This is a genomic window from Pseudoxanthomonas sp. z9 (assembly GCF_006542425.1).
Lineage (GTDB): Bacteria > Pseudomonadota > Gammaproteobacteria > Xanthomonadales > Xanthomonadaceae > Pseudoxanthomonas_A.
Map to the genome: position 1 here is coordinate 56,036 of NZ_VFID01000010.1, position 54,610 is coordinate 110,645.

At 67.8% G+C, this 54,610-nt stretch carries 57 protein-coding genes (2 of these 57 cut by a window edge); 27 read left to right on the top strand and 30 right to left on the bottom strand.

Annotated elements, in window-relative coordinates; all coding sequences use genetic code 11:
- On the top strand, positions 1-295 hold the final stretch of the coding sequence (locus FG323_RS11800) for a sigma-70 family RNA polymerase sigma factor (RefSeq protein WP_181444200.1). It extends 305 nt beyond the left edge of the window; 295 of the gene's 600 nt are visible here — the last part of the coding sequence; its start codon lies off the left edge, out of view; its stop codon occupies positions 293-295.
- Positions 288-1,292, top strand: coding sequence for a hypothetical protein (locus FG323_RS11805; RefSeq protein ID WP_141454879.1), 1,005 nt, complete (start codon positions 288-290; stop codon positions 1,290-1,292). Before FG323_RS11800 ends, FG323_RS11805 begins: the two co-directional genes overlap by 8 nt.
- A gap of 55 nt (positions 1,293-1,347) precedes the next feature.
- Here FG323_RS11805 and FG323_RS11810 read toward each other — a convergent pair whose 3' ends face one another.
- Genes FG323_RS11810 through FG323_RS11820 form a run of 3 tightly spaced genes read right to left on the bottom strand, consistent with a single transcriptional unit; the run spans position 1,348 to position 2,506 of the window.
- On the bottom strand, positions 1,348-1,731 hold the full coding sequence (locus FG323_RS11810; protein ID WP_141454880.1) for a hypothetical protein: 384 nt from the start codon (positions 1,729-1,731) through the stop codon (positions 1,348-1,350).
- Positions 1,732-1,736: 5 nt separating this feature from the next.
- Complete coding sequence (locus tag FG323_RS11815; protein WP_141454881.1) at positions 1,737-2,219, bottom strand: hypothetical protein; 483 nt, start codon at positions 2,217-2,219, stop codon at positions 1,737-1,739.
- Positions 2,219-2,506, bottom strand: a complete 288-nt coding sequence (locus FG323_RS11820) for a hypothetical protein (protein ID WP_141454882.1) — start codon at positions 2,504-2,506, stop codon at positions 2,219-2,221. The genes FG323_RS11815 and FG323_RS11820 overlap by 1 nt, the downstream gene beginning before the upstream one ends.
- 165 nt (positions 2,507-2,671) lie before the next feature.
- On the opposite strand from FG323_RS11820, the gene FG323_RS11825 reads away from it, so the two are divergent.
- Positions 2,672-3,322: a glutathione S-transferase family protein gene (locus tag FG323_RS11825; protein WP_141454883.1), complete on the top strand. Its 651-nt coding sequence runs from the start codon at positions 2,672-2,674 to the stop codon at positions 3,320-3,322.
- Positions 3,323-3,342: 20 nt separating this feature from the next.
- On the opposite strand, the gene FG323_RS11830 is transcribed toward FG323_RS11825, so the two are convergent.
- The 3 genes from FG323_RS11830 to FG323_RS11840 all read right to left on the bottom strand — a co-directional run bounded on the left by FG323_RS11830 (position 3,343) and on the right by FG323_RS11840 (position 5,065).
- Entirely contained in the window at positions 3,343-3,744 is a 402-nt protein-coding gene (locus FG323_RS11830; protein ID WP_141454884.1) for a hypothetical protein, read from the bottom strand.
- Positions 3,745-4,079: 335 nt separating this feature from the next.
- Positions 4,080-4,856 (bottom strand): type I methionyl aminopeptidase, encoded by a 777-nt coding sequence (gene map / locus FG323_RS11835; protein ID WP_141454885.1) that lies wholly within the window; start codon positions 4,854-4,856, stop codon positions 4,080-4,082.
- Positions 4,853-5,065 (bottom strand): ParD-like family protein, encoded by a 213-nt coding sequence (locus FG323_RS11840; RefSeq protein ID WP_141454886.1) that lies wholly within the window; start codon positions 5,063-5,065, stop codon positions 4,853-4,855. Before FG323_RS11840 ends, map begins: the two co-directional genes overlap by 4 nt.
- Positions 5,066-5,321: 256 nt before the next feature.
- On the opposite strand from FG323_RS11840, the gene FG323_RS11845 reads away from it, so the two are divergent.
- A complete protein-coding gene (locus FG323_RS11845; protein WP_141454887.1) occupies positions 5,322-6,833 on the top strand; it encodes a serine hydrolase domain-containing protein in 1,512 nt (503 codons plus the stop codon).
- A 16-nt stretch (positions 6,834-6,849) separates the two neighbouring features.
- Here FG323_RS11845 and FG323_RS11850 read toward each other — a convergent pair whose 3' ends face one another.
- The 4 genes from FG323_RS11850 to recC all read right to left on the bottom strand — a co-directional run bounded on the left by FG323_RS11850 (position 6,850) and on the right by recC (position 16,378).
- Positions 6,850-7,200, bottom strand: coding sequence for a DUF2200 domain-containing protein (locus tag FG323_RS11850; RefSeq protein ID WP_141454888.1), 351 nt, complete (start codon positions 7,198-7,200; stop codon positions 6,850-6,852).
- A gap of 84 nt (positions 7,201-7,284) precedes the next feature.
- A complete protein-coding gene (gene recD, locus FG323_RS11855) occupies positions 7,285-9,348 on the bottom strand; it encodes an exodeoxyribonuclease V subunit alpha (protein WP_141454889.1) in 2,064 nt (687 codons plus the stop codon).
- Complete coding sequence (recB, locus tag FG323_RS11860; RefSeq protein WP_255470163.1) at positions 9,345-13,046, bottom strand: exodeoxyribonuclease V subunit beta; 3,702 nt, start codon at positions 13,044-13,046, stop codon at positions 9,345-9,347. The genes recD and recB overlap by 4 nt, the downstream gene beginning before the upstream one ends.
- Positions 13,043-16,378, bottom strand: a complete 3,336-nt coding sequence (recC, locus tag FG323_RS11865) for an exodeoxyribonuclease V subunit gamma (protein WP_141454890.1) — start codon at positions 16,376-16,378, stop codon at positions 13,043-13,045. The genes recB and recC overlap by 4 nt, the downstream gene beginning before the upstream one ends.
- Positions 16,379-16,589: 211 nt before the next feature.
- Between recC and FG323_RS11870 the strand changes: the two genes are divergently transcribed.
- From FG323_RS11870 to FG323_RS11895, 6 genes are all read left to right on the top strand, one after another.
- A complete protein-coding gene (locus tag FG323_RS11870; protein ID WP_141454891.1) occupies positions 16,590-17,381 on the top strand; it encodes an ATP-binding cassette domain-containing protein in 792 nt (263 codons plus the stop codon).
- Positions 17,382-17,607: 226 nt separating this feature from the next.
- Positions 17,608-18,360 (top strand): MlaE family lipid ABC transporter permease subunit, encoded by a 753-nt coding sequence (locus FG323_RS11875; RefSeq protein ID WP_141454892.1) that lies wholly within the window; start codon positions 17,608-17,610, stop codon positions 18,358-18,360.
- 4 nt (positions 18,361-18,364) lie between these two features.
- Positions 18,365-18,898 (top strand): outer membrane lipid asymmetry maintenance protein MlaD, encoded by a 534-nt coding sequence (mlaD, locus tag FG323_RS11880; RefSeq protein ID WP_141454893.1) that lies wholly within the window; start codon positions 18,365-18,367, stop codon positions 18,896-18,898.
- An 8-nt stretch (positions 18,899-18,906) separates the two neighbouring features.
- Positions 18,907-19,566, top strand: coding sequence for an ABC transporter substrate-binding protein (locus FG323_RS11885; RefSeq protein ID WP_141454894.1), 660 nt, complete (start codon positions 18,907-18,909; stop codon positions 19,564-19,566).
- Positions 19,541-19,849: an STAS domain-containing protein gene (locus FG323_RS11890; RefSeq protein WP_141454895.1), complete on the top strand. Its 309-nt coding sequence runs from the start codon at positions 19,541-19,543 to the stop codon at positions 19,847-19,849. The genes FG323_RS11885 and FG323_RS11890 overlap by 26 nt, the downstream gene beginning before the upstream one ends.
- Before the next feature lie 31 nt (positions 19,850-19,880).
- Entirely contained in the window at positions 19,881-20,918 is a 1,038-nt protein-coding gene (locus FG323_RS11895; protein WP_141454896.1) for a VacJ family lipoprotein, read from the top strand.
- A gap of 194 nt (positions 20,919-21,112) precedes the next feature.
- Here FG323_RS11895 and rmuC read toward each other — a convergent pair whose 3' ends face one another.
- Positions 21,113-22,462, bottom strand: a complete 1,350-nt coding sequence (gene rmuC / locus FG323_RS11900; RefSeq protein WP_141454897.1) for a DNA recombination protein RmuC — start codon at positions 22,460-22,462, stop codon at positions 21,113-21,115.
- 130 nt (positions 22,463-22,592) lie between these two features.
- Here rmuC and leuE point away from each other — a divergent pair, with 130 nt between their 5' ends.
- From leuE to fabV, 4 genes are all read left to right on the top strand, one after another.
- The gene (leuE, locus tag FG323_RS11905) at positions 22,593-23,213 is read left to right on the top strand and encodes a leucine efflux protein LeuE (protein WP_141454898.1); all 621 of its coding nucleotides are present in this window, start codon (positions 22,593-22,595) and stop codon (positions 23,211-23,213) included.
- A 9-nt stretch (positions 23,214-23,222) separates the two neighbouring features.
- Positions 23,223-23,576, top strand: a complete 354-nt coding sequence (locus FG323_RS11910; RefSeq protein WP_141454899.1) for a DUF488 domain-containing protein — start codon at positions 23,223-23,225, stop codon at positions 23,574-23,576.
- Between the two features lie 247 nt (positions 23,577-23,823).
- Positions 23,824-25,245 (top strand): amino acid permease, encoded by a 1,422-nt coding sequence (locus tag FG323_RS11915; protein ID WP_141454900.1) that lies wholly within the window; start codon positions 23,824-23,826, stop codon positions 25,243-25,245.
- A 170-nt stretch (positions 25,246-25,415) separates the two neighbouring features.
- Positions 25,416-26,633: an enoyl-ACP reductase FabV gene (fabV, locus tag FG323_RS11920; protein ID WP_141454901.1), complete on the top strand. Its 1,218-nt coding sequence runs from the start codon at positions 25,416-25,418 to the stop codon at positions 26,631-26,633.
- Positions 26,634-26,858: 225 nt separating this feature from the next.
- Here fabV and FG323_RS11925 read toward each other — a convergent pair whose 3' ends face one another.
- Entirely contained in the window at positions 26,859-28,028 is a 1,170-nt protein-coding gene (locus FG323_RS11925) for a class I SAM-dependent rRNA methyltransferase (protein ID WP_141454902.1), read from the bottom strand.
- Between the two features lie 249 nt (positions 28,029-28,277).
- Here FG323_RS11925 and FG323_RS11935 point away from each other — a divergent pair, with 249 nt between their 5' ends.
- The 3 genes from FG323_RS11935 to FG323_RS11945 all read left to right on the top strand — a co-directional run bounded on the left by FG323_RS11935 (position 28,278) and on the right by FG323_RS11945 (position 31,721).
- A complete protein-coding gene (locus FG323_RS11935; RefSeq protein WP_141454903.1) occupies positions 28,278-29,237 on the top strand; it encodes a TerC family protein in 960 nt (319 codons plus the stop codon).
- A 93-nt stretch (positions 29,238-29,330) separates the two neighbouring features.
- Entirely contained in the window at positions 29,331-30,110 is a 780-nt protein-coding gene (locus FG323_RS11940; protein ID WP_141454904.1) for a rhomboid family intramembrane serine protease, read from the top strand.
- Positions 30,111-30,569: 459 nt separating this feature from the next.
- Positions 30,570-31,721: a glycoside hydrolase family 18 protein gene (locus FG323_RS11945; protein ID WP_141454905.1), complete on the top strand. Its 1,152-nt coding sequence runs from the start codon at positions 30,570-30,572 to the stop codon at positions 31,719-31,721.
- A gap of 273 nt (positions 31,722-31,994) precedes the next feature.
- Here FG323_RS11945 and FG323_RS11950 read toward each other — a convergent pair whose 3' ends face one another.
- Positions 31,995-34,268 (bottom strand): TonB-dependent receptor, encoded by a 2,274-nt coding sequence (locus tag FG323_RS11950; RefSeq protein WP_141454906.1) that lies wholly within the window; start codon positions 34,266-34,268, stop codon positions 31,995-31,997.
- 236 nt (positions 34,269-34,504) lie between these two features.
- Between FG323_RS11950 and FG323_RS11955 the strand changes: the two genes are divergently transcribed.
- Together FG323_RS11955 and FG323_RS11960 are read left to right on the top strand one after the other, a co-directional pair.
- Positions 34,505-35,524, top strand: a complete 1,020-nt coding sequence (locus FG323_RS11955) for a TIGR00266 family protein (protein WP_141454907.1) — start codon at positions 34,505-34,507, stop codon at positions 35,522-35,524.
- A gap of 150 nt (positions 35,525-35,674) precedes the next feature.
- Positions 35,675-36,694, top strand: coding sequence for a patatin-like phospholipase family protein (locus tag FG323_RS11960; RefSeq protein WP_141454908.1), 1,020 nt, complete (start codon positions 35,675-35,677; stop codon positions 36,692-36,694).
- Between the two features lie 83 nt (positions 36,695-36,777).
- Here the strand turns inward: FG323_RS11960 and FG323_RS11965 are convergent, their stop codons facing one another.
- Positions 36,778-37,392, bottom strand: coding sequence for an N-methyl-D-aspartate receptor NMDAR2C subunit (locus FG323_RS11965; RefSeq protein WP_141454909.1), 615 nt, complete (start codon positions 37,390-37,392; stop codon positions 36,778-36,780).
- Between the two features lie 80 nt (positions 37,393-37,472).
- Here FG323_RS11965 and FG323_RS11970 point away from each other — a divergent pair, with 80 nt between their 5' ends.
- Positions 37,473-37,808 carry a hypothetical protein gene (locus tag FG323_RS11970; protein WP_141454910.1) on the top strand — a complete coding sequence of 112 codons (336 nt, stop codon included), beginning with the start codon at positions 37,473-37,475 and terminating at the stop codon, positions 37,806-37,808.
- Positions 37,809-37,831: 23 nt separating this feature from the next.
- On the opposite strand, the gene FG323_RS11975 is transcribed toward FG323_RS11970, so the two are convergent.
- The gene (locus FG323_RS11975; protein WP_141454911.1) at positions 37,832-38,227 is read right to left on the bottom strand and encodes a DUF1801 domain-containing protein; all 396 of its coding nucleotides are present in this window, start codon (positions 38,225-38,227) and stop codon (positions 37,832-37,834) included.
- 38 nt (positions 38,228-38,265) lie between these two features.
- Positions 38,266-38,589 (bottom strand): helix-turn-helix domain-containing protein, encoded by a 324-nt coding sequence (locus FG323_RS11980; RefSeq protein WP_141454912.1) that lies wholly within the window; start codon positions 38,587-38,589, stop codon positions 38,266-38,268.
- 151 nt (positions 38,590-38,740) lie between these two features.
- Here FG323_RS11980 and FG323_RS11985 point away from each other — a divergent pair, with 151 nt between their 5' ends.
- The gene (locus FG323_RS11985; RefSeq protein WP_141454913.1) at positions 38,741-39,058 is read left to right on the top strand and encodes an SMR family transporter; all 318 of its coding nucleotides are present in this window, start codon (positions 38,741-38,743) and stop codon (positions 39,056-39,058) included.
- A 9-nt stretch (positions 39,059-39,067) separates the two neighbouring features.
- Here FG323_RS11985 and FG323_RS11990 read toward each other — a convergent pair whose 3' ends face one another.
- The 8 genes from FG323_RS11990 to FG323_RS12025 all read right to left on the bottom strand — a co-directional run bounded on the left by FG323_RS11990 (position 39,068) and on the right by FG323_RS12025 (position 42,827).
- Positions 39,068-39,727 (bottom strand): glutathione S-transferase family protein, encoded by a 660-nt coding sequence (locus FG323_RS11990; RefSeq protein WP_141454914.1) that lies wholly within the window; start codon positions 39,725-39,727, stop codon positions 39,068-39,070.
- Complete coding sequence (locus FG323_RS11995; RefSeq protein WP_141454915.1) at positions 39,724-40,110, bottom strand: VOC family protein; 387 nt, start codon at positions 40,108-40,110, stop codon at positions 39,724-39,726. The genes FG323_RS11990 and FG323_RS11995 overlap by 4 nt, the downstream gene beginning before the upstream one ends.
- The gene (locus FG323_RS12000) at positions 40,107-40,502 is read right to left on the bottom strand and encodes a putative quinol monooxygenase (protein ID WP_255470164.1); all 396 of its coding nucleotides are present in this window, start codon (positions 40,500-40,502) and stop codon (positions 40,107-40,109) included. Before FG323_RS12000 ends, FG323_RS11995 begins: the two co-directional genes overlap by 4 nt.
- Before the next feature lies 1 nt (position 40,503).
- Positions 40,504-40,914 (bottom strand): GFA family protein, encoded by a 411-nt coding sequence (locus FG323_RS12005; protein WP_141454916.1) that lies wholly within the window; start codon positions 40,912-40,914, stop codon positions 40,504-40,506.
- Positions 40,915-40,991: 77 nt separating this feature from the next.
- Positions 40,992-41,363: a VOC family protein gene (locus tag FG323_RS12010; protein WP_141454917.1), complete on the bottom strand. Its 372-nt coding sequence runs from the start codon at positions 41,361-41,363 to the stop codon at positions 40,992-40,994.
- A gap of 28 nt (positions 41,364-41,391) precedes the next feature.
- Positions 41,392-41,646, bottom strand: coding sequence for a DUF2164 domain-containing protein (locus FG323_RS12015; RefSeq protein WP_141454918.1), 255 nt, complete (start codon positions 41,644-41,646; stop codon positions 41,392-41,394).
- 165 nt (positions 41,647-41,811) lie between these two features.
- Positions 41,812-42,327, bottom strand: coding sequence for an N-acetyltransferase (locus FG323_RS12020; RefSeq protein ID WP_249889176.1), 516 nt, complete (start codon positions 42,325-42,327; stop codon positions 41,812-41,814).
- Positions 42,328-42,347: 20 nt separating this feature from the next.
- On the bottom strand, positions 42,348-42,827 hold the full coding sequence (locus FG323_RS12025; protein WP_141454919.1) for an Lrp/AsnC family transcriptional regulator: 480 nt from the start codon (positions 42,825-42,827) through the stop codon (positions 42,348-42,350).
- Between the two features lie 133 nt (positions 42,828-42,960).
- On the opposite strand from FG323_RS12025, the gene phhA reads away from it, so the two are divergent.
- A complete protein-coding gene (gene phhA, locus FG323_RS12030) occupies positions 42,961-43,845 on the top strand; it encodes a phenylalanine 4-monooxygenase (RefSeq protein ID WP_141454920.1) in 885 nt (294 codons plus the stop codon).
- A 193-nt stretch (positions 43,846-44,038) separates the two neighbouring features.
- Entirely contained in the window at positions 44,039-46,150 is a 2,112-nt protein-coding gene (locus FG323_RS12035) for a TonB-dependent receptor (protein ID WP_141454921.1), read from the top strand.
- A 30-nt stretch (positions 46,151-46,180) separates the two neighbouring features.
- Here FG323_RS12035 and FG323_RS12040 read toward each other — a convergent pair whose 3' ends face one another.
- The 4 genes from FG323_RS12040 to FG323_RS12055 are packed head-to-tail and all read right to left on the bottom strand — an operon-like array spanning position 46,181 to position 48,673.
- Positions 46,181-46,876: a YafY family protein gene (locus FG323_RS12040; protein WP_141454922.1), complete on the bottom strand. Its 696-nt coding sequence runs from the start codon at positions 46,874-46,876 to the stop codon at positions 46,181-46,183.
- A gap of 51 nt (positions 46,877-46,927) precedes the next feature.
- Complete coding sequence (locus tag FG323_RS12045; RefSeq protein WP_141454923.1) at positions 46,928-47,719, bottom strand: NIPSNAP family protein; 792 nt, start codon at positions 47,717-47,719, stop codon at positions 46,928-46,930.
- A gap of 4 nt (positions 47,720-47,723) precedes the next feature.
- Positions 47,724-48,071, bottom strand: a complete 348-nt coding sequence (locus tag FG323_RS12050; protein WP_141454924.1) for an NIPSNAP family protein — start codon at positions 48,069-48,071, stop codon at positions 47,724-47,726.
- Positions 48,068-48,673 carry a hypothetical protein gene (locus tag FG323_RS12055; RefSeq protein WP_220094159.1) on the bottom strand — a complete coding sequence of 202 codons (606 nt, stop codon included), beginning with the start codon at positions 48,671-48,673 and terminating at the stop codon, positions 48,068-48,070. Before FG323_RS12055 ends, FG323_RS12050 begins: the two co-directional genes overlap by 4 nt.
- 143 nt (positions 48,674-48,816) lie before the next feature.
- Between FG323_RS12055 and FG323_RS12060 the strand changes: the two genes are divergently transcribed.
- Together FG323_RS12060 and FG323_RS12065 are read left to right on the top strand one after the other, a co-directional pair.
- Positions 48,817-49,920 carry a histidine kinase gene (locus tag FG323_RS12060; RefSeq protein ID WP_141454925.1) on the top strand — a complete coding sequence of 368 codons (1,104 nt, stop codon included), beginning with the start codon at positions 48,817-48,819 and terminating at the stop codon, positions 49,918-49,920.
- A 5-nt stretch (positions 49,921-49,925) separates the two neighbouring features.
- Positions 49,926-50,570: a response regulator transcription factor gene (locus FG323_RS12065; protein WP_141454959.1), complete on the top strand. Its 645-nt coding sequence runs from the start codon at positions 49,926-49,928 to the stop codon at positions 50,568-50,570.
- Between the two features lie 102 nt (positions 50,571-50,672).
- Here the strand turns inward: FG323_RS12065 and FG323_RS12070 are convergent, their stop codons facing one another.
- Positions 50,673-51,908 carry a DUF4010 domain-containing protein gene (locus FG323_RS12070; protein WP_181444201.1) on the bottom strand — a complete coding sequence of 412 codons (1,236 nt, stop codon included), beginning with the start codon at positions 51,906-51,908 and terminating at the stop codon, positions 50,673-50,675.
- Between the two features lie 86 nt (positions 51,909-51,994).
- Here FG323_RS12070 and FG323_RS12075 point away from each other — a divergent pair, with 86 nt between their 5' ends.
- Positions 51,995-53,014 (top strand): class 1 fructose-bisphosphatase, encoded by a 1,020-nt coding sequence (locus FG323_RS12075; protein ID WP_141454927.1) that lies wholly within the window; start codon positions 51,995-51,997, stop codon positions 53,012-53,014.
- Positions 53,015-53,116: 102 nt separating this feature from the next.
- Here FG323_RS12075 and FG323_RS12080 read toward each other — a convergent pair whose 3' ends face one another.
- Positions 53,117-54,193 (bottom strand): PA0069 family radical SAM protein, encoded by a 1,077-nt coding sequence (locus FG323_RS12080; protein ID WP_141454928.1) that lies wholly within the window; start codon positions 54,191-54,193, stop codon positions 53,117-53,119.
- A 71-nt stretch (positions 54,194-54,264) separates the two neighbouring features.
- On the opposite strand from FG323_RS12080, the gene cls reads away from it, so the two are divergent.
- On the top strand, positions 54,265-54,610 hold the beginning of the coding sequence (gene cls / locus FG323_RS12085; protein ID WP_141454929.1) for a cardiolipin synthase. Its footprint extends 1,109 nt past the window's final position; the window shows 346 of its 1,455 coding nt (coding positions 1-346); the start codon lies at positions 54,265-54,267; its stop codon lies beyond the right edge, outside the window.

The window sequence follows — 54,610 nt, forward strand, 5'->3', positions numbered from 1 at the left end:
GGCGGCGACCGTCGAGGAACGGGAACTGGCGGATGCGGACGAACCGGCCTGGCCGGGATCCGGACCCGAATCGATGGCACAGGCGAGCGAGGCCTTGCGCGCGATCCGGCAGCTGCCCGAAGCCTATCGCGAGACGCTGATCCTGCGGTTGGTCGAAGGCTTGAGCGGCCCTGAGATCGCACAGCTCACCGGACTGACGCCGCAGTCGGTGCGGGTGAATCTTCATCGCGGCATGGGCCGGCTGCGCGACGCGCTGGGCATTACGTCCCGGCAAGAGGAGATGACCGATGACTGAGAAACCCGATCCGCTGTGGGATCCGGATCTGCCCGGCGATCCGGATCTCGAACGCCTGGCATCGGCGCTGGGCGCGTATCGCCATGTGCCCAGGACCGATGTGGTCTGGTCGAAGCCGCGTCCCTCGCGGGTGGGCGGGCGCAGACGCCGTATCGTCTTCGCCGTTGCCGCGACGCTGGCCGCATGCGCGATCGGCATCGCGACATGGCTGCCGTGGCGCCTGCAATGGAGCGATCAGCGGCAGTGGACGATCGAAACGGACGCCCAGGCTTTGCCGAAAACTTGGGCCGTCGGCCAGACGCTGGCGACTCCAACCGATCAGTCGGCCACGATCCGGGTTGCGCGCATCGGCCGGATGGAGATCCTGCCGGGCACGCGGATCACGCTCTCGGACACGCGCAGCGGACACCATCGCCTCGACCTGCTGGAAGGCCGCGTGCGTGCACGCATCTGGGCGCCGCCCGGCTATTTCGGCATCGCGACGGGCGCCAGCGAAACCGTCGATCTGGGCTGCGAGTTCGACATGAATCGCAACGCGCGTGGCGAAGGAACCATCCACGTCACCAGCGGCTGGATCATGCATCGGGTGAACGGGCAGGAGACGCTGGTGCCGGCGGGCTCGACGCTCGGCTTCAACGAACAGCGCAGTGGCATTCCGCTTGCGACCACCGCGACGGGCAAGTTCGCGAGCGCGGTCGAGCGCCTGGACCTGGCGATGTCGGAGGGAAACCGCGCATCCGGCATCGAGGCGGTCGTCGCCCAGAAGGCCACCGCATCGGACCGCTTCACCTTGCTCACCCTGCTCACCCGCTATCCGGCACTCGCGTCCGGCCCGATCTATCCCCGGCTGGCCACGATGTTCGACGGGCCCGCGTCCGATCCCAATCACCGCGAAGCCTGGCAGCACGGCAGCGTGCACGCCATGAACCTGTGGTGGGAACAGATTCCGCGCCCGCCCAAGGCGTGGTGGCTCAACTGGCGGGATGCGTTGGGGTGATGGGAGCACGCCATTCGATGAAGAAATCCCCCTCCAATAAGGTATCGAGCACTGCCTAGTTGCCCGATGCAGGCGGGGGCATGGTGGCCCCTGTCTCCTTGATCAGGGCATCGACGTCATCCTGTGTCATGGACTTGAGCTCATCAAAAGCAGCAGCGGTGTACTTCTTGTCTCCATTGCCTTCGCCGTAGAGCTGCAACTGACCATCTTTCGGCGTGAACATGAAAAAGAAATCTTTTCCAGGATTGGAAGAATCCGTGTAGATCACCACCGTCTTCTTGTCGGAGCAGGCGTACACGACCCATTCGGTCCCACCATAGGTCCTTTGGAGCGGGCCTATGTCGCATTGCAGCGGCGCGACCTGATCATCCGCCTGCGCGGGCGCAAGGGGCACAAATGCGAATGACATGACCAACACTGAAACATGAAACTTCCTCATGCCGCTCAACTCCTGGATTGACCCGACAAGCGAACGGGTGCCGGATTGAGTTGATGCTCAGGGCTCATGAACCGGTGCGTCCAGTAGAACGCCAGCCCGGAGAACCCGCCCACCAGCGACGCAACAAGAAGAAAAGCAAATGCAATGCCCACCTCGCCGGCCGAGATTGAGCCCCAAAATGCGGACGCCAGCAAGATCAGCGGCAGCGGGCTGGCCGCAATGGCACCCGCCACGAACGCGGGGACGGCTCTGAACATGCGTTTGTGGACAAGGAACAGGCCCACCGGAAGACCGACGATCACGACGTAGGGGAGGCAAACGGCGAAAGCGAGAAAGACCATGACGCCGAAATCGCCCCGGATAAGAGGCGCGTGCGGCCCGGCACCCCACGCTAGCGCGGCCAGCAGGCACGCTGCCATGGCCGAGCAGCTGAATGTGGCAACGGATAGGGCGAGTGCTTCCCTCACGGTCCTGATATCAAGATGCATCAGTAGGCACCGCCCTGTTCGATTCTCCCGTCGGTTTCGGGGATCTTCCCGAAAGCGATTCGCTGATCTTCCTCAGTGGGAAATGGCCAAACGTCGATGGCATCACCTGGCTTGGTTGCTGACGCCAGATAGTCACGAAAAGTCTCAAAGTCGCTGAAAGCCAGCGGGGTCGGATGGCTCGCGCCGAAAAGGTGCCAATGGAGGACGACCGCGAATCCTGAAGATTCCAGGTGCAATCTGACCGTCTCCAGATTCTGGGTGGACAGAATCGAATGCGGGTGGACCATGTGCGACCACCATCCAATGGAGGTTCCTGGGTCCCCCATACTACTTATGCGGTCACGGGTTGGACAAACCACCGGTTGTGACGGCCTGTCGATTTCCGGCCAGGTCGTTCGTCTATCCAGAGAAGGCCGCGCGACAGCGCCATTCCCATCATCAGGAGACCCGCCATGAGCCCCACCATCACCGCCTTCGAAAGCTCGCCGGATCGCGGCAAGGGCCTGTCGCGCGACGTGCGGGTGCGCTGGGCATTGGAGGAAGCCGGGCAACCCTACGACGTGCGGCTGTTGTCCTTCGCCGCGCTGAAGCAACCCGGGCACCTGGCGCTGCAGCCCTTCGGCCAGATTCCGACCTATGAGGAAGGCGACCTGACGCTGTTCGACTCGGGCGCCATCGTGCTCCACATCGCGGAGCGCCACGCCGGCTTGTTTCCCGAGGACGCCAATGGCCGCGCGCGCGCGATCACCTGGATGTTCACCGCGGTCAGCACGATGGAGCCGCCCATCGTCGAGCACGGCATGATGAGGCTGTTCGAGAGCCACGAGCCCTGGTTCGAACCGCGCATCGCCATGATCGAACAGCGGGTCCGGACCCGGCTGGCCCAGCTCTCCGCGCGCCTGGGCGACGCCGACTGGCTGGATGGTGCATTCAGCGCCGGCGACCTGCTGATGATCTCGGTGCTGCAAAGGCTGCGCAGTTCGAATTTGGTGGACGAGTATCCGAACCTCGCCGCCTATGTGGCGCGAGGGGAAGCGAGACCAGCGTATCAGCGGGCGTTCGCGGCGCAGTTGGCGGTGTTCGAGGCTTCGCAGGCGGGGTGAGGGAGCACTCCCATGCAGCATCAGGCTTGTACTTGCACATCAAGGAAGCCCGCGCTTCCCATGAGCGCAAGGATCCTGCCGACCAGCGGATCCGACGGCGCTTCCTTGTTTCGGCCAAGAAGCTTTTCGAACAGGGACCGCTTTCGCTCCAGCAGGACATGCCACTCGCCGAAATCCGGCCTGTCCGGGTCTTCCGCGGGAGAAGATCCCACGCTCACAAGATAAGTGATGCCACCGAGTTCGGCGCTATTGACCCAGCCGTAGTCTTCCATGCAGATCACATCGGCCTTGGCTCCCATCCGCGACAGCTCGTCAACCAGCCACTTCGAAAAGTCCTCGCCGAAGCAGCATTCGTTGATGAATTCGGCGCCAACCACCGAGAGATTGAAGCGATCCGTCTTGCACGTGATATGTACTGTCACGACACCCCTCGTCGAGTCCTGATCGCATCATGGATGAATCGCCGCCATTGTCTTCGCTGGCACCATATGCTGCAAAGGCGCCTGCCGTGCCTTGGGTCCAATGATATTGGGCGGCCATGCGGCCAACAATGAGAGTTTCCCGTACGACTGACAGCATCCGGCGCAGCACAGGGAGGGAATTTGCCGCCCGTCCTGCTCGTCAGTGCAACTTGACCGGTTTTGTATCCCTGGAGGTTGTTCCGTTTTGTGGGAGCGACGTAAGTCGCGAATGGCCGGCTAGTTCCCGGCATCGCGACTTACGTCGCTCCCACAGGGCCTTTTGGCGATGATTTGGCTCAACCGAGTTCGCAGAGCGGCTTCTCTCCGTCCCGCAGCGTCAGCACCCGCACGCCGGTCCGGGTCACCGCCACGGTGTGCTCGAACTGCGCTGACAACTTGCCGTCGCGGGTGTAGACCGGCCATTCATCCGGATGGGAGCGGATCGCCGCGCGGCCGGCGTTGAGCATGGGCTCGATGGTGAACACCATGCCCTCTTCCAGTTCCAGCCCGGTGCCCGGCGTGCCGTAGTGGAGCACCTGTGGATCTTCGTGCATTTCACGGCCGATGCCATGGCCGCAATATTCCTTCACGACGCTGTAGCCATGCGCGCGCGCGTAGTGGGCGATGGCGTGGCCGATGTCGCCCAGGCGCGCGCCCGGACGCACCGCCGCGATGCCCTGCCACATGGCGCGGTAGGCGGTGGCCACCAGCCTGCGCGCCGGATAGGCGACCTCGCCCACCAGGTAGGTGGTACTGGAGTCGGCGATGTAGCCGTTCTTTTCCAGGGTGATATCCAGGTTGACGATCTGGCCGCCGCGCAGCACGTCGTCCTTCGACGGCATGCCATGGCAGACGACATCGTCGATGGAGGCGTTGAGCACATACGGAAATCCGTACTGTCCCTTGCTGGCGGGCCGCGCTTTCAGGTCCCCGACGATCATGCGCTCGACGAAATCATTGATGTCCAGCGTACTCCGCCCTTCCAGATCCATACGACCCAGCGCGTCGAACACCTTGGCCAGCAGCGATCCGGCTTCCGCCATCAACGCGATTTCGGCGGTGCTCTTGATCACGTGCGGCCCGGGCGCAGGGTTTGCGGTCGCACCCCGGCCGCGCGCAATTCGTTGGCGACGATGTCCTGGAAGCTCAGTTCCGGGTTCATTTCGCAGAGCATGCCGACCTTGATCCAGAAGTTGGCCTGCGCGTTGATGGAGCGGCTGGTCACGGTGCAGGCGCGACGAATCTGGTCGTGCAGATCGTCATCGATGTTGACTATGCCCATGGGTCTTTCCAGTGCCTGGTTTATATGAATCATATATGTTTCGTATATTATGCTCAAGACCTGCCGTTGCCGGTCCGCTGGTGGATATCCGTGTGATTGGAAGCCTTGGGCGAAGACGCGGTCGCGACTTGCGTCGCTCCTACAGGGCGCGATTGCGTGGTTGAGTCCGCTTCGGTGTGCGGGAAGGCGCAAGGCGGGTTAAACCGCGCGTGTGGTTCACGCATCCCATTGGGCAATCCCGGCGAGGAAAAGGCACATGAGTCCAGCGCGCAAGCTCCGCCTGCTTTGCATATTGCTCGGTTCCGCCCTGTGGCTGTCCGCCCTGTTCGCGGCCAGCGCCGCGGAGCCGCCGGAACCGTATGCGGCGATCCAGGCGGACGTCGAGAAGGAAGTCGCGGCCGGCCGGCTCACCGGTATTTCGATGGCGGTGGTCAAGGACGGCCGGATTATCTGGGAGCAGGGCTTCGGCTGGGCCGATCGCGAAGCGCGCCGACCGGCGACGGCGCACACGGCGTTCTCGGTGGCCTCGACCACCAAGCCGTTCACCACCCAGGCGGTGATGATGCTGGCGACCGAAGGCAAGCTGGCGCTGGATCGCCCGGCCAATGATTACCTGGGCGCGGAAAAGATCGTCGACGCGAACGGGCCTTCGCGCGAGGCCACCGTGCGCCGGCTGGCGACACATTCGTCGGGCTTGCCGACGTTCTTCTCGATGTATCCCGAAGGCGGCGTCGCCAGGCAACCGACCATGCCGGAACTGATCCGCGACTATGGCCACCTGATCGCGCCGGTCGGCGAGCGCTACGAGTATTCCAACGTGGCGATGGGCATCCTGGGCGAGATCGTCGCGCGCCAATCGGAACAGGAGCTCGGCGCCTTCCTGCGCGATCGCATCCTGCAGCCGCTGGGCATGAAGGACAGCTTCTTCGACACCGATCTGTCGCGCCGCGCGGAGATGGCCGTGCGCTACACCGACGACGGCAAACCGCTGCCGTTCTACCTGACCGGCACGCCGGGTTCCGGCGAACTGTACGCCAGCGCGCACGATCTGGCGCGGTTCGCGATGCTGCACCTGGGCGGCGAGGGGCTGGACGCCTCCGCGAGGATTCTGGGCCAGGCGCAACTGGACGAGCTGCATCGTCCGGCCACGCAGGTCGCGCCGCACTTCCACTACGGGATGGGTTGGGAGATCTACAACGAGCCCGGACGGATCGGCGTGCTGCATCACGGTGGCGGCCAGGCGGGCGTCAAGGCGGAGTTCGTGCTGGTGCCTTCGGCCAACGCCGCCGTGATCGTGCTCAGCAACCGGCGCGGCGAGAAGAACTTCATCGACGATGTGCGCGACCGCCTGCTGAAAACGGTGGTGCCCGGCTGGACCCACCTGCCCCGGCCGGCGAACGCGCCGCTGCTGCCCTTGCAGCCGGTGAAGGACTATCGCGGCACCTGGCGCGGAACGCTGCTGGCGCAGGGCCGGCGCGTGCCGCTCGTGATGGTCATTGCGGATGCCGGCAAGGCGACGCTGGCGGTCGGCGACGGCCCGGCCAATCCGATTGCCGATTTCGGCCTGATCGACGGGCTGGTGTCGGGCGAGGTCAAGGGCGATGTCGGCAGCCCGGATACCCGCCGCGAAGGGCTGAAGGATCTGGCATTGGCATTGAAGCTGCGCGGCAACCGGATCGACGGCGAAATCGTTGCCTGGCGCAAGACCTCCGAGAATATGAACATGTTCCCGTTCTGGACGGATCTGGAGCGCGTCGCGGACGAGTGATCGTGCGGGACGTTCCCTATTTGCGCAGGATCTTCTCCATCGCCTTGCCCTTCGCCAGCTCGTCGACCAGCTTGTCCAGGTAGCGGATTTTCCGCATCAGCGGATCCTCGACCTCCTCCACCCGGATGCCGCACACCACGCCGGTGATCAGCGAGATGTTGGGATTCAGCTGCGGCGCCTGCGCGAAGAAGGATTCGAGGCTGGCGTCGGATGCGATCTGCTTGCGCAGGCCGGCCTCGCTGTAGCCGGTGAGCCAGCGGATGACCTGGTCGAGCTCCTCTTGCGATCGCCCCTTGGATTCCACTTTCTTGATGTACAGCGGATACACGCTGGAGAACTTCATCGCGAAGAGCTTTTCAAGGCGCATTGGTATTTCCTCGGATGATGGGGTGTGGGTGCATGCGGACCGCATGGCAAGGATGCCATCCGGGCAAGCCGGTGACAGCCTTGGTCAAGTCGAAGCCAACCGCCATCCCAATCCCGACCACCGGCTCGCGTGCCTTGCCAGTGCTTCGCGGATTACCTCTTCGCCACCGGCCAGATGGAGTTCGCGGCGGGCGCGGGTGAGTCCGGTGTAGATCAGTTCGCGCGAGAGCACGCGGTTGGTGCGCGCGGGCAGCAGCAGCCAGACGGTGTCGAATTCCGAGCCCTGGGCCTTGTGCACGGTCATGGCGAAGGCGGACTCGTGCGCAGGCAGGGCGGCGGGATGGAAGGCGCGTGGCTGGTCCGGGTCGTCGCCGGGGAACCACGCCGCGAGCGCGCCCTGTTCGTCCCGCAGGCAGATGCCGATATCGCCATTGAACAGGCGGTGGCGGTAGCTGTTCTCGGTGACGATGAGCAGTTGGCCGTGGAAGTGGCCCTGCCCGGCGGCGCGGGGCAGGCCGGCGCCCTGGCTTTCCAGCAGCAGGCGTTCGATGCGCGCATTGAGGGTACGCGCGCCCTGTGGACCTTCGCGCACGGCGGTGAGGATGCGCAGGCGGCTGGAGAGCGCCAGCGCCTGTGCGGGCGTGGTCGCGGTCGCCAACGCTTGCCAGTGGGCGAGCAAGGCGTCCTGCTGGGTTTGCAGCGGGTCGGCGAGGTTTTCGTGGAAGTGGACGTTGGACAGTTCGCCGGCGCGCAGCAGGGTGAGCGCGGTGTCGGCATCGCCTGCGCGCACGGCGTCGGCGAGGGGAGCGAGTTGCAGCGACTCGCTCTGGCGCCAGCCACGCTGGAGATGGACGCGGATGCCGGAAAAGGTTTCCTGCGTGTCCGCGTGCGGGTCGCTGCCTTCGCCGGGACGATGGGCGATCCCGTCGATGGCGGCGGCGAGGATGGCGGACAGGACGTCGCCCGCCTCCACCGAGGGCAGCTGATCCGGATCGCCCAGCAACACCAGCCGTGAGCCGTCGGGGATGGCATCGACCAGCTTGGCCATCAGCGGCAGATCGACCATGGAGGCTTCGTCCACGACCACGGCGTCGAACGGCAAGGGATGGTCGGCGTCGTGGCGGAAGCGCGGCGAGTCGGGAATCGTGCCGAGCAGGCGATGCAGGGTGGTGCCGGTGGTGGGCAATGCGGAAAGCAGGTCGCCGTCGATGCCAGCGGCGGCCAGTGCCTGGATGGCATGGCGCACGCTTTCGGCCATGCGCTCGGCGGCGCGTCCGGTCGGCGCGGCCAGGGCGATGCGCGGCGGCGGGTGGCCGACATCGCGCGCCTGTGCCGCGAGCAGCACCAGCAGGCGCGCGGTGGTGGTGGTCTTGCCGGTGCCGGGGCCGCCGGTGACGAGCAGGAGGCCGTGATGGAGGGCGAGGGTGGCGGCCAGTGCCTGGTGATCGATGGTCGTGTTGCCCCCATCCGCCCTTCGGGCACCTTCTCCCGCAGGCGGGGGAAGGGATTTGTTGGGTTCAGCACCAAATTGCTCCTCCGCGAATAGAGGAAGTGTCTGATTCTTCCCTACCTTGAGCCCTTCCCCCGCGTGCGGGGGGTGAGGAGCATCCGTTTGCGCGGCACTGCCGCGCGGATGATCCGAACGCCTGGCGTGCTGCGCCGGGCCGGGCGGGGTTGGGATGGGGGCACCCGGAAACAGCCGAACAAACAACGCATCAAGCGCGGACACTTCTCCCGCATCAACTCGATGCGCCGCGATACGCCGCAGACCTTCCGCCAGTTGGCGTTCGTATTCGCGATAACGACGCAGGTAGAGCAGTCCCCGCTCCAGCACCAATGGCGCATGCGGATCGGAAACGGCAACCGGATCATCCGGGGTGGCAACCCAGCGCGACGCCGCCAGTTGCGAAGCCCACGCCTCCACCTCCGGCCAGGCGATATCGGCATTCGTTTCCAGCAGCGCCTGCGGCTGTGCGAGTAGCAGCCCGGCATGGCCCTTGGACACGGCGAGCGAGGCGAGCACGGTGGCGGCGAGGACGTCGTCGGGAGTGTCGCGATCGAGACGGCGCAGGCTCTGGGCAAGCGCATGATCGAGGGTGCGCAGATGGCCGGCTTGCCAGAGGTTGGCGAGGAGGTTGTAGGTGTTCATGCGCGATCACCTGGGCGGTTGCCCCCACGCCAGCCCTCCCCCGCGTGCGAGGGAGGGAGCGAATCGCGGTCGCGGGAAGAAACACCGGCGAACAGGGCGTCCAGCGCATGGACAAGCTCGGGGGCGAAGCGTTGAGCGTGGACGCCAGGCGAGGGATCCCGGGTGAGGTCCATGCCGCGGCAGAACAGGTAGCGCACACCACCGAAGTCGCGTGCATAGTCATAGGCATCGCCCAGCCGGAAACGCAGCCAGCGATGCAGGGCCAGCGTGTAAATCAGCGCCTGCAGGTCGTACTCGCTGTGCGCCATCGCCTGCTGCATCGAGGCGGTGTCATAGCCGGGCAACTGGTTGGACTTGTAGTCCAGCACGTACCAGCGCCCGTCCTGGCAGTAGGTCAGATCGATCAGGCCGGTCATCAGGCCTTCCAGCCGCTGGCGCAGGCCGAACGCGTGCCGCTGGCGCAGCACGCCATGCTCGTGCAGCAACGCGAGCAGCGCGGCGACCGGCGTGGAAGTCATGGCGAAGTGGAATTCGATTTCCGCGCGGCGCATGTCCGGCGGCAGGTCGGCCAGGCGACCGCCTTCGGGCATCACCGTGCCCAGGGTATGGCCGATCAGCGGCACCAGCACGGCGAGGCCGTCGGCGACATCGGCTTCGGCGTAACCCCCCGCGCGCAGGGCGTCGGCGATGATCCGATCCTGTCCGGCGGGCGCATCGTCGCCGGGCCGCCAGTCGCGCCAGGCGGCGAAGTCGGCGTCCTCCAGCGCGGCGTGCATGACCACGCCGAAGTGGCTGCCGGCGAAACGCGGATCGGCGGTGAAGACGGAGGCGGTGGTTTCAATGCTGGCTTCGTCGACGTCGGCCACGCGGGTTTCGTCCTCGCCGCCGGGGTCGGCCTGGGTGGCGGCGGCCAGCGGGTCGGCGCCGGATTCGGCGTGGGCGAGCTGGGTGAAGCTGTAGACCCACCAGTCGGCGGCGATACGGCGGCGGGCGACGCGCGCGGGCGCCACGCCGGCGTCGTGTTCGGCGGGCAGGCGTGGCGGCGGCGGTTCGGCCGGGCCTTCGACGATGTGGACATCGGCGTGCGTGCGCAGCGCGTCGGCGCCGACGAGCAATGGCGCCAGACGACTTCTCGCGAAATCGGTGATGTCGCCCGCGGCGATCCACAGCGCATGCTCGGCGCGGGTGAGACCGACATAGAGCAGGCGCGCGTCCTCGGCCTGGCCATCGCCGGAAGCCGCGTCGCCGGCGGCCTTCCACGCCGGATCCTCCTTGTCGATGCGCCAGCGCAGCACGCGGCGGCCGCCTTCGTGCAGCACGCGGTAGCGGCCGCTGTCCGGGCGACGGGTGCCGATGCCGGTGAAGGGCAGGTACACCAGCGGGTACTCCAGGCCCTTGCTCTTGTGCAGGGTGACGATCTGCACGCGGAGCGCGTCCGACTCCAGGCGCAGCAGCTGGGTCTCGTCGTCGGGATCGGCGTTGGCGATGCGCGCCTGCAGCCAGTCGAGCAGGCCGTGCAGGCCGAGCGTGTGCGCGGCGGCTTCCTGCAACTGTTCGCCCAGTTGCAGGTAGTTGGTCATGCGGCGCTCGCCGTCGGTCAGGCCGAGCAGGCGTTCGGCCTGTTCGGCGCACAGGTCGGACACCAGCGCGAACGGACCGCTGCGCTGCCAGCGCTCGCGCCAGTGCAGCAGGCGGGCCTGGTGGTGACGCTGCGCGTCGCCTTCGGTTTCCAGCGCGGCAATCGCGTGGGCGTCCTCGCCGAGCAGCACGGTGGACAGGGCGGCGCGCAGGCGGCCGCTGTCGGCCGGTTGCAGCAGCGCCAGCAGCAGCGTGCGCAGTTCACCGGCTTCGGTGGTTCCGAACAGGCTTTGCTTGCCGGCGGCGACGGCGGGCACGCCAGCGCGCGCGAGCGCCTGCTGCATGCGGGTGGCGTCGCGATGATTGCGTACCAGCACGGCGATGTCGCCGGGACGCACCGGACGGCCGTCGAGCAGCGCGCGGCCTGCGCGCGCGTCGTTCAATACGCGATGGATCTCGGCCACGCAGGCGGCGGTGGCGGCGTTGCGCGAGCCGTCGGCGCCGAGCGGCCGGCCATCCGCCTGGCGCAGCAGGCGCAGGGTCAACGCGGGCGCCGGTTCGCCATCGCGCAGATAGTCCGCATCGCCGCGCTTGCCGCCGGCATGCACGGGTTCGAACTGGATGCCGGGATGCAGAAAGGCATCCTGCCCCGCCTCCCGCGCGCTGTCGTAAAGCGCCTGGACGGCGCGCAGCACGCCGGGGCGCGAGCGGAAGTTGTGGTCCAGCCGCGGCGCCTCGTCGGCTTCGCCGCGCGCGAGCAGGTAGGTGGCCACGTCGCCGCCGCGGAAGCCGTAGATGGCCTGCTTGGGATCGCCAATCAGGAACAGCGCCGGCACGTCGCCGATCGCGCGCACCTCGTCCGAGTCGCCGAATACCCGCGCGAAGATGCGCCATTGGCGCTCGTCGGTGTCCTGGAATTCATCCACCAGCGCGACCCGGTACTGCGCGCGCAACCGCGCCACCAGCGCCTGCCGGTGCGGACCTTCCAGCGCTTCGGCGACGCCTTCGATCAGATCATCGTAGGTGCGCACGCGGCGCAGCCGCTTGAGCGCATCCAGGCGCTGGCGCGCCTCGGCGCGCAGGCGGTGCAGCAGGGCCGCGCGTTGCAGCAGCTGCACCCGCTGCCAGGCCGTATCGGCCTCGCACCAGTCGCGCAGGGCGTCGAACAGCGGCGATGCCGGCGCGCCGGCGCCCTGCCCTTCCTTGCAGAAGCCGGCCAGCGCCTCCGGCAGCAGCTTCTGCACGTGGGTCTTGTCGGTACGCGGCCAGTCGCCCAGCCGCGCGCCGGCCTGGAGTTCCTCGAACGCCTTGTCGAAGCTCGGCCGCTTCGCGCGCCGGCCATCGAACACCTTGTTGTCGAACGCAGCCGCAATCGCCGCGCGCGCGTCGGCTTGATGGCTGGCGATGGCCTGGATCAGGCTCGCGGCGCGGGCCGCGCGCAGGGCCTGCGTTTCGGCCTGCGCCTGCGGATCGGCATCGGCCGGCACTTGCGGATACAACGGGAGCGGTCCGCACAGCGCCGGCAGATCCCCGGCGAGCGCATCCGGTCCGTTCCACAGGCCCACCAGCGCGTCGGCGTCGGCCGGATCGGCCGCGTGCGCGCGCCACAGATCGGCGGCGACCTCGGCGTACAGATCGCGTGCGTTGCCGAGCAGTTCGAACGCATCGAAGCCCTGCCCGGTTTCCAGCGCGTGCTCGCGCAGCACGCGCGCGCAGAAACCGTGGATGGTGAAAATCGCGGCCAGATCGGTTTCCTCCGCCGCGATGCGCAGGCGGCGGGACAGCTGGTCCGGGGTTTCCTCGCCGCGTTCGAGCTGGCGCTGGAGGATGCCGCGGGTCAGCGCGACTTCGTGGCTGTCGTCGTCGCCGGCGAGCGTGCCGACGAGGCCGGCGGCCAGCGACAGGCGTTCGCGGATGCGCCTACGCAGTTCCTGGGTGGCGGCCTCGGTGTAGGTCACCGCCAGCACCTGGCCCATGCGCAGGCGCTGTTCGACGATCAGCCGGGTGAACAGGGTGGCGAGCGTGTAGGTCTTGCCGGTGCCGGCGCTGGCTTCGATCAGCTGCACGCCATCGAGCGCGCGGGTCAGGTAGGCATCGGCCGCGGGCATGGTCGCGCTCATGCGGCGTCTCCTTCGCTGGCGTCATGGTCGCGCGCGTGGCCGCGCCGCACGAGGTCGTAGATCGCCAGGCTGGTGTCTTCCAGCTGGCGATAGTCGGCTTCGTCGGCGAACGGGTCCCGGCCGCGCAGCGCGAGCCGGATCGCCTCGCCCTCGCCTTCGGCCCAGCCGCCATTGCCGTCGCCGTGCCAGCGCTTCCAGGCGGCACCGCGACGCTTTTCCGGATCGGCGTTCCAGATATCCCAGCCGGTATAGGGCGCGAACCACAGCGGTTCGCGCAGCCCCCGGGCATGCAGGGAAAGCAGATGCCGCAACGCGTCGTGCGCCTGTGCCTCGTCCAGCGCATCGATCACGTACGGACCCGGACCGTCGCCGCCGTCATGGAACTGCACCAGCGGCAGTCGCGCGCCGGCCGCGTTGGCGAGCAGCCAATCCAGGCCCCAGCGCAGCGCGGCGTTGCCGTTGATCGGGTCCGCGCGCATCCGCACCAGTCCGCGCGGATGCACGTCGGCGACGCGGCCGTGCAGTTGCACATCGTCAATGCGGACTTCATAGCGCTCGGAGGCGATGGCGTCGTTCGCCAGCCAGTCGCGGCGCGCCTGCGCGAACGGGCGGATTTCCGCGAGCAGGGTTTCGAACTGGCGTTCGCCCAGCGCGCCGGAGGGCAGCAACGCGCGGGCGCGCAAGCGGGCGCGCAGGCCGAATTCCTCGCCTGCATCGAGCGCCTCGATCACCGCCTGTTGCAGGGCGGCGCGCTCCAGCCCGCGGCCGGGCAGCACGAGTGGTTCGACGTCCTCGGCCTGCTCGATCGGCTCCGGCAGCCGCAGGCCCAGCCGCTGGGCGAGGAACTGGCCCTGCGGATCGGCGAAGAAACGGCGCAGCGTATCCAGCGACAACTCGGTGGCGGGCGCAGCCGACGCCGGCAGCGGCCCAGCCAGCCACGGCGACAACGCGGCGCGCGCACCGCCCAGGCGATCCGCGGCCGGACGCCATTGCGCGCGATAGCTGAAGCGGCGCGGCTCGTCGCCGCCGAACGCCGCCGGCGCGAACGGCTGCAACGGATGCTGCACCACCAGCGCTTTCCGCGCGGCCGGATCGGCGTGGTACGCCGCCGCCGCGTCCAGCAGTTCACTGACCAGCACCGAAGGCTCGCGGGCGCTGCCGTCGCGCGGATCCGCGCCCTGGTAACTGAGGTAGAACACATCCTGCGCAGCGGCGAACAGTTGCAGGAACAGATAGCGATCGTCCTCGCGGGTGGAGCGATCGCCATGCCGGCGGCGCTCGGTGCCCAATTCGGCGGTGAGGCGGTTGAGGCCGGCCGCCGGATCCCGGTGCGGGAACTCGCCGTCGTTCATGCCGAGCAGGCAGGTCACCCGGAACGGCAACAGCCGCATCGGCACCATCCTGCCCACGCTGATGCCGCCGGTGAGCAGCGGCGCGCGGGTGTCGGCTTCCGAAAGCAGTTCGGTGAAGTGCGCGCGCACGACTTCCGCCGGCACCTCGGCGGCGTGGCCGGCGGCCTCGGCGTCACGGGCGAAGCGATCGATCAGCGTGCGCAGGCGATCCAGCGCGCGTTGCGCGCGCGGGGCGGCCGGTCGCTCCGGCAGCAGCGCGTCGAGCAGGCGCAACAGGCGTTCGCGCCACTGCGCCGGCGCCAGCGCCTGGCCCAGGTCGCGGCGCTGGCGGGCCAGCTCGCGCAGCAGGCGAATCAGGGTGTCGAGCGCATCGAGCGCGCCGCCTTCCAGTTCCGTCCACGGCGCGACCCCGGCGATCTCGTCCGCGGCGCCGCTGGCGTGGCCCAGCAGCAGCCGGTCCAGCGCGAACTGCCAGGTGTAGGCGTCGTCGGCGGGCGCGTCGGACGCGGCGCGGTGCGCGGCGTCCAGGCCCCAGCGCGCGCCGGCCTCGCGCAGCCAGCCATGCAGGCGCTCGATGGCGTCGGTGTCCAGCCCGGCGGCCTCGGCCACAGGCGCGCTGGCCAGCAGATCGAGGATCTCGTCCAGGCCGAAGCGCGAGATCGGCAGCGCCAGCAGGCGCAGGAAGACCTCGGCCAGCGGTTCGCTGGCCAGCGGACTGGTGTCGGCCAGCGCCCACGGCAGCGCGTCGGCGTGGCCTTCGCCGCCGAACACCGCGTCCAGATACGGCACGTAGGGATCGATGTCCGGCGCCAGCACCGCGATCTCGCGCGGCTGCAACGGCGGATCGAAGCGCTTGTCATCCAGCAGCGCGCGCAGTTGGTCGTGCAGTACCTGCACTTCCCGCAGGCGGGTGTGGCAGGCGTGGATCTGCAGGCCGGGATCCTGGCGATCGACCTGCCCGCGCGGCGGACCGGATGGCACGGGACGGCGATGGAACAGATCCCGCTGCATGCGGTGCAGCAGGCTGTCGGACAGGCCGCCCTCGGCCAGGGTCGGCGCGGGATCCTGTTCGGGATCGGCATAGGCGGCGATTTCGCCGGCCGGATGCACGACTTCATAGCTGCCGAGCACGGCCATGAAATCGCGGCCGGCAGCGCCCCAGGCCTGCAACAGCGGGTTTTCGCCGGCCTCCCCGCCGAACGGGTCGGCCACGCCCGCGCGCAGGCGTTCGCCCAGCGTCTGCAGATCGCCCCAATACGCCTGGGTGGGCGTGGGGAGATAGAAATGCAGGGTGCCGGCGCGCGCCTGGGTGGCGACCACGCGCAGCACGTCGGGCGAGATGTTGAGGGTGGCGAAGGCGAACAGGCGCCCCGGCAGGCCGGCCGGCAGCGCCGAAGCGGGACCGGCGAAGCGATCCAGGTATTGCTGGATGCGGCGCGCGCGATGTTCGCGCCCGGCGGCGATGTGCCGCCACAGCAGCGCCTGCGGATCTTCCGGATCGGCGCCGGCCTCCCAGCGCAGCAGCCAGTCGCGACGCCAGGCCTGGTATTTCTCGAACACCCCGGCCAGCTCGCCGGCCAGCGCCCACGGCTTCACCGGGTCGCCGCCGGCCAGATAGGCACGCAGCGCCGCCAGCGCGGGCCGCGCCAGCAGCGCCGGATCGGTCAGCGCCGCGTACAGGCGCCAGCGCAGGCCGGCCGCATCCAGATCCTCGCCTTCGCCGGGCACGTTGGCGACCAGCGCGCGGGCGACGAACTCACCGGGAGTCAGGAATTCCAGGTTTGCCGCCACCCCGTGTTCGGCCGCCAGCGTGGCCTGCAGCCAGCGCCGCATCGCCACCTGCGGGATCAGCACCAGCTCCGGCGCCAGCAACGGCTGTCCGGGCACGGGCCGGCGCAGCTCGGCCGCCAACAGGCCCGCCAGCACGTCCAGGGAATTGGAGTGGTAGAGGCGGAAGTCGGGCATCGCGGCGTCGGGCATCCGGCTATCTTGCCGCAGCGGACCCGTGGCGCCGAGCCGGGTCCGCTCCGGCCGCCGCGTGGGCATGCGCGATGGGATTGTCTTTCCCGCCGGAAACCGGCTCCGTCGGTGCGCGTTTCCGGCACAATACCTGTACCGGTCAGTTCGGTTTTGTTCAGCCGCCAGCCGCGAAGCTTCCTCGTTGCTTTTCCGTTAAGCGCCCGCCCCCGACATGACATCCGCCGACACACCCGCCGTGCGCCTGTCCGATGTCCGCCTCGATCGCGGCGGACGCGCCATCCTGCGCGACATCGCGCTGACGGTGCCGCGCGGCAGCATCACCGCCGTGCTCGGTCCCAGCGGCAGCGGCAAGTCCACCCTGCTGGCTGCGCTGACCGGCGAACTGCCGCCGGCCGCGGGCCAGGTCGAAGTGTTCGGGCAGGCCGTGCCGCGCCGCAGCCACGCGCTGCTGGAGATGCGCAAGGGTATCGGCGTTCTGTTGCAGGGCAATGGCCTGCTCACCGATCTGACCGTGGCCGAGAACGTGGCGCTGCCGCTGCGCACCCACACCCGGCTGGCCGCGCCGCTGATCCGGCGACTGGTCGAGTTCAAGTTGAACGCGGTCGGCCTGCGCGCCGCCGCGGATCTGTATCCGCGCGAGCTGTCCGGCGGCATGGCCCGCCGCGTCGCGCTGGCCCGCGCCTTGGCGCTGGATCCGCCGCTGATGATCTACGACGAACCGCTGACCGGACTGGATCCCATCGCCAGCGGCGTGATCATGAGCCTGATCCAGCGCCTCAACGACACCCTGGGGCTGACCAGCATCATCGTCACCCACCACGTCCACGAAACCCTGCCGATCGCCGATCAGGCGCTGGTGATCGCCAACGGTGGCCTGGTGTTCACCGGTACGCCGGCCGAGCTGGAGAACACCGGCGACCCGTTGGTGCGCCAGTTCCTGCGCGGCGAACCGGATGGTCCGATCGCGTTCGATGCGGTCAAGCGCGTGGGGGAAGCCGCTTGAAGCCGGGAACCGGGAATCGGGAATCGGGAACCGAAGCCGGCTTCGTGCACGGTCCGTTTGCCGCGCTCATGAACAGCCCCCTCCTCCGCGACGCGGGGGAGGGTTGGGGTGGGGGCAGGGATGAAGACGTATTCGTCCAGGTTCCTGCATTTGCCCCCATCCGCCCTTCGGGCACCTTCCCCCGCACGCGGGGGAAGGAAGTGCTGGCTAAGGGAGGAACGCACTGATGCCGTTCGTCGCCGCCACCCGTTCGCTTGGCCGCGCGGGGCTGTTCTCGCTGTCGGTGTTCCGCGCCTCGGCGCCGACCCGTGATTTCCTCGCCGAGCTGACCCGCGAGATCTACAAGATCGGCGGGCGCTCGTTGCCGATCATCGCGGTCGGCGGCGCGTTCGTGGGGCTGGTGCTGACCCTGCAGGGCTATCGCACCCTGACCACGTTCGGCGCCTCCGACGCGCTGTCGACGCTGCTGGGCCTTTCGCTGTACCGCGAACTGGGTCCGGTGCTGACCGCGCTGCTGTTCATCGGCCGCGCCGGCAGTTCGATCGCCGCCGAGCTGGGCCTGATGCGCGCCACCGATCAGATCAAGGCGCTGGAGCTGATGGCCATCGATCCGGTCGCCAAGGCGGTCGCGCCGCGCTTCTGGGCGGCGGTGCTGACGGTGCCGCTGCTGACCGGCTTCTTCTGCAGCCTGGCGATCAGCGCCAGCTATTTCGAAGCCGTGCACGTGCTGGGCCTGGACAACGGCACGTTCTGGTCCGCGCTGCAGAACAGCGTGGATTTCTGGGACGACTTCGGCGTGGCGCTGCTGAAGTCGGCGGTGTTCGGCGGCACCAGCGCGCTGGTCGCGGCCTACGTGGGCTACCACGCCGAACCGACCATCGAAGGCACCTCGGTGGCGACCACCCGCGCGGTGGTGAACGCCTCGCTGCTGGTGCTGATGTTCAATTTCGTCCTTTCCGCCCTGCTTTTCCGGAGTTGATGCCATGGCCGTCCGTGGACCCCGTCTCGAATTCGCCGTCGGCGCCTTCCTGCTGCTGGCCCTGGCCTCGCTGCTGGTGCTGGCGATCGCCTCCACCAACAAGCGCTTCGGCATCGGTGGCGGCAGCTACGAGCTGAAGGCGCGCTTCACCAACCTGGGCCAGCTGCGCAAACAGGCGCCGGTCAAGATCGGCGGCGTGGTGGTCGGCCAGGTGGCCGACATTCAGCTGGATCCGGTCAAGTTCGAGTCCATCGTCACCCTGTCCCTGGATACCAAGTTCAAGGATCTGCCCGCCGATACCTCCGCCGGCATCTTCACCAGCGGCCTGCTGGGCGAGAACTACGTCGGCCTGTCGCCCGGCGGCGATCCGGAAGTACTGAAGCCCGGCGAGGAAATCGCCTTCACCCAACCGGCCGTGGATCTGTTGCAGCTGGCCGGCAAATACATGTTCAGCGGCGGCGGCAGCGCCGGCAGCAGCCCCCCCGGCGAAGAAGCCGCTCCGCCCGCACAACCGACGGAAGAACAACCCCAGCCATGAAAACGATCATGAAACGTTCCCTCCTGCCGTTCGCCCTCGCCACCGCGCTGCTTGCAGGCACGCCGGTGCTCGCCAGCGCGCAGACCGCCGCCGCCCAGACCGCGCCGAGTTCGGCCAGCCAGGTGGTGCTGACCAACAGCTCGCGCATCATCGGCACGCTGGAAAAGCGCCGTGCCGAGTTCAAGGCCAACCCGGCCACCCTGCGCCAGTACGTGTCCGGCGAGTTCAACAACCTGTTCGATCGCGACTACGCGGCCCGGCTGGTGCTGGGCATCCATGGACGCGGCGCCAGCGACGCCGATATCAAGGTTTTCGCCGACGCGCTCGGCGACAGCCTGATGACCCGTTACGGTTCGGCGCTGCTCGACTTCAACACCCAGCTGAAGGTGCGGGTGAAGTCCGAGTCCGCCCTGCCCGGCGGCCGCGGCGTGAAGGTCGCCAGCGAAATGCTGCGCCCGGACGGCGAGCCGATTCCGGTGGACTACCTGCTGCGCCAGGCGGGCGGCAAGTGGAAGGTGTTCGACGTGATGGTGGAGGGCGTCTCGTTCGTGCAGACGTTCAAGACCCAGTTCGATACCCCGCTGCGGCAGAAATCGATCAGCCAGGTCGCCGCCGACCTGCGTGCCGGCAAGTTGCAGACCAATGCCAGCGCCAGCGGCAAGAAGTGACGCCGGCGTCGCCCGCGAGGGCGACGCGCTGGTGTTCCGCGGTGCGCTGGATCGCGCCGCGGCGGTCGCGCTGTGGCCCCAGCTGGCCAAGGCCACCGGCGCGCAACGCATCGTCCTGACCAATGTCACTACCGTGGACAGCGCGGGCTTGGCATTGTTGGCCGAACTGGCCGCGCAGGTACGCGCGTCCGGCGGCACGGTGGCCATCGAAGGCCAGCCGGCCGGCTTCACCGATCTGTGCGCCGCGTACCGCCTGACGCCGGGACTGGAGTTCCCGGCCTGACCCTCTCCCCCCGAGATTCCAAGGAAACGGGATGAACACCTTCCGACTCTGCACCGTGCTCCTGTTCGCCGCGCTGGCCACGGCCTGCGCGTCGGCGCCGAAGACGGCTTCCGCTCCGGATCCCGCCGCCGACGCCACCGTGATCGACGGCGGCGCACCGGCGGCCGCCGCCGAAGCCGCGCCTTCGTCCTCGACTGAAATCGCACCGGATCCCGGCGCCACGGTTCCGCCGGTGGAAGTGCCGGCCACCACCGCGACCACCGATGCCGATGCGCCGGCCACCAGTGCCGAAGACGACTTCGCCGCCATCTACGGCGGTGCGGTGGCCGATCCCACCCTGCCCGCCGCGGTGTCCTCGCCGGCGGTGTACGACCCGTGGGAGAAGTTCAACCGCAAGGTGCACCGCTTCAACAACGCGGTGGATCGCGCGGTCGCGCGTCCGCTGGCCCGCGCCTATTCCAACGTGGTGCCGCGTCCGATGCGCCTGGGCGTGAGCAACTTCTTCGACAACCTGACCCAGCCGCTGGCCGCCATCAACCACCTGCTGCAGGGCCGCCCCAAGCACGCGGGCCAGGCGCTGGGCCGATTCCTGCTGAACTCCACGCTGGGCATCGGCGGCATTTTTGATCCCGCCTCCGACGCGAAACTGCCCCGCCGCAGCGAGGATTTCGGCCAGACCCTGGGCGTCTGGGGCTGGAAGAAATCGCGCTACGTGGAACTGCCTTTCTTCGGCCCGCGCACCGTGCGCGACGTGTTCGGCCTGGCTGGCGACATTCCGCTCAGTCCGGTGCGCTACATCGAGGACGACAAGACCCGCATCTTCCTGCAGGGCCTGAACCTGGTGGATACCCGCGCCCAGCTGCTGTCGCTGGACAGCCTGCGCGAAGGTGCGGTCGACGACTACACCCTGGTCCGCGATTCGTGGATGCAGCGCCGCGCCTATCAGATCGAGGGCACCCGCTCGCAGGATCAGGACCAGTCGCTGCCGGACTACCTCAACGACGAGGATCCGGATCCGACCGTTCCGGCCAACGCGATGCCGATGCCGGAGATCACTCCGGGCGGCTGAGGCCTCTCCCCCGTGTGAGCACGTGAGTCGCGGTCCAATCCCTCATCAAAACCGGCGCTCTGCGCCGGTTTTGTTTTTTGCCCGGTTCCGGATGGCTTCCTGTGGGAGCGACGTGAGTCGCGAGCTTTCAGCTTCCGAACGGTGGAAGAATCGCGACTCACGTCGCTCCCACAGGGGTGGGTTCAAGGTTGACGCTATTCCGCCTCGTCGGCGCCGAGCAGCTTCTGGCTGTCCTCGCCGGGCAGGGCTTCCACGTTGCGCAACTGGCGCTCGATGGCGCGGGTGCGCACGCCGGCGGCCTTGATGCTGTTCTGCACGGTGTCGAGCTGGCTGTGGGCCTTCTCCAGTACCGTCGCGAACTTGCCGAACTCGGTCTTCACCGCACCCAGCAGGTGGCGGACCTCGCTGGAGCGCTGTTCGATGGCCAGGGTGCGGAAACCCATCTGCAGGCTGTTGAGCAGCGCCGCGAGCGTGGTCGGGCCGGCGATCACGATGCGGTGTTCGCGCTGCAACGTATCGACCAGGCCGGGCCGGCGGATCGCTTCCGCATAGAGACCCTCGGTGGCCAGGAACATCACCGCGAAATCGGTGGTGTGCGGCGGCACCACGTATTTTTCGTTGATTGACTTGGCCTGCACCTTGATCGCGCGTTCGAGCTGCGCGCCCGCGCCGCGCATCGCCTCGGTGTCGCCGCGCTCCTGCGCGTCCAGCAGGCGCTCGAAATCCTCGCGCGGGAACTTGGCGTCGATCGGCAGCCACACCGGGGCCTGATCCTCGCCGCGCCCGGGCAGACGGATGGCGAAGTCGACCGCTTCGCTGCTGTCGGGGCGAACCCGTACGCCGCGCGCGAACTGCTCGCCGGTGAGCACCTGTTCGAGCAGGTTCTCCAGCTGCACTTCACCCCAGCCGCCGCGATCCTTGACGTTGTTCAGCACGCGCTTGAGATCGCCCACGCCGGTGGCCAACTGCTGCATTTCGCCCAGCCCGCGCTGCACCTGTTCCAGTCGCTCGGATACCAGCTTGAACGAGGCGCCCAGCCGCGCTTCCAGGGTGGTCTGCAGTTTTTCATCCACCGTCTGCCGCATCTGCTCCAGCTTGGCGGTGTTGTCGGCCTGCAGTTCCTTCAGTCGCGCTTCCAGAGTGGTGCGCATCTCGCCGATGCGCAGTTCGTTGCGCTGGGTCAGTTCGGCCAGCCGCTGGCCCAGGGTGTCGGCGAAACGCTGCTGCGATTCGGCCGCTTCCAGCCGGCCTTTGCGGGCATCCTCGTTCAGTGCCTCGCGCAGGATGTCCAGTCGCTGGTCGGTGCGGGTGCTCAGGTCGGCCAGGCTGCGACCGAATCCCTCGATGCGGATTTCCTGCTGGCGCGACAATCCTTCCAGCTGCTCGCGCAGCTCGCCGCGGCCGTCACGCTGCTCGTCGCGCAGCGCGCGCTCCAGCACGCCGCCCAGACGGTCCTCGGGCCGGCGCAGGAGCAGCACGACCAGCAGCGCGATGGCCACCGCGGCGAGGATGAGGAGCAACAAGAGCAGGGTCTGGGTATCCATGGCGGACAGTGTAGCCGGGCGCGTCTCAGGCCTTGATACCAAAGTCTCCGCAACCCGTCGGCGCACGTGCATGACAGGCCGGATTTTCGGGCGCAGAATCGCGATTTCCCCTCATCGAAACGAGTCCGCCATGCAGTGGATGGGCATCCAGGATCTCGGCACCTTCGTGGCGGCCGTGATCGTCTTCCTCGCCATACCCGGTCCGGGCACGTTTTCGCTGCTGACGGCCACCGGCAAAGGCGGCCTGCGCGCCGGTTACGCGACGCTGGCCGGGCTGGCGCTGGGCGATCAGATCCTGATGTGGCTGGCCGTGATCGGCGTGGCGGCGCTGCTGAAGGCCAATCCGGTGCTGTTCGGGCTGGTGAAGTACGCGGGTGCGGCCTATTTGATCTGGATCGGCATCCAGTTGCTGTGGCAGCGCGGCGAAGGCGCAGGCGGTCCGGTGCGGATGGAAGCCGGGCGCTATTTCCGCCAGGGCATCCTGGTCACCCTGCTGAATCCGAAGGCCATCATCTTCTACATGGCGTTCTTCCCGCTGTTCATCGATCCGGCCCACCACCAGGGCCTGGCGACCTTCGCCACGATGGCGGCGTTGATCGCGGTGATCACGCTGCTGTACTGCTCGCTGCTGATCCTGACCGGACATGCGATGAGCCAGCGGGTGCGCCAGCAGCCACGCCTGCGGCGCTGGCTGCAATCGCTGGCGGGTGTTTTTCTGGTCGGCTTCGGCGTGCGGCTGGGCACCGGTTGAGGACATTCCATGGACCTGCGGATCAAGCGTGCCTATGAACCCGCCGCGCGGACGGACGGCAGGCGGATCCTGGTCGACCGTCTTTGGCCGCGCGGGGTGTCGAAGGAAAAGCTCGATGCGGAGTGGATGAAGGCGGTGGCGCCCAGCGCGGAACTGCGTATCTGGTACGGGCATGAGCCTTCGCGCTGGGATGGGTTCCGGGAGCGTTACTTCGCCGAACTGGACGCCCAGCCCGAAGCGCTGGTCCCGCTGCGCGAGGCCTTGAAGCACGGCCGGGTGACCCTGGTCTACGGCGCGCGCGACCCCGAGCACAACCAGGCCGTGGCGCTGGCGGAGTACCTGAAGAAGCATCGCGGGCGATAGGGGTTCGGCGTCCGGGGCAGAAGCGAAAAGCAAATCCCCCTTGGTCCCCCTTCTCCGAAGGGGGAGAGAAGCGCTTGCTTCTCGCGCAAGACATCCAGCGCTCCTCGGCAACCGTAAACCCGGACACCGGTGGTGCGCTGCCGATTGCCACCGAGGCGGCCGGCCTTTAGCCTGCTCGCGCCTCGATGCGCATTGGCGCCGAGGTCCGCCCGGCCTGCCGGGTCCCCTCCGTATTCAAGGACATCCCATGCAGAGCTGGCTCCGGCGCAAGTCCATCGATCGCGTCACCGTGCACGAGGAGGGCCGCCGGCTGGTGCCCACGCTGAGCTGGCCCCATCTGGTGGCGCTGGGCATCGGCGCGATCGTCGGTACCGGCATCTACACCCTGATCGGGGTGGGCGCGAACCTGGCCGGACCCGCCGTGCTGCTGTCGTTCGTGGTCGCCGGCGTGGTCTGCGCCTGCGCGGCGCTGGCCTATGCCGAGATGGCGACGCTCATGCCGGCCGCCGGCAGCGCCTACACCTACAGCTATACCGTACTGGGCGAATCCATCGCCTGGGTGGTCGGCTGGAGCCTGATTCTCGAGTACTCGCTGGTGGTCAGCACGGTTGCGGTGGGCTGGTCGGGCTACGCGGTCGGCTTCCTGAAAGGCATGGGCGTTGATTTGCCGACCCTGCTGACCGTCGGTCCGCACGCCGGCGGCCTGGTCAACCTGCCGGCGGTGCTGATCACCTTCGTGGTGGCTGGCCTGCTGATTGCCGGCACCCGCGAGAGCGCCACCCTCAACGCCATCCTGGTGGTGGTGAAAGTGATCGCGCTGGCGGTGTTCGTCGCCATCGCGCTGCCCCAGTTCGATGCGTCCCACCTGGAACCCTTCATGCCCTACGGCTTCGTCAAGTCGATGGGTGCGGATGGCGTCGAACGCGGGGTGATGGCCGCGGCGGCGATCATCTTCTTCGCTTTCTACGGCTTCGATGCGATCTCCACCGCCGCGGAAGAAACCAAGAATCCCGGCCGCGATCTTTCGATCGGCATCGTCGGTTCGATGATCGGCTGCACCCTGATCTACATCGTGGTCGCGGCCGCCGCCGTCGGCGCGATGAGCTATACCGTGTTCGGCCAGAGCCCGGAGCCGCTGGCGCTGATCCTGCGCGAACTCGGCCAGGGCACCGCCGCCAAGGTGATCGCCGGCGCGGCGGTGGTGGCGCTGCCGACCGTGCTGCTCGCCTTCCTTTACGGCCAGAGCCGCATCTTCTTCGTGATGTCGCGCGACGGCCTGCTGCCGCGCGGGCTGTCCAAGGTCAACGCGCGCACCGGCACGCCGGTGGCGATCACGGTGTTCACCGCGATCCTGGTAGCGGCGCTGGCCGGCGTGGCACGCCTGGACGAGATCGCCGCGCTGGCCAATGCCGGCACGCTGGCGGCGTTCATCGCGGTGGCGGTGTGCCTGCTGGTGCTGCGCAAGCGCGATCCCGATCGCCCGCGCGTGTTCCGCACGCCGGCCGCCTGGCTGGTCGGCCCGCTGGCGATCGGCGGCTGCCTCTATCTGTTCTGGAGCCTGCCGCGCACCACCCAGTTGTGGTTCCTGGCCTGGAATGCCATCGGTGTGGTGGTCTACCTGCTGTACAGCCGGCGCAGCAGCCTGCTGGCCAAAGGCAGCGACGCGTAAGCCTTGTGGCTGGCAACGCGCCGGGAAGAAGCGGGCTTCTGCCCGCTTTTTTCATGCCGGATGGCGACAGTACGCAAGCGAACGGAATATTCCCGGTGCCGGCGCGCTTCATTCCCCGGGGCGCGGGCGGGTAAGATGCCGCGCAGACAAACACCGCCTGGTATCCGACGTTGATCATCCATCCCAAAGTCCGCGGCTTCATCTGCACCACCACCCATCCGCTCGGCTGCGAGCTCAACGTGCGCGACCAGATCGCCGCCACGCGCGCACAGGGCGTGCGCGCGGACGGTCCGAAGAAGGTGCTGGTGATTGGTGCGTCCAGCGGTTACGGGTTGGCGGCGCGCATCTCGGCCGCGTTCGGCTTCGGCGCCGATACCCTGGGCGTGTTCTTCGAAAAACCGGGCAGCGAGAAGAAGGCCGGCACCGCCGGTTGGTACAACGCCGCCGCGTTCGACAAGTTCGCCAAGGAAGCCGGGCTCTACAGCCGTTCCATCAATGGCGACGCGTTCTCGGATGAAGCCCGCGCTCAGGTCATCGAACTGATCAAGAACGAAATGGGCGGCCAGGTCGATCTGGTGATCTACTCGCTGGCCTCGCCGGTGCGCAAGCTGCCCTCGACCGGCGAACTGAAGCGCTCGGCGCTCAAGCCAATCGGTGCGGCCTATACCTCCACCGCCATCGACACCAACAAGGACGCCATCATCCAGGCGACCATCGAGCCGGCCACCGAGCAGGAAATCGAGGACACCATCACCGTGATGGGTGGCCAGGACTGGGAACTGTGGATCGATGCGCTGGCCAAGGCCGGCGTGCTGGCCGACGGCGCGCGCACGGTCGCCTTCAGCTACATCGGCACCGACATCACTTGGCCGATCTACTGGCATGGCGCGCTGGGCCGGGCCAAGGTCGATCTGGACCAGACCGCGCACCGCCTGGACAAGCGCCTGGAAGCGACTGGCGGCAGCGCCAATGTCGCCGTGCTGAAGTCGGTGGTGACCCAGGCCAGCTCCGCGATTCCGGTGATGCCGCTGTACATCAGCATTGTGTTCAAGGTGATGAAGGAGCTGGGCCTGCACGAAGGCACCATCGAGCAGCTCGATCGCCTGTTCCGCGATCGCATGTATCGCGCGGATGGCCAGCCCGCGCAGACCGACGACGAGAACCGCCTGCGCCTGGACGACTGGGAGCTGCGCCCGGAAGTGCAGGCCAAGGCCAAGGCGCTGTGGCCGCAGATCACCAGCGAGAACCTGTTCGCGCTGACCGACTACGCCAACTACAAGCACGAATTCCTGAAGCTGTTCGGTTTCGAGCGCGATGACGTGGACTATGACGCCGACGTGGATCCGGATGTGAAGTTCGACTGCATCGAGCTGTCGCCGGAAGGCTGAGGGATCAGGGAGCTTTCTTGCTTCTGCCTCCCCCTTCGGAGAAGGGGGACCGAGGGGGATTTGCTTTTTGGCGCGAAGAGCAAATCCCCCGTCGCCTTCGGCGCCCGCCCCCTTTTTCAAAGGGGGCTATGAGAAAGTCCTATCATCCGGAACCCGCTTCTTCTTCCCCCTTTGCAAAAGGGGGATTGAGGGGGATTTGCTTTTGCAAGGTGCCCCGCCGACCGCTCAGTCCACCACCCGGCAGAACACCGCCTTCAGGTAGCGCGATTCCTGCACGTGCGCCATGAAGGGATGGTCGGCGCCGGCGCCGGACACCTTGAGGATCTGGATGGTGCGGCCGGAGAAGTAGGCCGCGCGGCGCAGCATGTCGAGGAACTGCTCCTCGCTGACCAGGCCGGTGCAGGAGAAGGTCGCGAACAGGCCGCCCGGCTTGACCACGCCCAGCGCCAGCTTGTTCATGTCCAGGTACTTCTTCAGCGCCGCGATGACCTGTTCGCGGTCGCGGGTCATCTTGGCCGGGTCCAGGATCACCACGTCGTACTGGTCGCCCCGGTTCGCCGCGTCGCGCAGGTACGGGAAGATGTCGGCCTGCACGAACTTCGGCCGCACGTCGTTCAAGCGCGCGTTGCCCTTGGCGATCTCGATCACGTCCTGGTCGATGTCCACGCCAACCACTTCGCTGGCGCCGCGCGCGGCCGCGTAGACGGCGAAACCGCCGGTGTTGCAGCACAGGTCCAGCACCCGCTTGCCGCCGCACTGGTGCGACAGCCATTCGCGGTTCTCGCGCTGGTCGGCGAAGAAGCCGGTCTTGTGCGCGCCGGCCGGATCGGCGCGGAACTTCACCCCGTACTCGCTGATGACCGCCGGCGGCACCGGATCGCTGCCGCGGAAGTCGAAGCTCTCCTGTTTCTGGATGTGCTCCTCGGCGAAGCTGTAGAAGCGCGCGCCGGGGAACTGTTCCTGCAGGGCCTCGTAGATCCACTCGCGGTGGCGGAACATGCCGGCGCTGAAGAACTCGACCACCAGCAGGTCGCCGTAGCGATCCACCACCAGGCCCGACAGGCCGTCGCCCTCGGCGTGGACCACCCGCCAGGCGTCGGTGGTCGCGTCCAGCTTGAGCACGTCACGCCGCAGCGACACCGCCTCGGCGATCTTGCGCGAGAACCAGCCGGCGTCGACCGGAACCTCCGGATGGGTCTCCAGGATGCGCACGGCGATGCGCGAATGGCCGTTGTAGAAGCCCCGGCCAATCCACTCGCCGTCCACCCCGACCACGTCGACGATGCTGCCCGGCTTGGGCTTCTGGGCGGGTTTTTCCACCAGCTTCTGGAAAATCCACGGGTGGCTGGAGCGCCAGGCGTTCTTGAGGCGTACGACGGGGAGCGGGCTGTTCATGAACGCCATTTTACCTTTCCCGTTGACCGGCCCGGCCCCTTGCCCTGAAAATCGCCGCCAGAAGGGGAGTAGCTCCCAACGTGCCGGCCGTCATTTCGAGCGTTCACGCTCCGGTCCCACGGCAGCCAGAGACCTGGCTGTGAGCGAGACCTTCGCCGCAACGGCGAAGATCTGCCCCGGAGTCCCCCCGATCCCGTGCATGCCTGTCGCCCTGCGGCCTGGACTTGACTCTTTCCGACGGGACTTTCGATGCAAACGATAGGCAATCCATGGTTGTGGGCCGGCTTCGCCGGCGTGGTGGTGATCGCGCTGCTGGTCGATCTGGTGCTGATGCGCCACGGCGGCGCGCACCGGGTGACGTTCAAGGAGGCGCTGTACTGGAGCCTGGGCTGGATCGGCCTGGCACTGCTGTTCAACGCCGGCCTGTGGTGGTACCTCAATGAAACCGCCGGCGTGGCGATGGCCAACAAGGTCGGCCTGGAGTTCCTCACCGGTTACCTGGTGGAGAAGTCGCTGGCGGTCGACAACATCTTCGTGTTCCTGATGTTGATGAGCTACTTCGCGGTGCCGGAGGAGCAGCGCCAGCGCGTGCTGGTGATCGGCATCCTCGGCGCGATCGTCCTGCGCAGCATCCTGATCTTCGCCGGCGCCGCGCTGTTGGCCCATTTCCACTGGCTGCTGTACGTGTTCGGCGCGTTCCTGCTGCTGACCGGCGTGAAGATGTGGTTCGCCGCCGGCAAGGAGCCGGATCTGGAGCGCAACCCGGTGCTGCGCTGGATGCGCGGGCACCTGCCGCTCTCGCCCGATTACCACGGCGAGGCGCTGAGCGTCGTCCGCGACGGCAAGCGCTGGTACACGCCGTTGTTCGTGGTGCTGGTGTTGATCGGCGTCACCGACGTGATCTTCGCGGTGGACAGCATCCCGGCGATCTTCGCGATCACCGCAGACCCGTTCATCGTGTTGACCTCCAACGTGTTCGCGGTGCTGGGCCTGCGCGCGATGTTCTTCCTGCTGGCCGGCATGGCCGATCGCTTCCACCTGCTGCCCTACGGCCTGGCGGTGGTGCTGGCCTTCATCGGCACCAAGATGCTGCTGATCGACGTGTTCAAGATCCCGGTGCTGTGGTCGCTGGCCGGCGTCGCCGCGATCCTGGGCGTGACCATCGCCCTCAGCCTGGCGCGTCCGGCCAAGCCGGGCACGCATGCCTGACCGGCCGCGGGGACGGCCATCCCGCCCACGGGATGGTCTGTCCCCGGCCGCCGGCCCTTGCAAACGCGGGGGCCGGGCGCCATCCAGATTTCCATGGACCTGCATCATCCCGATCATCCGGCCTTCGATCCGGACACCCAGCGCCGGCATGACCGCCGGCGCCTGCTGTGGGCGCTGAATCTCAGTCTGGCCTTCGTGCTGCTGCTGGCGGTGGTGTTCTCGGCGCAGTCGAGTTTCAACTGGGCACCGTTCGCCATCGCGCCGCTGCAGGCGCAGGGTCTGCTCGGCATCCTGACCGCGCCGCTGCTGCACGGTTCGGTCGAGCACATCGCCGCCAACGCCACCGCCCTGCTGATGCTCGGCACCCTCGCCGGCGCGGTGTACCCGCGCGCGACCGCCTGCGCCGTGCCGCTGGTGTGGCTGGGCGCGGGACTGGGGCCGTGGCTGCTGGGCGATCCGGGTTCGCATCACCTCGGCGCCAGCGGCCTGACCCATGGCCTGATGTTCATGATCTTCATGCTTGGCCTGCTGCGCCGGGATCGCGCCGCGATCGCGGCCGGCATGATCGCTTTCCTGTTCTACGGTGGCATGGTGCTGAGCATCCTGCCGCAGGAACCCGGCGTGTCCTGGCAGGCCCACATGGGCGGCGCCGTCGGCGGTTTCATCGCCGCGCTCCTGTTCCGCCGGCTGGATCCGCCGCTGCCGCGCAAGCGCTACAGCTGGGAAGACGAGGAAGAGTCGATCGCGCCGATCGACGACGAACTGGAACCACCGGCGCCGCGCGAGGTGCCGGTGCTGTGGGTGCGCCCGCAGGACGACGGCACGCGCGGTGTGGTGCTGCGCTTTCCGCCGCGAGAGCCGCCGGGGCAGTAGGCCGTTTGCCTGTTGGAGTGATTCCTCTGCGATCCGGCTTTGTTCGAGCGGGTCGGGAATCGCGACTGACGTCGCTCCCACAGGATGTGGATTCTCGGCATTGTTCCTTGTGGGAGCGACGTGAGTCGCGAGTTTTTTATTCGTCGAACGAGATGGGAGCGTCGCGACTGACGTCGCTCCTACAGGGACGGACTGATGGCACCGCTTTCTGTAGGAGCGACGTCAGTCGCGACCGCTTCTTGCGGAATGACGGAACACCACCCACATCCCACCCACTGTCCAGTCCCCATGTCCTGCCGCCATTCGAGCGGACATCCGAAGGCGCGTGACAGTCATCGCATGACCGCCCATCGCGAAGTAACGACGCCATCCCGGACATTCCTCGCCATCGCGATTCGCATTGCTTTATCAATGTGAAAGTAATCGTATATTGACGGCCCCGCTTGGAGTCGCGACTACATGAGCAGATTGATTCGGTCAGGATGGTTGGTACTGGCGTTCGCTTTCTCGGCGGGCGCCATCGAAGCACGGGCCGCGCAGGCGGACGGCGATTCCGGTTACCGCGTGATTGGCTACGTCTCCGATGGCGACAGGCTGCCGCCGATCAGCGCGCGCAAGCTGGACGTCATCAACTTCGCCTTCGCCCACGTCAATCCGCAGCACGAGGTGTTCCTGCCCCGCGAGACCGCGGCGCGCTCGCTGGCGGGCCTGACCGCGCTGCGCAAGGACAATCCTGATCTGAAGATCGTGCTGTCGGTCGGCGGCTGGGGCGCGGGGAATTTCTCCGAAGCGGCCGCCACCGAAGCCGCACGCGCGCGCTTCGCCGACACCGCGGTGGAGCTGGTGCGCCGGCATGATCTCGACGGCGTGGATATCGACTGGGAATACCCCGGCCATCCCGGCCCGGGCATCAGCTACAGCGCCGACGACAAGGCCAACTTCCCGCTGATGCTGGAGGCTGTGCGCACGAAACTCGACGCGCTCGGCAAGACCCAGGGGGATCGGTATTACCTGCTGACCATCGCCGCGGCCGACGGTGACGCGGCGCGTGGCCTGGACATCCCGCGCATCTCGGCGATCCTGGACTGGATCAACCTGATGACCTATGACTTCTACGGCAGTCTCAAGCGCACCACCGGCCACCACGCCGGCCTGCGTCCGTCGCGCACGGCCGAGCCCGGCAGCCGCAACACGGTGCAGGCCGTGGAGGAATTCCTTGCCGGCGGCACGCCGCCGCGCAAGCTGCACGTCGGCCTGGCGTTCTACGGCCGCACCTTCGACGAGGTGACCGACGGCAACAACGGCCTGGACCAGCCGTTCGCCAGCGGCGGCGGTTTCATTTCCTGGCGGGAGATCGCCCGTTCACGGCTTAACAAGGAAGGCTACGTCCGCCATTGGGACGAGCAGGCGCAGGCGGCATGGCTGTGGAATCCGACGCTGCGCAAGATGATCAGCTACGAGGATCCGCAGGCGCTGAAGGCCAAGGTGGCCTACGTGCGCGAGAAGGGCCTGGGCGGCGTGATGTACTGGGAGCAGAGCAACGACCCGGACGAGCAGCTGCTGGATGTGACCCGCGAAGCCCTGTTCACCGACACGCCCGCGAAACGCTAGACCGCAGCAATGCCTGCTTGTGGGAGCGACGTCAGTCGCGATGGCCGTTCCAGAGCCATTGCGCGGAAAAGCATCGCGACTGACGTCGCTCCCACAGGTAAGGGGCTGTGGTATCGGACGCAGCGCAACACTGGAATCATCCTTGTAGGAGCGACGTGAGTCGCGATGGCGGTTTCCGAAGCCGATACGCCGGGAGGCGTCGCGACTCACGTCGCTCCTACAAAAAGCGATGGCATCCCGCTCCGCCGGTGGGACGGCGGAGCGGGCGATGCCTCAGAACTTCATCGTGAACTCGGCGCCGACGGTGCGCGGTTCGTTGATGAAGCCGGTCAGGTTGTTGAAGTCGATCGCGCCGACGATGCGGGTCTGGTCGGTGATGTTGCGGCCGAACAGCGCCACTTCGTAGTCACCGTAGTTCCAGCCGTAGCCGATACGCAGGCCGCCTTCCAGCGAGGACTTGCCGGTGAACTCCACCGACTCGTACAGGAAGAAATTCACTTCGCTGCGATAGGCCCAGTCGGTGTAGAAGTACAGCTCGGCGCCGTCGCCCATCGGCACGCTGTAGCGCGCGGTCAGGTTGTGTACCCACTTCGGCGCCTGCGGCAGCGGATTGCCGTTGATGCGGGCAAAGCCATTGACGATCGGATCGGTGACCGTGCAGCCGCCGCCGCAGGGCGCGACGCCCAGGTCGGCGTCCTTGATCTCGGTGTCGTTGTAGCTGCTGCCGAAGGTCACCAGCAGGTTGTCCAGCACGTAGGCTTCCAGATCCAGCTCGAAGCCCTGGCCGATGGTCTTGTCGGCATTGAGCAGGTTGGCCTGGTTGGTGCCGCCGCCAACCGCGATCAGCTGCTGGCCGTCGACGTTGTAACGGAACACGTTGAAGCCCACGCGCGCGCGCTTGTCCCACAGGTCCGCCTTGACGCCGGCCTCGTAGGAAATCACTTCCTCCGAGTCGGCCTTGGTCACGGTACCGAAGGCCACGCGGCCCTGGATCGACGGTGCGCGGAAGCCCTTGGCGACGCGGGCGTAGAAATTCACGTTGTCGTTGAACGCGTACACCGCGCTGCCATCCCAGCTGACATCATCCACGTCGGTGTGCTCGCGGAACGGACCACCGACCGGCGAGCCGCCGGGCACCGCCTGCAGCACGCTGGCGCTGAAGTCCTTCTTGTCCTGGGTGTAGCGCACGCCGCCGCGCAGCTTCAGCTTGTCGGTGACCTGGTACTCACCGGAGGCGAACACCGCCCACGCCTTGTTTTCCTGCTCCTGGATCGCGTGGCCGCTCTGCGGATTGCCCGAGGCCAGCGAATCGTAGTTGAAGCTGTCGATGCGGATGTCTTCCTTGAACCAGAACAGGCCGGCCTGCCAGTTGAACTTGCCGGCGTAGTCCGATTCCAGGCGGAACTCCTGGGTGAGCTGCTTGTGGTGCGGCAGGCCGTCGGCCGATTCGGACGGGAAGCGCGCGCCGATCAGCGGCTGGCCGGCGTCGATGCCGTCGGCCGGATTGAAGTCGAAGGTGTAGACGTAGCCACCGTCGATGTCGCCGCGGTTGAGCGATTCGGCGGTCTCGTAACCGGTGATCGAGTACAGGTTGTAGTCGCCCAGATCCCAGCGCAGGCGCGCGCTGCCGCCCCAGGTGTCGAGCTCGGAAAAGTTCACGCCATCCGTGTACATCTTGTCCTTGTCGAAACCCGGCACGAAGTCATTCGTGCCCGGCTTGATGATGTTCGCGCGGAACAGGCGTGCGGTGCCGTTGAGGTGGCGCTTGTGCAGGTTGAACAGGCCTTCGAACGCGTCGCCCTCGTACAGGAACTGCACGCGCGCGGCCGATTCGTCGTAGCCCTCGGCGCCGCGATCCGGGCCGGCCGGGTTCTGGTTCTTCACCCAGTCTTCCTTGCGCTGATACAGCGCGGAGACGCGGGCCGACCAGCGCTCGCTCAGCGGGCCACCGATGGCGCCCTCGAAATTCCACATGTTGTCGCTGCCGTAGGACAGCTGGGCATAGCCGTCCAGTTCGCGGGTCGGCTTGGCCGATTCGAACTTGACCACGCCGGCCGGGGTGTTGCGGCCGAACAGCGTGCCCTGCGGACCGCGCAATACTTCGATGCGCTCCAGGTCGAAGATCGGGAAGCCCTTCAGCAGCGGGCTTTCCTGGACCACTTCGTCATACACCAGCGAGACCGGCTGCGAGGCGTTGAGATCGAAGTCGGTGTTGCCCAGGCCGCGGATGTAGAAACGCGGGAACGCGCGGCCGTAGGAGGATTCGATGTTGAGGCTGGGCACGCGCGCGGACAGGAAGCGGATGTCGTTGCCACCGGAGCCGAGCACGTCCAGCTTCTCGCTGCTGACGCTGGAGATGGAGACCGGGACGTCCTGGATGTTCTCGACCTTGCGCTGCGCGGTCACCTGCACGGTGTCCAGCGTGGACGCTTCGGTCTTGGGAGCGGTGGCCGCTTCCTGGGCAAGCGCACTGCCGAACGGCAGCAGCGCGGCGATGGCGAAGGCAAGGCGGTGCGGCCGCACGGCGGTGGAGCGGAGTCGGGACATGGCGATGGCTTTCCGGTGGGTGGTCGGGAGCGGCGGGCGCCGCCTAGCATGCGAATGTTGCATTACAGCAACAGGCGGGGCAATGGCCGGAAGTCCTGTTCATGCCGAAGGTAACGGCAATCCCGCCGACCCGCGATGGCGGTCGCGTTCCGACCGTACCGGGCAGGACTTCCGGGTATGTCGCGGCAGGGGCCGCGCGGCTAGACTCGCGGCTCTTTCCACCCCCGGACACCCTCATGAGCCAGTGGTATTTCCATAGTCCCAATGATCAGCAGCGGGTCGGTCCGCTGGACGACGAAGCCGCCCGTCGCCACGCCCAGCTCAACCCCGGTGCACTGGCCTGGCGCGAGGGCATGCGCGAATGGAAGGCGGTGCGCGAGGTGCCGGAACTGGGCGGTGCCGCCAGCGCTCCGCCGCATGCGCCGCCACTGCCGGGGTCCGGCGGGCGCCGTGGCGCGGACGAAATCGATTTCCGCATCGTCGGCCACGACATGCAGTTCGTCGAAGTCGAACTGGATCCGGGCGAGAGCGCGATCGCCGAAGCCGGCGCGCTGATGTTCAAGGACGGCACGGTGCAGATGGACACCGTGTTCGGCAACGGCTCGCACAGCGGCCAGGGCGGCGGTTTCATGGACAAGCTGCTGTCGGCCGGCAAGCGCGTGCTGACCGGCGAGAGCCTGTTCACCACGGTGTTCACCCACACCGGCAGCGGCAAGGCCAAGGTCGCGTTCGCCGCGCCCTACCCCGGCACCGTGCTGGCGATGAAGCTGGACGAGCATGGCGGTCGCCTGATCTGCCAGAAGGACAGCTTCCTGGCCGGCGCGCGCGGCGTCAGCGTGGGCATCCACTTCCAGCGCAAGATCCTCACCGGCCTGTTCGGCGGCGAGGGCTTCATCATGCAGAAGCTGGAGGGCGACGGCTGGGTGTTCGTGCATGCCGGCGGCACCGTGGTCGAACGCGAGCTGCAGGCCGGCGAGCGCATCGACGTGGATACCGGCTGCGTGGTCGCCTACCACGCCAGCGTGAACATGGACGTGCGTCCGGTCAGCGGCATCAAGAGCATGTTCTTCGGCGGCGAAGGTGTGTTCCTGGCCACCCTGACCGGCCCGGGCAAGGTGTGGATGCAGTCGCTGCCGTTCTCGCGCCTGGCCGGCCGCATGCTGCAGGCCGCGCCGCAGGCCGGCGGACAGGCGCGTGGCGAAGGCTCGGTGCTGGGCGGGCTGGGGCGGATCCTGGACGGCGACAACAACTTCTGAGCAGGCACCGGCGGCGGGAGCGCAACCACTCCCGCCGCCCTCGGAGCCGACTGGCCGGGACAGCCTCGGGCGGCTCGAACCGCCGGTTGGAAGCCATTGAACCGCCGCGCGGTATCCTGCGCCGTCGATTTCCACTCCGCCTGCACATTCATGAATCCGCTCCCCCCCCGCCTTTCCTGGCTGCTGCCGCTGGTGCTGCTGGCCGCATGCGGCGGCAACACCAAGCCATCGCCGCCTCCCGTCGCGGTGACGCCGGTCGCGCCGGTACCGCCGCCGCCGCCGGTGAAGGTCGGCATCGCCCTCGGCGGCGGCGCGGCCAAGGGCTTCGCCCACATCGGCGTGATCAAGATGCTCGAGGCCAACGGCATCCAGCCGGTGGTGGTTTCCGGCACCAGCGCCGGCAGCGTGGTCGGCGCGCTGTACGCCAGCGGCATGGATCCGTTCCAGATGCAGAAGCAGGCATTCGCGCTGGATGAAACGAATATCCGCGACGTGCGGCTGTTCTCCGGCGGACTGGTGCAGGGGCAGGCGTTGCAGGACTACGTCAACGATCTGCTGGGCAAGCGCCCGATCGAGAAATTGAAGAAGCCGTTCGCCGCCGTCGCGACGCAGCTGGAAACCGGGCAGCGCACCGTGTTCGTGCGCGGCAATGTCGGCCAGGCGGTACGCGCCTCCAGCAGCATCCCCGGCGTGTTCGAACCCGTGGTGATCGGCAAGGCGACCTACATCGACGGCGGCGTGGTCAGTCCGGTGCCGGTGGACGCCGCGCGCCAGCTGGGTGCGGACTTCGTGATCGCGGTGGACATTTCCACCAAGGCGTCCGGCACGCGTCCGGGCAGCATGCTTGGCATCGTCAACCAGTCGATCACGATCATGGGCCAGAAACTCGGCGAGCAGGAACTGGCGCGCGCGGACATCGTCATCCGCCCGCGGGTCAACGAGATTGGGCCCGCCGATTTCGAGCAGAAGAACAACGCGATCCTGGAAGGCGAGCGCGCGGCGATGGCGGTAATGCCGCAAATCCGCGAGAAGCTGGAGCAGCTGCGCAGGCAGCGCCTCGCCACGCATGCCGCCACTGTCGCACCGGTTGCACCGGCCAAGCCCGCCGAATGCGATGACGAAGGCTTTCGCCTGGGCAAGCTGTGGGGCGGCAAGAAGAAATGCGAATAGCGCGGAGCGTGCTCCGCTAAGCGTTTCCAGACCGGCGCCGATGCCGAGCAGCCCGGCATCTACATGACGCCGCGTACCCGCCGCTAAGCCACCGCGCGTGCCAGGTTTTCCCTTGCGCGGGTTTCCAGCCGGTCGTGGAAATATGGCGTCGAATACAGCCGCGGCCGCTCCAGGAATCCCCGCAGGATGGCGCGTCGCTTGCGCCGGAACAGCCAGCCGGGCACGAAGGCGTATTCACGCCGGATCTGTGCTTCATATTCGGCGAAACGCGCGGTGTCCGCGCCGAGGATGCCCAGATCGATATCCACCAGCAGCCGCGCGTCGGCATCGGCGGGAACCGCATCGTGCCGGGTGGCCATGATCAGCGCGTGCACGCGGTCGGCGACCGCGCGTTCCACCTCCGCGTCCAGCAGCGCTTCGCGTGCCCACTCCGCGCTGCGTGCCTCGTTGTCGGATCGCTTCACATCGTAGATGGCGTCGTGGAACCACAAGGCCAGCTCGACCTCGTCGGGTTTTTGCGCCAGCGCGCGCGCCTGGTCGAAGGCCGCCAGGCATTCACCGAGATGCTGCAGCGTGTGGTAATGGCGATGCGGTTCCTGGTAGCAGGCCAGCAGCCGCTCGCACCACGCCAGGCCATCGCCGACCGCGCCGACGCCGCGCCATGCGCGCTGCCAGGACGATTGCAGATGTTGTTTCATCGTGCGGAGTCTACGCCTCTTGCCCACGCGTGATCCGCCCGCATCTCTGCCATCGAATCCCCCGCCGGAGTTCCCGCCGCATGCCCACATCCTCCCCTGCCGATCTGGCCGCCATCAACCACAAGATCGTCGCCGAAGGCGAAGTCCTGCCCGCGGTCACCCTGAAGGACGGCAGCCGCGTGCAGACCGGCACGGTGGCCACGCTGCTGCACAACATCACCCTGTACAACGCGGGCGAACGCGGCCGGGTGGAAACCGAACTGGCCGCCGCCATCCCGACCCTGTTCAAGGTCGGCCTGTTCGACCTGTTCCCGCCAGTCGAATGGATCGCCGGCGACAATCCCGGACGGCGTCATGTCGGCGAGCTGGCACTGGCGCATCGGAACGAGGCCGATCGCCGGAACGACGGCGCCTGATTCCCGCGGGGGACACGGCCCGTCTAGAGCAGGCGGATCCACTGCCGCAGCACGGCTTCGAACGCGGCCTGGTGGTGACGCAGTTCCGCCATGTCGGCGAAGGCCACCCGCGCGCGATCCGGTCCCAGCCATTCCAGCAAGCCATCGGGATCGTCGATCGCCGGATTCGATGACGGCGCCCGCGTCTTCGCGCCCCGATGCAGGATCACGCCGATGCCCTGCTTCGCACGCAGGTGGGTGGTGGCGAAGTATTCGTCCAGGCGCCAGCTCGGCGCATTCCATTTGACGCCTTCGGCGATGCGCGGATCCACGCCGGTGATGATCCGGCGCAGCGCCTCCACTTCCGCCTTGCAGGGATGATCGAGCGCGGCCATATAGGCATCGACGGCGTCCTTGGTGTCGGTGGTCTTGCGGTGCATGGCGGCGACGCTCCTGTCACCCGGGATCGGGCCGTGGATTATTCCGTTTCCACCCGCCGCAGGTCATGCTGCGCCCGCGCTTCGGCCAGTGCGGCCTGGTGCCGTTCCGCCCAGCGGTCCAGTCCGACCAGCGTGCGATCCAGCGAATGGCCCAGCGCGGTGAGGCGATATTCCACGTTCGGCGGCACCGTGCCGTGATCGATGCGCGCAATCAGGCCACTGCGCTCCAGGTCGCGCAGGTTCTGGGTCAGCACCTTCTGCGACACGCCCTCGATGCGCCGAAGCAGGGCGTTGTTGCGCACCGGACCACGCGCCAGTTCGGTAAGGATCGGCAGCGCCCACTTGCCCGCGAGCAAGGCCATCACCGCCTGCGAAGGGCAGGCGCCGCTTGCGGTTTCCGGTGAATCCGGGAGGGCTGGCTGAGCGCTGTCCACAGGCACCTCGAAGTGCGTACTTGTACGGTGACCAGTGTGTGGTCAGGCTGGGCGCCCTTCAAGTGAACCGGAGTCCGCGATGGCGTGGTGGCTGCTGATCCTTGCCGGCCTGATGGAAATCGTCATGGCCGGCGCGCTCAAATCCGCGCAGGGATGGACGCGTCCCCTGCCCGGCGTCATCGGCATCGTCGCGGCGCTGGTCAGCATTTTCCTGCTGACCCACGCGATCCGCGATCTGCCCACCGGTACCGCCTACGCGGTGTGGACCGGGATTGGCGCGATCGGCGTCGCCGCGCTCGGCATCTTCGCCTATGGCGACAGCCCGTCGCCAGCGCGGCTGGGCTGCATGGCGTTGATCCTGCTCGGCATCGTCGGCCTGCGCTGGCTGGAAGCGTAGGACGCGCGCCTACGCTTCGTAGTCGTCCAGGTACACCGGCGGCAGCGCTTCGGCCTCACGCAGCCATTCGCGCACGGTGGGCCGGGACAACAGGCGTTCAGTCCAGTCGACAACGTGCGGCCAGGCGCTGGCGTCGACATCGTGGGCGAACAGGCGCCACAGCACCGGCACGAACGCCAAGTCCGCCAGCGACAGCGCACCGCACAGATAGGGCCCGCCACTGTGCGACAGCGCCTGCTGGCAGGCCGCCAGGATGCGCCCGGCCTCGGCCTGTTCCTGCGCGGTCATGCGCCGCCGTTGCGGATAGAAGGCGCTCTCGAACGAGAGCCGGCCACATAATCCGGACAGTCCCGAATGCACCCACGCGAGCAGCGCGCGTGCCCGTGCACGCTCGCGGATGTCGCCGGGCAGCAGCGGCGAGGCGCCCAGTTCGCTCGCGTACTCCATGATCGCGAGCGAGTCGTGGATGACCGTGTCGCCGTCCACCAGCACCGGCACGGCGGCGGGCGGCGAGAACACCGCGATACGGGCGAGATTCTCGAACCGCTGTGGCTTGCGGATGTCGACGATGCGTTCCTCGAACGCGATGTCCTGTTCGCGCAGCGCCAGCCAGGCACGGAACGCCCAGCTGGAGGCGTTGCGGGTACCACTGTAGAGAATCCGGCTCATGCGCCGAGGTCGCCGTAGGGGCCGGCCACGACCACGACGTAGCCATCCGGATCACGCAGCCAGATCTCGCGATGCTGCGCGTTCGGATTGATCTTGGGCCCTTCCAGCACCGTCGCCCTCGCCTCCTGCACGCGCCGGAGCGCGGCGTCGAAATCGCCGGCCAGGAACCACAGCAGCACCCCATTGCCGGGCGCGATGTCAGGCTGGCCCAGATGCGGGTGCGCATGCGCTTCCCAGCGGTGCAGTTGCAGGACCATTTCGCCGCCGGCCATGAGCTGTTCGTACTCGTCGCCGCCGTGACCGCTGTCCAGTCCGAGCGTGGCCTGGTACCAGCGCCGGCTGGCCGCGACGTCGCGCACCGCGATCAGTGGCTGCGGTTTCATGCCGATGCCCGCGCCAGGCCATGGCCGCCAACGGGCGCGGTCTCGAAGTGCTCGCCGAACCCTGCGATCAAGGGCTTCGCCCGCGCGATCACCTGCTGCACCGCCGGCAGCGACAGCGATGCCTTGTGGCTGGCGGCGCTGTCCCAGACCTCCGTGATCCAGATGCCGTCGGCGTCGGCCGGGTCGCGGGCGACGATGTAGCTCAGGCAGCCGGGCATGGCGCCGATCTCTTCCAGCATCAGGGCGATCAGCGCATCGCGCTGGCCGCTCACGGCTTTCATCCTGCCAATCAGTCCGTACATCGAGGGTTCTCCAGGGATATCGGCCGGCAATCGCGCGGACGCCAGCAGCAGTGCCGCGCCGGTCCCGGCCAGCAGGTCGCGGCGTTTCATTTCAGGTCTCCGCCGGCTTCCGATCGGACGGGTGGTTCACGCCGTCCTCGACCGGGACTTCGCCCAGCGCGAACGGATTGACCCCATCCAGGCAGCCGACGTTGTAGCCGTATTCGTTGGGGTCGGAGCGGCGCTGGTGGTGCGTGTAGATGCCACAGCGCGAACAGAAGTAGTGCCGCGCGACCTTCGTGTTGAACTGGTACAGGGTCAACACGTCCCCGCCCTGCACCACCCGCAGGCCGGACAGCGGCACCGAAGCGACGATGGCGCCCTTGCGCCGGCACAGCGAGCAGTCGCAGCGGCGCGGCCTGACGATGCCATCGGGCAGGTCCAGCTCCAGCACCACCGCGCCGCAATGGCAGCGCGCGCGGTGGCTGGGCAGGATGGAAACACCACCGACTTCACGAATCATGCCGCGTCCTGTTTCCGGCGTGCCCCGCCGACGGGGCGCCAGTGTAGTACGCGGCATGTGAGGGGCGCCGCCGGCACTCATGTGTGGGTCAACATCAGGCAATAGCCGTCGGGGTCGGTCAACCTGAACTCGCCGAGCGGGCAGTAGAACGGATGGGTCATCGGACCGACCGGCAGCCCCTCCGCCCGCAATCGGGCATGCACCGCCGCGATGTCGTCGAAGTACAGATAGAACAGCACCGCCTGTTGGCCGGGATCGACCGGATCGCTGGCCCGCGCCAGCATCAAATGCCCTGCCCCGCCCTCCAGCCAGGCCCAGACCGGCGTGTCGCCATGTTCGGGCACGTGGGTATTGCGTAGCTCGAAGCCCAGGCGTGCATAGAACGCGATGGAGCGGGTCACGTCGGCGACGTGCGCCATGGCGACCAGGTTGCGAAGCGGCATGCCCATGCCGGTATCCCTTGCCGCGCGTGCGGCGTCAGCGCTTGAAGTCGGTCGGACGCTCCAGCTGGTAGATGGCGTCCTGGACGTCGTCCAGCTTCGCCGCCAGCGCGGCCTGTGCGTCGTACAGGCCGCGATTGTAGTAATAGGCGCCAACCTCCTGGGAGAAGAAATCGAGCAGGAATTCGGCGTCGAACCGGCCGATGGCCTGTTTCAGCTCCTCGCTGAAATACAGCTGGATCCGGTTGACGATCAGCGCTTTTTCTTCCGGGGAGAACTGGATTTCGCTCATGGTGTCCGCATCATTCTTCCGGGCGCACGGCTGCACCGGAACGGGAAAGGGGATCGCCCACGGCGCGCGTCATGATCACACCGGCAGGGTCGACTCATGCCGCCATCATCGCGCAAGCGGTCTCACGGAATGCGATCGACGTGCCGGCGTGGTCCCGCTCCCCTGTCATCCCTCCACATCGGATTCCGGCCGTTCCAGCGCCCGGAACATCACGTACGCATCCACCCACCCCAACCGCTGGTGGCGGAATGCGCCGGGCAGCGTCCCGACGATGTCGAAACCGAGCCGGCGATAGAGTTCCACCGCCGCCGCGTTGGTGCTGACCACGTAGTTGAACTGGATGCCGCGGAACCCGGCGGCGCGTGCGCGGGCCAGGCTGTGCTCGACCAGTCGCCTGCCCACGCCCCTGCCCTGCATGGCGGGCGCGACCGCATAGGTGGCGCTGGCGATGTGCGCGCCGCGCCCGGCGTGGTTGGCGCCCAGCTTGTACATGCCGATCACCTCGTCGCCCTGCTCCGCCACCGAGGCGGCATGGGTGCCGAACCAGTGCTCGCGGAAGGTGTCGCGCTCGAAATCCTCGTCGAACGGCAACGCATCGCCCGGCGCGATCACCGCGCGGAAAATCGTCCACATGGATTCGAGGTCATCGACCGTGGCGGGGCGGATGCGCAGTGTCTCCATTCGATCTCCGATAGTCGTTGTCATCCCTTCGGCAGCGGCCAGCCGCCGAAGGCTTTCACGGTGCGCAGCACGAAACTGGAATTCACGTCTGCCACGCCGCTGGCGTCGAGCAGCTTGTCCAGCAGGAAGCGCGAGAAGTGTTCCAGATCCTGCACCACGACGTGCAGCAGGTAGTCCATGTCGCCGGTCAGGGCATGGCAGGTGACCACTTCATCCCAATGCTGCACGTTGTCGGCGAACAGGGCGATGCCGCTCTGGCCATGCTTCTCCAGCTGCACGCGCACGAAGGCCTGCAGGCCCAGGCCGACGCTCTGCGGTTCCACCCGCGCGGCGTAGCCGGTGATGACCCCGGCCGCTTCCAGCCGCTGGATCCGGCGCAGGCAGGCCGAAGCCGACAGGTTCACCTGGGTGGCGATATCGGAATTGGGGGCCCGGCCCTGTTGTTGCAGCAGGGCCAGCAGGCGCAGGTCGGTCCGGTCCAGAACCAGGGAATCGGCCATTTGTTGCCTCGCAACATTGTTTTACGCAACAAGATTGCGCCCAAGACCCCTGTACGCGCAACTTTGCAAGCCCATTGCGCGGTCCCGGCGCTAGCATTTCGATCGCAGGATTTGCCCTGCCAGGAGCCCCGCCATGAACGAACCCCGCCGCGTCGAGCACCAGCAGACCGACAAGGGCTATGTGCCGGTCTACACGACCGCCGTGGTGGAGCAGCCGGCCGACTATCCGGCCGCCGACCACGACACCTGGGGCAAGCTGTACGAACGCCAGCGCCAGTTGCTGGTCGGCCGGGCCTGCGACGAGTTCCTGCAGGCACAGGATGCGATGGGCATGACCCCGGACCGCATCCCGCGCTTTGACGAGCTCAACCGCGTGCTGAAGGCAGCCACCGGCTGGACCCTGATCGGCGTCGAGGGCCTGCTGCCGGAGCTGGATTTCTTCGATCACCTGGCCAACCGGCGTTTCCCGGTCACCTGGTGGATCCGCCGCCCCGACCAGATCGACTACATCGCCGAACCGGATCTGTTCCACGATCTGTTCGGCCATGTGCCGCTGCTGATGAATCCGGTGTTCGCCGACTACATGGAGGCGTACGGCAGGGGTGGGGTGAAGGCGCACGGCATTGGTCCGGAAGCCCTGGTCCACCTGACCCGGCTGTACTGGTACACCGTGGAATTCGGCCTGATCAACACGCCCGATGGCCTGCGCATCTACGGCGCCGGCATCGTCTCCTCGAAAGGCGAATCGCTGTACTCGCTGGAATCGCCGGCGCCCAACCGGATCGGCTTCGACCTGGAGCGGCTGATGCGCACCCGCTACCGCATCGATACCTACCAGAAGACCTACTTCGTCATCGACAGCTTCGAGCAGCTGATGAACGCCACCGCGCCGGACTTCACCCCGATCTACGCGCGCCTGGCCGATCAGGACGCCATCCCGGCCGGCGACGTGCGCGAAGGCGACCGGGTATTCACCCGTGGCAGCGGCGAAGGCTGGCTGGCCGACGGCGACGTCTGACCCGGACTTCCGGTTCGCTGGGCTTTCGATCCCTTGTGGGAGCGACGCCAGTCGCGACCGCATCGCCAGGTCCACCATCTGTCTCCAACGCCCGGTTGGCTTCATGGCCATCGAGGGGGCACCGGTTGCCCGGACATTCCGGTCGCGACTGACGCCGCTCCTACAGGGTACGGCGGGACTCTAGAATGCACGCATGACGCATCTATCGCGCGCCACGCTGGCGCTGGCCCTTCTCATCGCCTTGCCGGCGGCCGCGCAGGACGACGCGCGCACCCTGGACCGCATCACCGTGCAGGCCGCGCGCCTGGACGGTGTCTCCGCCTTCGACACGCCGGCTTCGCTGGATCTCGTCGATCTGCGCGAGGATGCCGCCACCGCCGGAGTGAACCTGTCCGAGCGACTGGGTGGCGTGCCCGGCCTGCTCGCGCGTGATCGGCAGAACTACGCGCAGGACACCCAGTTGTCGATCCGCGGCTTCGGCGCGCGCGCGACTTTCGGGGTACGCGGGGTGCGGCTGTATGCCGACGGCATTCCGGCCACGCTGCCGGACGGGCAGGGCCAGCTGTCGCATTTCAACCTGATGGGCGCGGAACGCGTGGAAGTGCTGCGCGGTCCGTTCTCGGCGCTGTACGGCAATTCCTCCGGCGGCGTGGTGCAGTTGTCCAGCGCACGCGGCGAGGCGCCGGGCGAACGGCGGGTGCGGGGCTCGGTGGGCAGCGATGCGACCCGCACGCTGGGCGCGCAATGGTCCGGCGCGCAGGGCGGGGTGCACTACAACCTGGCGGCCAGCGTGTTCGATACCGACGGCTACCGGGATCACAGCGCGGCGCGGCGCGAGTCGTTCAACGGCAAGTTGGGTTTCGATCTGGCGGGCGAGGGCACGCTGGATCTGGTGTTCAATCATTTCGATTCACCACGCGCGCAGGACCCGCTCGGCCTGACCCGGGCGCAGTGGCGCACGGATCCGGCGCAGGCGGTCGCCGCCGCGCACCAGTTCAATACCCGCAAGTCGGTGCGCCAGGACCAGCTCGGACTGGTGCTGGATCAGCCGCTGGCCGCCGGCCATCGCCTGCGCGCGACGGCTTATGCCGGCAGCCGCGATGTCGAGCAGTTCCTGCCGCTTCCCGTCGGCGCGCAGGGCAATCCGCTCAACAGCGGCGGCGTCATCGATCTGGGCAATGACCAGGCCGGCATCGACGCGCGCTGGTCGTGGCAGGGCGAACTGGCCGCGCGGCCGTTCGAGGCCACCGTCGGCGTGAACGCGGACCGCCAGCGCCAGCATCGGCGCGGATACGAGAATTTCATCGGTGCGCAGTGGGGCGTGCGGGGCCGGCCGCGTCGCGACGAACGCAACCGGGTGGAGAACGTGGACCAGTATGCGCAGGCGTGGTGGCGTTTCGCCGATCGCTGGTCGCTGCTCGCCGGTGCGCGCCACAGCGCGGTGCGGTTCGCCTCGCGCGACCATTACGTCACCGCCACCAACCCCGATGACAGCGGTCGCGTGCGCTATGCCGAGACCACGCCGGTCGCGGGCGTGATGTTCGATGCCGGCGCCGACTGGCGCCTCTACCTGTCGAGCGGGCGTGGTTTCGAGACCCCGACCTTCAACGAACTCGGCTATCGCGCCGACGGCGGTGCCGGCCTGGCGCTGGATCTGCGCCCGGCGATCAGCCGTCACTGGGAACTGGGCAGCAAATGGCGCTGGTCCGCGGGCGATCTGGCGTTCGCGCTGTTCCGCGCCGACACCGACGACGAGTTGTCGGTGGCCAGCAACCTGGGCGGGCGCAGCACCTACCGCAACGTGGGGCGTGCGCGACGGCAAGGCGCGGAGGCGAGCGTGCGCGCGTCCTTCGGCGAACACTGGCAGTGGCAGGCCGCCTGGACCTGGCTGGATGCCGAGTTCCGCGACGGCTTCCTGACCTGCGCGCGCAGCGGTTGCGCCGTTCCGGACACGCCGGTGAAGGCGGGTGCGACGATTCCCGGTACCGCGCGCCAGCAGTTCTTCGGCCGGCTTGAATGGCGTTCGGAGACCTGGAGCGCGGCCGCCGAAGCCGTCGCCCAGGATCGGGTGAGCGTGAACGATATCGGCAGCGAACAGGCCCCGGGCTACGCATTGCTGCACCTGGAAGCCGCGCGCCGCTGGCGGTTCGGCGACGATACGCTGCGCGCGTTCCTGCGCGTGGACAATGCGCTCGATCAGCGTTACGCCGGCTCGGTGATCGTCAACGAAGGCAACGGCCGTTACTACGAGCCCGGGCCGGACCGTGGATTCCTGTTGGGGCTGGAGTGGCGGCGGGCACCGTAGCGTTCGTCATCCCGACGCGGCAGTGGCCTCTCAGGCATCCGAAGGCGGCGGTCCGACCCGACGGAAATAGGCTTCCAGTCCGCGCTCGGGATCGTCGGTGAATATTTCCCCGGTCTCATCCAGCTGGAGGATGCGGTCGGGCCGGAAATTGCGGAAGTCGCCACGGAAACGGCACCACGCGCCGAGTGTCCAGCTGCCGCCCCAGAACGCCAGGCACAGCGGCTCGACGTCGCGCCCGGTTTCCTCGCCGGAATGATCGGCGTAGCGAAACCGCAGCACGCGGCGTTGTTCGATGGCCTCGTGCAGGCGATCCAGCAGGCCGGTGGATTCGAAGCGATCCTTCAGTTCCGGCGCGTAGATGCGGGTGCGCTGCGCACGCGCCTGCAGATCCGGCGGCAGCACCGCCTGGATTTTCAGCAGTGCCGAACGTGCGCCGACGGACAGGCGCTTGCCGCCGAAGGCACGGACGAAGCGCGTGCCGACCACCAGGGCTTCGAGCTCGTCGGCGTTGAACATCAGCGGAGGAATGTCCGCGCCCTTGCGCAGCAGATAACCGATGCCGGCCTCGCCTTCGATCGGCACGCCGGACAATTGCAGGTCGGCGACATCGCGATAAACCGTTCGCAGCGAGACCGCCAGGGTCTCGGCGAGGGTACGGGCGGGCAGGGCGGTGCGGCGTCCACGCAGGGCATGGATGATCAGGAACAAGCGGTCGGCGCGGCGCATGCCGGCATCATCCCTTGCCGACGCCGGGGGACGCAAAGGGACGCGCGCATCTCACGCCTCCCCATCGGGATGCGACGCGCGTCCCATCCGCGAACGCGCGGTGGGCGCCAGCCGCAGCAACTCGGTCCGATGCGGCTGCGCGCCGATCCGCCAGGCCGCCTGGAGCTGGCGGTCGCAACGTTCGTGGGTGGCCTCGTCGGCAAACTGCAGGAGGCAGGCGAACACGTGCTCGCCCTCGCGCACCGGCAGGGCGGCGTAGTCGTTCGGCGCGGTGCTGCTCACCAGCGTGCCAAGCACGCGCGCCTGCATGTCCTCCAGCCACGGCCGTTGTATCTGTTCGAAATGATCCCGCCACTCCTGGCTCACCGGCGCATCGAAGTGGTGCAGGCAGATGACGATGCGGGCCTGCTCCGGCACGGCCGCGCCCATCGGCGGCGGCGGCGTCGACACACGCAACCCGGGGCCCGGATGCGCGGGCTGCAGCAGCAGCACGTTGTCCGAATCGATCATCGTCGCGTTGGCGGCGTCGCGATTCGCGTGCCATACCGGTCCCTGGTAGAACCGCGTGAGTGCCTCCCGTCGCGTCGCCATGTCGGCGAAGCCGCGCAACCAGACGAAGCGATCCGGATCATCCAGATCGCGGAACTGGCCCAGCAGGTGCATGCCGACGGCTTCCTGGGTTTCGATGAACTCGCGCTCGAACAGGGTGATCAGTTCGTCGCGCCGGCCCGGGTGCAGGGTGTACTGGCGCAGTTCGATCACGCCGGGAACCGCGGCCACGATCGGCGGGGAAACCGGAGGACGGGAGGCGCGGACCGTCGTGGGGGAGAGGGTATCCAGCATCGCTTCACTCCTGGCGCAGGGCATCGACAACGGCGGTGTCCATCTCGATCACCACCGACAGGTATTCCTCGATCAGATCGAGCACGGCCTGGCGTGGTCCCTCACGCCATTGCTCGCTGCCATAGAAGGCATCCTGCTCGCGCTGGCGCGCATCCAGATCCGCGTAAGCGCGGATCAGCAGGTACGACGTGCGGTCATGCGGCGATGGCCCATGCCGGACCACGTCCATGGGCCAGCCACGCAGCATCGGCGTGACCGTGGTGCTGATCAGCCGGTGGAAGTCCTCGCGCGTGCCCGGGCGCAGGCGATAGCTGCGGAACTCGACGGCCCGGGTGGAAGCCGACGGGCTCATGCGGCCTCCCGGCTCAGGTACATGTGCCAGTTGGTTTCCCAGTGGCCACCGCGATCCGGCGAGAACGCCTGTTCCCAGTGCGCACTGTCCGGCTGGATCTCGTGCCAACGGAACCGCACCCACACCTCGCGGCCCTTGTGGCGGTCCCGGCCGTGGAAGGTGCCGACGCCATCGTCGAAGCGGCCGATCACCGGCGGTTCGAGCTGGCCCTCGCGGTTGTTGGCCCAGTACAGGCTCCACTGCCGCTGGAGCGGGTCATACAGGCGCAGGGTCATGCCGCGATAGCCGCCCGACCAGTCGGTGACGAACTCGTCCATGTTGCCGATGCCACCCAGCACCGGACCGCACTGTTGGCGCGCCTCGAAGTGTTCCCATTCCTCGTATCCGGCCAGCCGCTCCTTCAGCCGCACGTTGCGCACTCGCCAGCGGCCGTGCAGGAAATCGAAGTCGTGCCGGCCTTCCGCTGGCAACGAGTGGCCCGGCGACGCCGGATAGACCAGCTGGTCGCTGCTCACCAGGCTACGTCCCAGGCCGGCAACGTAGGCCTGAAAGGCGCGCGGCAGCAGGTCCTGGGCGCGCGCGGTCAGACTCCGGGGGCTCATGCGTATTTCCTCCTGAAAATGGCAGGGGTCCATCCTGATGCGGGGCTGCTGACAGCGTGGTGTCAGCAGCCATCGACCTGCCGGAAGTCACGACTTGCGCGATCCCCGTGGCGTCCGCCAGCGGCGGCAGGCAGCATGTCCGCATGCGCGAACGCCTGAAGCTGCTGCTGCAACCCCTCAACCTGTCCGGCGTCCTGACCTGGGCGGCGGTGATGCTGGCGATGCGCGGCGAGACCGGCGGTCTCGACGGCCCGCGCCTGGGCGCGCTGCTGGCGTTCCTGGCCGCGTTCCTGCTGCTGGATCAGCCCGGCGTCGGCCGGCGCCTGCGCGACGCGCTGTTGTGGCTGCAGTTGCTGCTCGCCTTGCTCATGATCGAACTGGCGCCACGCACCGGCACCGCGCCGGTCCTGCTGGTTGTGGTGGCCGCGCAACTGGCGATGACCTGGCGCCCGCTGCATGCGCTGGCGGTGATGCTGGCGGCGAACCTGGTGTTCGGCCTGCTGATGGTCCGCGCCGGGCACGATGCGGCCTGGTTCATGGTCGCCATTTATGGCGGCTTCCAGGCCTTCGCCGCGCTGATCGGCCACTACGCGCGCAGCGCCGAGAACGCCCGCGATCGCCTGGCGCTGGTCAACGCCGATCTGCTCGCCACCCGCGCCCTGCTGGCCGACAGCGCGCGCGACGCCGAGCGACTGCGGGTGGCGCGCGAACTGCACGATGTCGCCGGGCACAAATTGACCGCGATGAAGCTCAACCTGCGCGCGCTGGCTTCCGATCCCGCGCTGGCCGGACGTCCACAGGTGCGCCTGAGCGAACAACTGGCCAGCGAATTGCTGGAAGACATCCGCAACGTGGTCCAGGCGCTGCGCGATTCACGCGGGCTGGATCTGGAAACCGCGCTGCGCGCATTGGCCGCGCCGCTGCCGCAGCTGCGGATGCAGCTGAACATCGGCGAGGACGCGGTGGTCCGGGATCCGCAGCTGGCCGAGACCGTCCTGCGCATCGTGCAGGAAGCCATGACCAACGCGGCCCGCCATGCCGGCGCGGCGACGCTGTGGGTCGAACTGCGGCGCGAGGGTTCGCGGCTGTGGCTGCGGATCGCCGATGATGGCCAGGCACCGGCCCTGCTGCGCGAAGGCAATGGCCTGGCCGGCATCCGCGAACGGGTCGTCGCGGTCGGCGGCGATCTGCGCATCGGCCGCGGCGTGGCCGGCAACCTGGAACTGACCGTGGAGTTTCCCTCATGAGCGATATGTCCGGATCCGCGATCGTGCGGGTCGCGCTGGCCGACGATCAGGCCCTGGTCCGCGCCGGCCTGCGCGCGTTGCTGGACGGCCCGGACGGGATCCGGGTGGCGTTCGAAGCCGAAGGCGGCGCGGAATTGCTGGAGCGGCTCGCCGACAGCCCGGTGGACGTGATCCTCAGCGACATCCGCATGCCCGGCGTGGACGGCATCGACGCGCTGCTGCGACTGCGTGCGCGTGGCGACCGGACACCGATGCTGCTGCTGACCACCTTCGACGACGGCGACCTGCTGCTGCGCGCGGCCGAAGCTGGCGCGCAGGGATTCCTGCTCAAGGATGCGGCGCCGGAAGACCTGCGCGCCGCCATCCGCCGGGTCGCCGCCGGCGATACGCTGCTGCAGCCGGTCGCCACCGATCCGGTGCGCGCGCGCTACCGGTTCCACGACGAAAGTCCGTCCAGCGATCGTTTCAGCGAGCGCGAGGTGGCGATCCTGCGCCTGCTCGCCGGTGGCTACTCCAACAAGGAAATCGCGCGCACGCTGTTCCTCGCCGAAGGCACGGTGAAGAACTACGTCTCCAACATCCTCGACAAGCTCGGCACCCGCGACCGCACCCGCGCCGTGCTCAAGGCAATCACGCTGCGGATCATCTGATCGGACTCCCCCTGTAGGAGCGACGTGAGTCGCGACCGTCATCCACCCACACACGAAAGGTCGCGACTCACGTCGCTCCTACAAGAGCGGGATTTCTCCCGCTCAGGTCAACACCAGCACCGCCAACCCCGCCGCCAGCGCGGCCAGCAATCCGGCCGCGACGCGCATGCCGTAGGCGGCGCCGCCACTGATCCAGGCGATCACCGATTTGGTCGCCAGGCTCGCGCCCAGCAACGCCAGCATCAGCCAGCGCGCCTCGTCATCACTCAGGCCACCACGTGCGAACTGGTTGGCCAGCGTCGCCACCGCCGCATGCAGTTCGGCGGTGGCCGAGATCACCGCCGCGGCCATCGCGCCACGCGGTCCGATCCACGCCGCCAACGCGGCCGACACGAAGGTCAGCACCGCCACCACCAGCGCGAATCCCAACGCTTGCCCGAACCGGAACATGCGGCTTTCCGCGGTCGGCGGCGCGGCGGGATCATCGCGTCCCGCGCGCAAACCCAGCAGGCCACCGGCCAGCAACACCGCGCCGATCGCGGCCAGTTCCGGCCACAGGTCGATGACCAGCGGCGGCGACACCGCCCACAGGATCGGCACGCACAGACTCAACGACGCCAGATTGGACAGCAGCGCCGCGGCCACCGTCGAGGACAGCAGCGCGGGGGTTTCCCGCGCCCGCTGGCCGAACCCGATCACCGCCGCGGTGGAAGACACATAGCCAGCGAAGAACCCTGCCGCGGCCAGACCCCAGCGGTTGCCGATCAGGCGCAGCGCGACGTGGCCGAGCGCGCTCACCGCCATCACCAGCACCACCAGCTTCCACAGGGTCGCCGGGTTGATGGCCTGGAACGGGCCGATCGCCTGGTCCGGCAGGATGGGCAGGATCACCAGCGCCGAGGCCAGCAGCAGCAGGCCGTCGAACACCTCGCGTTCGCTCAGCACCTGGCGGGTCAATCGATGCAGCGGCTCCTTGGCGTACAGCAGCAGCGCCGCGACCACGGCCAGGCCTGTCGCCAGCGGCGGCGACCGCATCGCCAGCGCGCCCAGCAGGGCGGTCAGGAGCAGGGCGACCTCGCTGGTCAGGCCGGCATCGTGATCACGCGTGCCCAGATAAGCCAGGGCGGCCAGGACGACCACGCCGGCCAGCATCACCAGCAGTACCGGCAGGCCGAGCTGGGCGGCGACCGCCGCGCCCAGCGCGGTCAGGGCATGGGTACGCAGGCCGGCGATGGCGCGTGCCTCGCCCCCGGCGCGCTCGCGGACCAGGCCGATCAACAGGCCCAGCCCCAGCGCCGAAGACAGGGAAAGCCATACCGCCGGGGATGTCGGAATCAAGGCGTGCTCTCGGGATCCATGAAATTGGTCTTGCATTGGTCCGCAATGTCCGGACAATGCGCGGTTCTTCCGTCCACCATCCTGCCATGCCCACGCCCACCGCCCATACCGTCTCCCTCAGCCGCTACCTGATCGAGGAGCAGCGCGCCGGCCGCATCGATGCCGAACTGCGCCAGCTGATCGCGGTGGTCGCGCGGGCCTGCACCAGCATCTCCATCGCGGTCAGCAAGGGTGCGCTGGGCGGGGTGCTGGGCGACGCCGGCACCGGCAACGTCCAGGGCGAGGCGCAGAAGAAGCTGGACGTGCTGAGCAACGACATCCTGCTGGAGGCCAACGCCTGGGGCGGCCATCTGGCGGCCTGCGCCTCCGAGGAAATGGAGCACAGCCAGCCGATTCCGGACGCCTATCCGCGTGGCGGCTTCCTGCTGCTGTTCGATCCGCTGGATGGCAGCTCCAACATCGACGTCAACGTCTCGGTCGGCACCATCTTCTCGGTCCTGCGCAGTCCCGAGGGCGTCAGCCGGCCGGGCGACGAGCATTTCCTCCAGCCGGGCCGCCGGCAGGTCGCCGCCGGCTACTGCATCTACGGGCCCAGCACGATGCTGGTGCTGACCACCGGCCACGGTACCCACGCCTTCACCCTGGACCGCGAGCAGGGCGCGTTCGTGCTGACCCAGCGCGACATGCGCATCCCGGAGGACACCCGCGAGTTCGCCATCAACGTTTCCAATCAACGCCATTGGGAGCCGGCGATGCAGGCTTACGTGGGCGATCTGCTGGCCGGCAAGGAAGGCCCGCGCGGCAAGGACTTCAACATGCGCTGGATCGCCAGCATGGTCGCCGACGTGCATCGCATCCTGACCCGCGGCGGCATCTTCATCTATCCCTGGGACCACAAGGATCCCGGCAAGCCGGGCAAGCTGCGGCTGATGTACGAGGCCAATCCGATGGGCATGCTGGTCGAGCAGGCCGGCGGCGCGGCCAGCACCGGGCGCGAATCCATCCTGGATCTGCAACCCGACCACCTGCACCAGCGCGTGCCGGTGTTCCTGGGCTCGCGCAACGAAGTGGAAGCGGCGGTGCGGTATCACCTCGAAGCGCGCTGATCCCCGCACCTGACCTGTGGGAGCGACGTCACTCGCGATACTGTCCGGAGACGGGATTGATACGGTCGCGACTCACGTCGCCCCCACAAATGCCTTGGCAAATCAGAACAATTCCCCTTGCGGCGAGGGCGGTCGCGGCGGCACGAATTTGCGTACCTCCAGGCCCTGGTGCTTGCGCCGGTCGAAGCCCAGCCGCCGATAGGCCAGGTCGAAGCGGCGCGCGAGCAGCTCCGCATAGACCCCGTCGCCGCTGAATCGCTTGCCGAAACGGGCGTCGTAGTCCTTGCCGCCGCGCAGTTGCTGGATGGTGCTCATCACGTGTTCGGCACGCTGCGGCAGGTGGGTCTGCAACCAGTCGCGGAACAACGGCGACACCTCGTGCGGCAGGCGCAGCAGCACGTAGCCGGCCGAATCGGCGCCGGCATCGCGTGCCGCTTCGAGCACCACCTCCAGCTCGCTGTCGTTCACCCAGGGAATCACCGGCGCGAACATCGCCCCGACCGGAACGCCGGCCTCGCTCAACCGGCGCATCGCGCGCAGGCGCGAGTGCGGCGCGGACGCCCGTGGTTCCAGCCGTGCCGACAGATGGTTGTCCAGGGTGGTGATCGAAAAGTACACCTGCACCAGGTGATCCCGCGCCATCGGCGCCAGCAGATCCAGATCGCGCTCGACCAGCGCGTTCTTGGTGATCAGCGAGAATGGATGCCGGGTTTCGGCCAGCACCTCGATGATGCGCCGGGTCAGGCCCAGCTTCCGCTCGGTCGGCTGGTAGGCATCGGTATTGATGCCCAGGGCGATCGGGCTGCACCGGTAGCCCGGCTTCGCCAACTCCTTGCGCAGTACTTCGGGCGCGTTGGTCTTGGCGAATATCCGGGTTTCGAAATCCAGTCCCGGCGAAAGGTCCAGGTAGGCGTGGCTCGGCCGGGCGAAGCAGTACGAGCAGCCGTGCTCGCAACCGCGATAGGGATTCAGCGATTGCTGGAACGGGATGTCCGGCGACTGGTTGCGGCTGATGATGCTGCGCGCGCGTTCCTCGGTCACCCGGGTTGCCGGCGAGGACACGATCTCGTCCTCGCGGTCACGCTCGTGCCAGCCGTCGTCCTCGGCCCGCGCCGTGGTCACGGCGAACCGCCCGGGCAGGTACCCGGTGGAGCCGCGGCCTTTGATCATCTCGCCCATCCTTGCAGATTACGCCGCCGGCGTCTCAGCGGCGGCGACACCTCAGAGGCAACACCGCATAGAATCCCGCCATGCTGGAAACCCTGCACACCTGGTGGGATGCCTTCCTGTCCATCCCGCACCTGAATCGCTGGATCACCGCGGCCTGGCTGCTCTACCTGATCCCGCTGTGCGGCTGGATCGTGCTGCAGAAGCGCGAGCCGGTCGCCACCCTCAGCTGGGTGCTGTCGCTGTCGCTGCTGCCCTACATCGGCTATCTGATCTACTTCCTGCTGGGTCCGCAGAAGATCAAGCGCCAGCAACTGCGCCGGCACCAGTCACGCACCGGACTGGATACCTACGAAACGTTCTGCCCGGTCGACGAGGGCTGCACCGAGCTGGCGATGCTGGCCCAGACCACCACCGGCCTGCCGCCGT

Excerpts from the sequence above, each read along its gene's own strand:
- FG323_RS11805 (WP_141454879.1), top strand. The coding sequence starts at position 288 with ATGACTGAGAAACCCGATCCGCTGTGGGATCCGGATCTGCCCGGCGAT.
- FG323_RS11810 (WP_141454880.1), bottom strand. The coding sequence starts at position 1,731 with ATGAGGAAGTTTCATGTTTCAGTGTTGGTCATGTCATTCGCATTTGTG.
- FG323_RS11815 (WP_141454881.1), bottom strand. The coding sequence starts at position 2,219 with ATGCATCTTGATATCAGGACCGTGAGGGAAGCACTCGCCCTATCCGTT.
- FG323_RS11820 (WP_141454882.1), bottom strand. The coding sequence starts at position 2,506 with ATGGTCCACCCGCATTCGATTCTGTCCACCCAGAATCTGGAGACGGTC.
- FG323_RS11825 (WP_141454883.1), top strand. The coding sequence starts at position 2,672 with ATGAGCCCCACCATCACCGCCTTCGAAAGCTCGCCGGATCGCGGCAAG.
- FG323_RS11840 (WP_141454886.1), bottom strand. The coding sequence starts at position 5,065 with ATGGGCATAGTCAACATCGATGACGATCTGCACGACCAGATTCGTCGC.
- FG323_RS11845 (WP_141454887.1), top strand. The coding sequence starts at position 5,322 with ATGAGTCCAGCGCGCAAGCTCCGCCTGCTTTGCATATTGCTCGGTTCC.
- FG323_RS11850 (WP_141454888.1), bottom strand. The coding sequence starts at position 7,200 with ATGCGCCTTGAAAAGCTCTTCGCGATGAAGTTCTCCAGCGTGTATCCG.
- recD (WP_141454889.1), bottom strand. The coding sequence starts at position 9,348 with ATGAACACCTACAACCTCCTCGCCAACCTCTGGCAAGCCGGCCATCTG.
- recB (WP_255470163.1), bottom strand. The coding sequence starts at position 13,046 with ATGAGCGCGACCATGCCCGCGGCCGATGCCTACCTGACCCGCGCGCTC.
- recC (WP_141454890.1), bottom strand. The coding sequence starts at position 16,378 with ATGCCCGACGCCGCGATGCCCGACTTCCGCCTCTACCACTCCAATTCC.
- FG323_RS11870 (WP_141454891.1), top strand. The coding sequence starts at position 16,590 with ATGACATCCGCCGACACACCCGCCGTGCGCCTGTCCGATGTCCGCCTC.
- FG323_RS11875 (WP_141454892.1), top strand. The coding sequence starts at position 17,608 with ATGCCGTTCGTCGCCGCCACCCGTTCGCTTGGCCGCGCGGGGCTGTTC.
- mlaD (WP_141454893.1), top strand. The coding sequence starts at position 18,365 with ATGGCCGTCCGTGGACCCCGTCTCGAATTCGCCGTCGGCGCCTTCCTG.
- FG323_RS11885 (WP_141454894.1), top strand. The coding sequence starts at position 18,907 with ATGAAACGTTCCCTCCTGCCGTTCGCCCTCGCCACCGCGCTGCTTGCA.
- FG323_RS11890 (WP_141454895.1), top strand. The coding sequence starts at position 19,541 with ATGCCAGCGCCAGCGGCAAGAAGTGACGCCGGCGTCGCCCGCGAGGGC.
- FG323_RS11895 (WP_141454896.1), top strand. The coding sequence starts at position 19,881 with ATGAACACCTTCCGACTCTGCACCGTGCTCCTGTTCGCCGCGCTGGCC.
- rmuC (WP_141454897.1), bottom strand. The coding sequence starts at position 22,462 with ATGGATACCCAGACCCTGCTCTTGTTGCTCCTCATCCTCGCCGCGGTG.
- leuE (WP_141454898.1), top strand. The coding sequence starts at position 22,593 with ATGCAGTGGATGGGCATCCAGGATCTCGGCACCTTCGTGGCGGCCGTG.
- FG323_RS11910 (WP_141454899.1), top strand. The coding sequence starts at position 23,223 with ATGGACCTGCGGATCAAGCGTGCCTATGAACCCGCCGCGCGGACGGAC.
- FG323_RS11915 (WP_141454900.1), top strand. The coding sequence starts at position 23,824 with ATGCAGAGCTGGCTCCGGCGCAAGTCCATCGATCGCGTCACCGTGCAC.
- FG323_RS11925 (WP_141454902.1), bottom strand. The coding sequence starts at position 28,028 with ATGAACAGCCCGCTCCCCGTCGTACGCCTCAAGAACGCCTGGCGCTCC.
- FG323_RS11935 (WP_141454903.1), top strand. The coding sequence starts at position 28,278 with ATGCAAACGATAGGCAATCCATGGTTGTGGGCCGGCTTCGCCGGCGTG.
- FG323_RS11940 (WP_141454904.1), top strand. The coding sequence starts at position 29,331 with ATGGACCTGCATCATCCCGATCATCCGGCCTTCGATCCGGACACCCAG.
- FG323_RS11945 (WP_141454905.1), top strand. The coding sequence starts at position 30,570 with ATGAGCAGATTGATTCGGTCAGGATGGTTGGTACTGGCGTTCGCTTTC.
- FG323_RS11950 (WP_141454906.1), bottom strand. The coding sequence starts at position 34,268 with ATGTCCCGACTCCGCTCCACCGCCGTGCGGCCGCACCGCCTTGCCTTC.
- FG323_RS11955 (WP_141454907.1), top strand. The coding sequence starts at position 34,505 with ATGAGCCAGTGGTATTTCCATAGTCCCAATGATCAGCAGCGGGTCGGT.
- FG323_RS11960 (WP_141454908.1), top strand. The coding sequence starts at position 35,675 with ATGAATCCGCTCCCCCCCCGCCTTTCCTGGCTGCTGCCGCTGGTGCTG.
- FG323_RS11965 (WP_141454909.1), bottom strand. The coding sequence starts at position 37,392 with ATGAAACAACATCTGCAATCGTCCTGGCAGCGCGCATGGCGCGGCGTC.
- FG323_RS11970 (WP_141454910.1), top strand. The coding sequence starts at position 37,473 with ATGCCCACATCCTCCCCTGCCGATCTGGCCGCCATCAACCACAAGATC.
- FG323_RS11975 (WP_141454911.1), bottom strand. The coding sequence starts at position 38,227 with ATGCACCGCAAGACCACCGACACCAAGGACGCCGTCGATGCCTATATG.
- FG323_RS11980 (WP_141454912.1), bottom strand. The coding sequence starts at position 38,589 with ATGGCCTTGCTCGCGGGCAAGTGGGCGCTGCCGATCCTTACCGAACTG.
- FG323_RS11985 (WP_141454913.1), top strand. The coding sequence starts at position 38,741 with ATGGCGTGGTGGCTGCTGATCCTTGCCGGCCTGATGGAAATCGTCATG.
- FG323_RS11990 (WP_141454914.1), bottom strand. The coding sequence starts at position 39,727 with ATGAGCCGGATTCTCTACAGTGGTACCCGCAACGCCTCCAGCTGGGCG.
- FG323_RS11995 (WP_141454915.1), bottom strand. The coding sequence starts at position 40,110 with ATGAAACCGCAGCCACTGATCGCGGTGCGCGACGTCGCGGCCAGCCGG.
- FG323_RS12000 (WP_255470164.1), bottom strand. The coding sequence starts at position 40,502 with ATGAAACGCCGCGACCTGCTGGCCGGGACCGGCGCGGCACTGCTGCTG.
- FG323_RS12005 (WP_141454916.1), bottom strand. The coding sequence starts at position 40,914 with ATGATTCGTGAAGTCGGTGGTGTTTCCATCCTGCCCAGCCACCGCGCG.
- FG323_RS12010 (WP_141454917.1), bottom strand. The coding sequence starts at position 41,363 with ATGGGCATGCCGCTTCGCAACCTGGTCGCCATGGCGCACGTCGCCGAC.
- FG323_RS12015 (WP_141454918.1), bottom strand. The coding sequence starts at position 41,646 with ATGAGCGAAATCCAGTTCTCCCCGGAAGAAAAAGCGCTGATCGTCAAC.
- FG323_RS12020 (WP_249889176.1), bottom strand. The coding sequence starts at position 42,327 with ATGGAGACACTGCGCATCCGCCCCGCCACGGTCGATGACCTCGAATCC.
- FG323_RS12025 (WP_141454919.1), bottom strand. The coding sequence starts at position 42,827 with ATGGCCGATTCCCTGGTTCTGGACCGGACCGACCTGCGCCTGCTGGCC.
- phhA (WP_141454920.1), top strand. The coding sequence starts at position 42,961 with ATGAACGAACCCCGCCGCGTCGAGCACCAGCAGACCGACAAGGGCTAT.
- FG323_RS12035 (WP_141454921.1), top strand. The coding sequence starts at position 44,039 with ATGACGCATCTATCGCGCGCCACGCTGGCGCTGGCCCTTCTCATCGCC.
- FG323_RS12040 (WP_141454922.1), bottom strand. The coding sequence starts at position 46,876 with ATGCGCCGCGCCGACCGCTTGTTCCTGATCATCCATGCCCTGCGTGGA.
- FG323_RS12045 (WP_141454923.1), bottom strand. The coding sequence starts at position 47,719 with ATGCTGGATACCCTCTCCCCCACGACGGTCCGCGCCTCCCGTCCTCCG.
- FG323_RS12050 (WP_141454924.1), bottom strand. The coding sequence starts at position 48,071 with ATGAGCCCGTCGGCTTCCACCCGGGCCGTCGAGTTCCGCAGCTATCGC.
- FG323_RS12055 (WP_220094159.1), bottom strand. The coding sequence starts at position 48,673 with ATGAGCCCCCGGAGTCTGACCGCGCGCGCCCAGGACCTGCTGCCGCGC.
- FG323_RS12060 (WP_141454925.1), top strand. The coding sequence starts at position 48,817 with ATGCGCGAACGCCTGAAGCTGCTGCTGCAACCCCTCAACCTGTCCGGC.
- FG323_RS12065 (WP_141454959.1), top strand. The coding sequence starts at position 49,926 with ATGTCCGGATCCGCGATCGTGCGGGTCGCGCTGGCCGACGATCAGGCC.
- FG323_RS12075 (WP_141454927.1), top strand. The coding sequence starts at position 51,995 with ATGCCCACGCCCACCGCCCATACCGTCTCCCTCAGCCGCTACCTGATC.
- FG323_RS12080 (WP_141454928.1), bottom strand. The coding sequence starts at position 54,193 with ATGGGCGAGATGATCAAAGGCCGCGGCTCCACCGGGTACCTGCCCGGG.